Annotated in this window: 56 protein-coding genes and 2 pseudogenes (1 of these 58 running past the window's edge); 31 read left to right on the forward strand and 27 right to left on the reverse strand. The window is 71.7% G+C overall.

The features are described from left to right. The 5 genes from ACIP4X_RS18485 to ACIP4X_RS18505 form a co-directional block, all read left to right on the forward strand. Window positions 1-279: the 3' portion of a substrate-binding domain-containing protein gene (locus ACIP4X_RS18485; RefSeq protein ID WP_401349411.1), read on the forward strand. 729 nt of this gene lie to the left of the window's left edge; only the last 279 of its 1,008 coding nucleotides appear in the window; its start codon lies off the left edge, out of view; it ends in the stop codon at window positions 277-279. A 169-nt stretch (window positions 280-448) separates the two neighbouring features. Further along, on the forward strand, window positions 449-2,944 hold the full coding sequence (locus tag ACIP4X_RS18490) for a nitrate- and nitrite sensing domain-containing protein (protein WP_391455819.1): 2,496 nt from the start codon (window positions 449-451) through the stop codon (window positions 2,942-2,944). 11 nt (window positions 2,945-2,955) lie between these two features. Continuing rightward, entirely contained in the window at window positions 2,956-3,384 is a 429-nt protein-coding gene (locus ACIP4X_RS18495; protein WP_358734275.1) for a roadblock/LC7 domain-containing protein, read from the forward strand. Between the two features lies 1 nt (window position 3,385). Then, complete coding sequence (locus ACIP4X_RS18500; protein WP_326800765.1) at window positions 3,386-3,742, forward strand: DUF742 domain-containing protein; 357 nt, start codon at window positions 3,386-3,388, stop codon at window positions 3,740-3,742. Then, window positions 3,729-4,334, forward strand: a complete 606-nt coding sequence (locus ACIP4X_RS18505; RefSeq protein ID WP_358734273.1) for an ATP/GTP-binding protein — start codon at window positions 3,729-3,731, stop codon at window positions 4,332-4,334. The genes ACIP4X_RS18500 and ACIP4X_RS18505 overlap by 14 nt, the downstream gene beginning before the upstream one ends. 67 nt (window positions 4,335-4,401) lie before the next feature. Here ACIP4X_RS18505 and ACIP4X_RS18510 read toward each other — a convergent pair whose 3' ends face one another. From ACIP4X_RS18510 to ACIP4X_RS18525, 4 genes and pseudogenes are all read right to left on the reverse strand, one after another. After that, the gene (locus ACIP4X_RS18510; protein WP_401349415.1) at window positions 4,402-4,824 is read right to left on the reverse strand and encodes a hypothetical protein; all 423 of its coding nucleotides are present in this window, start codon (window positions 4,822-4,824) and stop codon (window positions 4,402-4,404) included. A gap of 46 nt (window positions 4,825-4,870) precedes the next feature. Beyond that, window positions 4,871-5,107, reverse strand: a complete 237-nt coding sequence (locus tag ACIP4X_RS18515; protein WP_358734269.1) for a hypothetical protein — start codon at window positions 5,105-5,107, stop codon at window positions 4,871-4,873. 188 nt (window positions 5,108-5,295) lie between these two features. Further along, a pseudogene (locus ACIP4X_RS18520) lies at window positions 5,296-5,567 on the reverse strand (helix-turn-helix transcriptional regulator); the annotation flags it as partial. Window positions 5,568-5,617: 50 nt separating this feature from the next. Further along, window positions 5,618-5,983 carry a hypothetical protein gene (locus ACIP4X_RS18525; protein ID WP_391455663.1) on the reverse strand — a complete coding sequence of 122 codons (366 nt, stop codon included), beginning with the start codon at window positions 5,981-5,983 and terminating at the stop codon, window positions 5,618-5,620. 136 nt (window positions 5,984-6,119) lie between these two features. Here ACIP4X_RS18525 and ACIP4X_RS18530 point away from each other — a divergent pair, with 136 nt between their 5' ends. From ACIP4X_RS18530 to ACIP4X_RS18550, 5 genes and pseudogenes are all read left to right on the forward strand, one after another. After that, window positions 6,120-6,473 carry a hypothetical protein gene (locus ACIP4X_RS18530; RefSeq protein WP_401349419.1) on the forward strand — a complete coding sequence of 118 codons (354 nt, stop codon included), beginning with the start codon at window positions 6,120-6,122 and terminating at the stop codon, window positions 6,471-6,473. Then, on the forward strand, window positions 6,470-7,285 hold the full coding sequence (locus tag ACIP4X_RS18535) for a hypothetical protein (protein WP_401349422.1): 816 nt from the start codon (window positions 6,470-6,472) through the stop codon (window positions 7,283-7,285). The genes ACIP4X_RS18530 and ACIP4X_RS18535 overlap by 4 nt, the downstream gene beginning before the upstream one ends. After that, window positions 7,282-7,452 (forward strand): hypothetical protein, encoded by a 171-nt coding sequence (locus ACIP4X_RS18540; RefSeq protein ID WP_401349425.1) that lies wholly within the window; start codon window positions 7,282-7,284, stop codon window positions 7,450-7,452. Before ACIP4X_RS18535 ends, ACIP4X_RS18540 begins: the two co-directional genes overlap by 4 nt. A gap of 45 nt (window positions 7,453-7,497) precedes the next feature. Continuing rightward, window positions 7,498-7,887, forward strand: a complete 390-nt coding sequence (locus tag ACIP4X_RS18545) for a roadblock/LC7 domain-containing protein (protein ID WP_358734259.1) — start codon at window positions 7,498-7,500, stop codon at window positions 7,885-7,887. An 89-nt stretch (window positions 7,888-7,976) separates the two neighbouring features. Beyond that, a pseudogene (locus tag ACIP4X_RS18550) lies at window positions 7,977-8,093 on the forward strand (FAD-dependent oxidoreductase); the annotation flags it as partial. Between the two features lie 293 nt (window positions 8,094-8,386). On the opposite strand, the gene ACIP4X_RS18555 reads toward ACIP4X_RS18550, so the two are convergent. The 3 genes from ACIP4X_RS18555 to ACIP4X_RS18565 form a co-directional block, all read right to left on the reverse strand. Then, window positions 8,387-9,181: an SDR family oxidoreductase gene (locus ACIP4X_RS18555; RefSeq protein ID WP_358734255.1), complete on the reverse strand. Its 795-nt coding sequence runs from the start codon at window positions 9,179-9,181 to the stop codon at window positions 8,387-8,389. 132 nt (window positions 9,182-9,313) lie between these two features. Then, on the reverse strand, window positions 9,314-11,131 hold the full coding sequence (locus ACIP4X_RS18560) for a thiamine pyrophosphate-dependent enzyme (RefSeq protein ID WP_391455655.1): 1,818 nt from the start codon (window positions 11,129-11,131) through the stop codon (window positions 9,314-9,316). A gap of 174 nt (window positions 11,132-11,305) precedes the next feature. Then, window positions 11,306-11,833 (reverse strand): MarR family transcriptional regulator, encoded by a 528-nt coding sequence (locus ACIP4X_RS18565; RefSeq protein WP_358734251.1) that lies wholly within the window; start codon window positions 11,831-11,833, stop codon window positions 11,306-11,308. Between the two features lie 40 nt (window positions 11,834-11,873). Between ACIP4X_RS18565 and ACIP4X_RS18570 the strand changes: the two genes are divergently transcribed. Continuing rightward, on the forward strand, window positions 11,874-12,857 hold the full coding sequence (locus ACIP4X_RS18570; protein WP_391455653.1) for an EamA family transporter: 984 nt from the start codon (window positions 11,874-11,876) through the stop codon (window positions 12,855-12,857). A 352-nt stretch (window positions 12,858-13,209) separates the two neighbouring features. Here ACIP4X_RS18570 and ACIP4X_RS18575 read toward each other — a convergent pair whose 3' ends face one another. Further along, window positions 13,210-14,448, reverse strand: a complete 1,239-nt coding sequence (locus ACIP4X_RS18575; protein ID WP_391455651.1) for an MFS transporter — start codon at window positions 14,446-14,448, stop codon at window positions 13,210-13,212. 318 nt (window positions 14,449-14,766) lie between these two features. Here ACIP4X_RS18575 and ACIP4X_RS18580 point away from each other — a divergent pair, with 318 nt between their 5' ends. The 4 genes from ACIP4X_RS18580 (at window position 14,767) to ACIP4X_RS18595 (ending at window position 18,780) form a co-directional block, all read left to right on the forward strand. Continuing rightward, on the forward strand, window positions 14,767-15,972 hold the full coding sequence (locus tag ACIP4X_RS18580) for an FAD-dependent oxidoreductase (RefSeq protein ID WP_391455649.1): 1,206 nt from the start codon (window positions 14,767-14,769) through the stop codon (window positions 15,970-15,972). Window positions 15,973-16,062: 90 nt separating this feature from the next. Further along, on the forward strand, window positions 16,063-17,298 hold the full coding sequence (locus ACIP4X_RS18585) for a cytochrome P450 (RefSeq protein WP_358734243.1): 1,236 nt from the start codon (window positions 16,063-16,065) through the stop codon (window positions 17,296-17,298). A gap of 51 nt (window positions 17,299-17,349) precedes the next feature. Then, window positions 17,350-17,544: a ferredoxin gene (locus ACIP4X_RS18590; RefSeq protein WP_358734241.1), complete on the forward strand. Its 195-nt coding sequence runs from the start codon at window positions 17,350-17,352 to the stop codon at window positions 17,542-17,544. A gap of 201 nt (window positions 17,545-17,745) precedes the next feature. After that, window positions 17,746-18,780, forward strand: coding sequence for a LacI family DNA-binding transcriptional regulator (locus ACIP4X_RS18595; RefSeq protein WP_358734239.1), 1,035 nt, complete (start codon window positions 17,746-17,748; stop codon window positions 18,778-18,780). 30 nt (window positions 18,781-18,810) lie between these two features. Here ACIP4X_RS18595 and ACIP4X_RS18600 read toward each other — a convergent pair whose 3' ends face one another. Both ACIP4X_RS18600 and ACIP4X_RS18605 read right to left on the reverse strand, forming a co-directional pair. Beyond that, window positions 18,811-20,148 carry a SpoIIE family protein phosphatase gene (locus ACIP4X_RS18600; protein ID WP_391455646.1) on the reverse strand — a complete coding sequence of 446 codons (1,338 nt, stop codon included), beginning with the start codon at window positions 20,146-20,148 and terminating at the stop codon, window positions 18,811-18,813. 191 nt (window positions 20,149-20,339) lie between these two features. Further along, window positions 20,340-20,939 carry a TetR family transcriptional regulator gene (locus tag ACIP4X_RS18605; RefSeq protein WP_358734235.1) on the reverse strand — a complete coding sequence of 200 codons (600 nt, stop codon included), beginning with the start codon at window positions 20,937-20,939 and terminating at the stop codon, window positions 20,340-20,342. A 128-nt stretch (window positions 20,940-21,067) separates the two neighbouring features. On the opposite strand from ACIP4X_RS18605, the gene ACIP4X_RS18610 reads away from it, so the two are divergent. Together ACIP4X_RS18610 and ACIP4X_RS18615 are read left to right on the forward strand one after the other, a co-directional pair. Then, entirely contained in the window at window positions 21,068-22,759 is a 1,692-nt protein-coding gene (locus ACIP4X_RS18610) for an amidohydrolase (protein WP_401349433.1), read from the forward strand. Further along, a complete protein-coding gene (locus ACIP4X_RS18615) occupies window positions 22,752-24,215 on the forward strand; it encodes an APC family permease (protein WP_358734231.1) in 1,464 nt (487 codons plus the stop codon). Before ACIP4X_RS18610 ends, ACIP4X_RS18615 begins: the two co-directional genes overlap by 8 nt. 46 nt (window positions 24,216-24,261) lie before the next feature. On the opposite strand, the gene ACIP4X_RS18620 is transcribed toward ACIP4X_RS18615, so the two are convergent. From ACIP4X_RS18620 to ACIP4X_RS18630, 3 genes are all read right to left on the reverse strand, one after another. Then, window positions 24,262-25,479, reverse strand: a complete 1,218-nt coding sequence (locus ACIP4X_RS18620) for an MFS transporter (RefSeq protein ID WP_401349436.1) — start codon at window positions 25,477-25,479, stop codon at window positions 24,262-24,264. Between the two features lie 176 nt (window positions 25,480-25,655). Beyond that, window positions 25,656-26,147, reverse strand: a complete 492-nt coding sequence (locus ACIP4X_RS18625; protein ID WP_358734227.1) for a hypothetical protein — start codon at window positions 26,145-26,147, stop codon at window positions 25,656-25,658. Between the two features lie 147 nt (window positions 26,148-26,294). Further along, on the reverse strand, window positions 26,295-27,182 hold the full coding sequence (locus ACIP4X_RS18630) for an amidohydrolase family protein (protein WP_401349440.1): 888 nt from the start codon (window positions 27,180-27,182) through the stop codon (window positions 26,295-26,297). Between the two features lie 236 nt (window positions 27,183-27,418). Between ACIP4X_RS18630 and ACIP4X_RS18635 the strand changes: the two genes are divergently transcribed. Beyond that, on the forward strand, window positions 27,419-28,099 hold the full coding sequence (locus ACIP4X_RS18635; RefSeq protein ID WP_401349442.1) for a hypothetical protein: 681 nt from the start codon (window positions 27,419-27,421) through the stop codon (window positions 28,097-28,099). Between the two features lie 194 nt (window positions 28,100-28,293). Here the strand turns inward: ACIP4X_RS18635 and ACIP4X_RS18640 are convergent, their stop codons facing one another. After that, entirely contained in the window at window positions 28,294-28,950 is a 657-nt protein-coding gene (locus ACIP4X_RS18640; protein WP_391455638.1) for an FxLYD domain-containing protein, read from the reverse strand. Between the two features lie 161 nt (window positions 28,951-29,111). On the opposite strand from ACIP4X_RS18640, the gene ACIP4X_RS18645 reads away from it, so the two are divergent. Next, a complete protein-coding gene (locus tag ACIP4X_RS18645; RefSeq protein ID WP_401349445.1) occupies window positions 29,112-30,173 on the forward strand; it encodes a Gfo/Idh/MocA family protein in 1,062 nt (353 codons plus the stop codon). A 1-nt stretch (window position 30,174) separates the two neighbouring features. Further along, on the forward strand, window positions 30,175-31,242 hold the full coding sequence (locus ACIP4X_RS18650) for a Gfo/Idh/MocA family protein (protein WP_401349448.1): 1,068 nt from the start codon (window positions 30,175-30,177) through the stop codon (window positions 31,240-31,242). A gap of 79 nt (window positions 31,243-31,321) precedes the next feature. Here the strand turns inward: ACIP4X_RS18650 and ACIP4X_RS18655 are convergent, their stop codons facing one another. The 3 genes from ACIP4X_RS18655 to ACIP4X_RS18665 are packed head-to-tail and all read right to left on the reverse strand — an operon-like array spanning window position 31,322 to window position 32,960. Further along, on the reverse strand, window positions 31,322-32,224 hold the full coding sequence (locus ACIP4X_RS18655) for an FAD-dependent oxidoreductase (protein WP_401349451.1): 903 nt from the start codon (window positions 32,222-32,224) through the stop codon (window positions 31,322-31,324). 30 nt (window positions 32,225-32,254) lie between these two features. Further along, the gene (locus ACIP4X_RS18660) at window positions 32,255-32,488 is read right to left on the reverse strand and encodes a hypothetical protein (protein ID WP_358734215.1); all 234 of its coding nucleotides are present in this window, start codon (window positions 32,486-32,488) and stop codon (window positions 32,255-32,257) included. 1 nt (window position 32,489) lies between these two features. After that, the gene (locus ACIP4X_RS18665; RefSeq protein ID WP_358734213.1) at window positions 32,490-32,960 is read right to left on the reverse strand and encodes a hypothetical protein; all 471 of its coding nucleotides are present in this window, start codon (window positions 32,958-32,960) and stop codon (window positions 32,490-32,492) included. 73 nt (window positions 32,961-33,033) lie between these two features. Here ACIP4X_RS18665 and ACIP4X_RS18670 point away from each other — a divergent pair, with 73 nt between their 5' ends. From ACIP4X_RS18670 to ACIP4X_RS18685, 4 genes are all read left to right on the forward strand, one after another. Further along, window positions 33,034-33,627, forward strand: a complete 594-nt coding sequence (locus ACIP4X_RS18670) for a PadR family transcriptional regulator (protein ID WP_401349454.1) — start codon at window positions 33,034-33,036, stop codon at window positions 33,625-33,627. A gap of 316 nt (window positions 33,628-33,943) precedes the next feature. Continuing rightward, the gene (locus tag ACIP4X_RS18675) at window positions 33,944-34,639 is read left to right on the forward strand and encodes a response regulator (RefSeq protein WP_391455626.1); all 696 of its coding nucleotides are present in this window, start codon (window positions 33,944-33,946) and stop codon (window positions 34,637-34,639) included. Next, a complete protein-coding gene (locus tag ACIP4X_RS18680) occupies window positions 34,632-35,708 on the forward strand; it encodes a sensor histidine kinase (RefSeq protein WP_401349458.1) in 1,077 nt (358 codons plus the stop codon). The genes ACIP4X_RS18675 and ACIP4X_RS18680 overlap by 8 nt, the downstream gene beginning before the upstream one ends. Window positions 35,709-35,894: 186 nt before the next feature. Next, window positions 35,895-36,803 carry an endonuclease/exonuclease/phosphatase family protein gene (locus ACIP4X_RS18685; RefSeq protein ID WP_401349667.1) on the forward strand — a complete coding sequence of 303 codons (909 nt, stop codon included), beginning with the start codon at window positions 35,895-35,897 and terminating at the stop codon, window positions 36,801-36,803. 5 nt (window positions 36,804-36,808) lie between these two features. On the opposite strand, the gene ACIP4X_RS18690 is transcribed toward ACIP4X_RS18685, so the two are convergent. Continuing rightward, window positions 36,809-37,147 carry a cupin domain-containing protein gene (locus tag ACIP4X_RS18690; protein ID WP_391455622.1) on the reverse strand — a complete coding sequence of 113 codons (339 nt, stop codon included), beginning with the start codon at window positions 37,145-37,147 and terminating at the stop codon, window positions 36,809-36,811. A gap of 96 nt (window positions 37,148-37,243) precedes the next feature. On the opposite strand from ACIP4X_RS18690, the gene ACIP4X_RS18695 reads away from it, so the two are divergent. Further along, window positions 37,244-38,386 carry a site-2 protease family protein gene (locus ACIP4X_RS18695; protein WP_358734206.1) on the forward strand — a complete coding sequence of 381 codons (1,143 nt, stop codon included), beginning with the start codon at window positions 37,244-37,246 and terminating at the stop codon, window positions 38,384-38,386. 49 nt (window positions 38,387-38,435) lie between these two features. Here ACIP4X_RS18695 and ACIP4X_RS18700 read toward each other — a convergent pair whose 3' ends face one another. The 6 genes from ACIP4X_RS18700 to ACIP4X_RS18725 form a co-directional block, all read right to left on the reverse strand. Continuing rightward, entirely contained in the window at window positions 38,436-39,626 is a 1,191-nt protein-coding gene (locus ACIP4X_RS18700; protein WP_358734204.1) for a glycosyltransferase 87 family protein, read from the reverse strand. Further along, on the reverse strand, window positions 39,623-41,011 hold the full coding sequence (gene mptB / locus ACIP4X_RS18705; protein WP_358734202.1) for a polyprenol phosphomannose-dependent alpha 1,6 mannosyltransferase MptB: 1,389 nt from the start codon (window positions 41,009-41,011) through the stop codon (window positions 39,623-39,625). The genes ACIP4X_RS18700 and mptB overlap by 4 nt, the downstream gene beginning before the upstream one ends. A gap of 200 nt (window positions 41,012-41,211) precedes the next feature. Further along, window positions 41,212-42,624: an aspartate ammonia-lyase gene (aspA, locus tag ACIP4X_RS18710; RefSeq protein WP_358734201.1), complete on the reverse strand. Its 1,413-nt coding sequence runs from the start codon at window positions 42,622-42,624 to the stop codon at window positions 41,212-41,214. Window positions 42,625-42,661: 37 nt separating this feature from the next. Beyond that, on the reverse strand, window positions 42,662-43,717 hold the full coding sequence (locus ACIP4X_RS18715) for an asparaginase (protein WP_358734351.1): 1,056 nt from the start codon (window positions 43,715-43,717) through the stop codon (window positions 42,662-42,664). An 11-nt stretch (window positions 43,718-43,728) separates the two neighbouring features. Then, entirely contained in the window at window positions 43,729-44,406 is a 678-nt protein-coding gene (locus ACIP4X_RS18720; RefSeq protein WP_358734349.1) for a FadR/GntR family transcriptional regulator, read from the reverse strand. 121 nt (window positions 44,407-44,527) lie between these two features. Continuing rightward, window positions 44,528-44,875 (reverse strand): DUF1330 domain-containing protein, encoded by a 348-nt coding sequence (locus ACIP4X_RS18725; protein WP_358734199.1) that lies wholly within the window; start codon window positions 44,873-44,875, stop codon window positions 44,528-44,530. Between the two features lie 184 nt (window positions 44,876-45,059). On the opposite strand from ACIP4X_RS18725, the gene ACIP4X_RS18730 reads away from it, so the two are divergent. From ACIP4X_RS18730 to ACIP4X_RS18750, 5 genes are all read left to right on the forward strand, one after another. Continuing rightward, a complete protein-coding gene (locus ACIP4X_RS18730) occupies window positions 45,060-45,602 on the forward strand; it encodes a hypothetical protein (RefSeq protein ID WP_391455617.1) in 543 nt (180 codons plus the stop codon). A gap of 291 nt (window positions 45,603-45,893) precedes the next feature. Continuing rightward, the gene (locus ACIP4X_RS18735; RefSeq protein ID WP_401349465.1) at window positions 45,894-47,036 is read left to right on the forward strand and encodes a glycoside hydrolase family 19 protein; all 1,143 of its coding nucleotides are present in this window, start codon (window positions 45,894-45,896) and stop codon (window positions 47,034-47,036) included. A gap of 245 nt (window positions 47,037-47,281) precedes the next feature. Next, the gene (locus tag ACIP4X_RS18740) at window positions 47,282-47,467 is read left to right on the forward strand and encodes a hypothetical protein (protein ID WP_391455612.1); all 186 of its coding nucleotides are present in this window, start codon (window positions 47,282-47,284) and stop codon (window positions 47,465-47,467) included. Beyond that, window positions 47,467-48,846: a GAF domain-containing SpoIIE family protein phosphatase gene (locus tag ACIP4X_RS18745; protein ID WP_358734194.1), complete on the forward strand. Its 1,380-nt coding sequence runs from the start codon at window positions 47,467-47,469 to the stop codon at window positions 48,844-48,846. Before ACIP4X_RS18740 ends, ACIP4X_RS18745 begins: the two co-directional genes overlap by 1 nt. Continuing rightward, on the forward strand, window positions 48,843-49,853 hold the full coding sequence (locus ACIP4X_RS18750; protein ID WP_401349469.1) for an MASE1 domain-containing protein: 1,011 nt from the start codon (window positions 48,843-48,845) through the stop codon (window positions 49,851-49,853). Before ACIP4X_RS18745 ends, ACIP4X_RS18750 begins: the two co-directional genes overlap by 4 nt. Window positions 49,854-49,979: 126 nt before the next feature. Here ACIP4X_RS18750 and ACIP4X_RS18755 read toward each other — a convergent pair whose 3' ends face one another. Further along, window positions 49,980-50,315: an EthD domain-containing protein gene (locus ACIP4X_RS18755; RefSeq protein ID WP_358734190.1), complete on the reverse strand. Its 336-nt coding sequence runs from the start codon at window positions 50,313-50,315 to the stop codon at window positions 49,980-49,982. A gap of 334 nt (window positions 50,316-50,649) precedes the next feature. On the opposite strand from ACIP4X_RS18755, the gene helR reads away from it, so the two are divergent. After that, entirely contained in the window at window positions 50,650-52,833 is a 2,184-nt protein-coding gene (helR, locus tag ACIP4X_RS18760; RefSeq protein ID WP_358734188.1) for an RNA polymerase recycling motor ATPase HelR, read from the forward strand. Between the two features lie 69 nt (window positions 52,834-52,902). Here the strand turns inward: helR and ACIP4X_RS18765 are convergent, their stop codons facing one another. Further along, window positions 52,903-53,307 (reverse strand): hypothetical protein, encoded by a 405-nt coding sequence (locus ACIP4X_RS18765; RefSeq protein ID WP_358734186.1) that lies wholly within the window; start codon window positions 53,305-53,307, stop codon window positions 52,903-52,905. Window positions 53,308-53,503: 196 nt separating this feature from the next. After that, window positions 53,504-53,935 (reverse strand): hypothetical protein, encoded by a 432-nt coding sequence (locus tag ACIP4X_RS18770; protein WP_358734185.1) that lies wholly within the window; start codon window positions 53,933-53,935, stop codon window positions 53,504-53,506. Window positions 53,936-55,339: the final 1,404 nt, after the last annotated feature.

Raw genomic sequence — 55,339 nt, forward strand, 5'->3', positions numbered from 1 at the left:
GCGGTCAAGTCCGTGCACAAGGCGGGCAGCAAGGCGCACGTCGCCACCTTCGACCTGAACAAGGACCTGGTCAAGGCGGTTCAGGTCGGAGACGTGCAGTTCGCGGTGGACCAGCAGCCCTATCTGCAGGGCTACCTCGCCGTGGACGCGCTGTGGCTCTACAAGTCCAACGGCAATGTCAGCGGCGGCGGTGTCGCACCGGTGCTCACCGGTCCCGCCTTCGTGACCAAGGCGAACGTCGCGTCGGTGGCCAAGCTGGCCGCCAACGGCACGCGCTGAGGAAACGACGTGCTCGGGGCGCCGGTGACATGACGACACGGTCCTTCTCCGTCCGCCCGGTCACCCGCGCGGACGGCATCCCGTGCCTGCCGTCCCCTCCCGGACGCGTCATTGCCCCGCTTTCTCGTTACCCCGTCCCTGTCTCCCCGCAGATCGCTCTAGGACGATGATGTCTCCACAGACACCGACAGGTCCCCGGCGCCGTCTCGGTTCCATTCGGCTCTCGCTGGTTCTCCTGGCCCTGGTCCCGACCGTCGCGCTCTCCGCCATGTGGGGTGTGACCACGACCCAGATGTTCTCCGAGGGGCTCCGGCTGCGCTCACAGACGGCGTTGAGCAGGTCGACCGGCGCCATGGGCACCGACGCGGCGCTCACCCTCCAGCAGGAGCGCGGGCTGTCGGCGGCGTGGCTGGCGTCCCCGCACGGCTCCCGGGCCGCTCTCGACGCGCAGCGCAGGACCACGGACAAGGCTGTGGCCGAGCTGGTCCGCCATGCCGACTCGATCCGGCAGGCCCCCGCCCGCATCAAGAACCGGATGTACTCGGTCGTCGCGTCGGTGGGCAGCCTGGAGTACTACCGGGGCCAGGTGGACAAGCCGACGGACATCACCGGTGAGCAGGCCCTGGACCAGTACACCGCGATCATCGACGACCAGATCCACGCCTTCCAGGAACTGTCCCAGGTCGACGACGGCGACCTCACCTCCCAGGCCGGCCCGCTCGTGGCCTTGGAGCACGCCGCGGAGCTGATCTCCCAGGAGGACGCACAGCTCACCCTGGTGTGGTCGTCCAAGCACATGGACCAGGAGGCGTGGGACAGGTTCGCCCAACTGGTCCACACCCGCCGCTGGCTGGTCGAGGACCAGATCGTCCCCTCGCTCCAGGGCAGCACGAAGACACAGACCGAACGGATCCTTCAGTCGGCGGAGTGGCGGACGCTGGAGAGCGTCGAGGACCAGGTGCTCTCCGCCCGCGAGAAGGCCACCGGCGCAGGCGGGATCACGCTGCCGGACTCGCACCAGCGGTGGACCGCCGCGATCGACAAGCTGTCCGTCCAGTACGCGGCAATGATCCAGCAGCAGACGGCCGAGCTGCTCGACCGCAGTGCCGACCGGGCGTACGGACTGCTGCTGAAGGCCGCCGTCCTGAGCGCGGCGGGCCTGGCCGCCCTGGTCGTGTGCGTCGGGATGTCCTGGCGGATCACCCGGTCCCTCTCCCGGCGTCTGCTGGGCCTGAGGCTCGCCACGCTCCGCCTGGCCGAGGAGCGGCTCCCCGACGTGGTGGCCCGGTTGGAGCGGGGCGAGAAGGTGGACGTGGAGTCCGCGACGCCGCCACTGGACTACGGCACCGACGAACTCGGCCAGGTCGCACAGGCGTTCAACGCCGCGCAGCGCACGGCCGTGCACACCGCGGTGGAACTCGCCGACACCCGGCGCGGTTTCCAGAAGGTGATCCTCGGAATCGCCCGGCAGAGCCAGAACCTGATCAACCTCCAGCTCAGCAAGCTCGACGCGCTGGAAAGACGCCACCAGGACCCGGAGTTCCTCCAGGGCCTGTACGAACTGGACTCCACGGCAAGCCAGTTGCGCCGCTACGAGGAGAACCTCGTCATCATCAGCGGCGAGCAGCCCCGCCGCAGCTGGACCGAACCGGTCGCGCTCATCGACATCCTGCGCGGTGCCGTCGGGGAAGTCGCCGAGTACCAGAGGGTGGAGGTGCACACCGAAGAGGAGGTGTACCTCGCGCCGCCCGCCGTGGCCGACGTGATCCACCTGCTGGCCGAGCTCATCGACAACGCGACCGCGTACTCCGCCGCGCCGAGCCCCGTCGGAGTGCGGGCCGCGATGGTGGCCAAGGGTCTCGTCATCGAGATCGAGGACCGCGGCCTCGGTATGTCCGAGGAGGACTACGCCCAGCTCAACGCTCATCTGGCCGAGCCTCCCCAGTTCGATGTGGTGGCGCTCGCCGACGACCTGCGGCTCGGTATGTTCGTGATCGCCCGCCTGGCCACCCGGCACGGCATCACCGTGACCTTGCGCTCCTCGCCCTACGGCGGCACCAGCGCGATCGTGCTCGTCCCGCACGAGATCGTGGTGCACGAGGCGACCGGCTCCCCGCAGACGCAGCCTCAGACGTCCGGGCCCGGGCGGCTGCCCGCGCCGGCGAGTCCGGAACGGACCGCCAAGACCCCGGCCCCCGCCGCCACTACCCGGCGAAGGACGCCGTCCACAGGGCAGAATGCCTCCCGTGCGGGTGAAGGCGGAGGCAAGGCGGAACGGACACGCGAGCCGGGGCTCTCGCCGCTGCCGCGGCGGGTTCCGCAGACCAGCCTGGCCGCCGAGCTGCGTGGGGAGTTGGCGCCCGACGTCAAGGACGACCCCCTCGACGACTTCACCGCCGAACGCGCCGCCTCCTCGCTGGCCGGCTTCCAGCGCGGCACACGCCGGGCACAGGACGACGACACCCCGGAGCGGGCCTCCGAACCGGAGGAGGCCGCCACACCGGACGGCCCCGACGGTCACGCTCCCGCCGCAGGCACCGCCGAACCGGACGGCCCCGACCGTCGCGTTCCCGCCGCAGGCACCGCCGTCCCCGAGGCCTCGACCGTGTTCGAGCCCGGAGGACATCCTCCCTCGACTTCGACTTCGTCCGCCGACCGCACATGAAGGACACCCATATGACACGCCCCACCCCCGCCACACACACCCAGCTCGACCAGTTGCTGACCGGTCTCGTGGAGCGGGTCGCCGACGTCAACCACGCCGTCGTGCTCTCCGAGGACGGACTGGTCGTCAGCAAGTCCACCGGATTCCCTCGTGACGACGCCGAGCGCCTGGCGGCGACCTCGTCCGGCCTGATGAGCCTCAGCAAGGGCGTCAGCATGGACTTCGGCGGCGGCCCGGTGCGGCAGGCGCTCATCGAGCTGGCCCACACCTATCTGATTCTCACCTCGGCCGGACCGGGCGCCCATCTGGTCGTTCTCACCGGCCCGGGCGCCGATGTCGGTGTGGTGGCGTACCAGATGAACATGCTGGTGAAGAAGATCGGCGAGCACCTGAGTGCGGCCCCGCGTGCGGGTGCCGACGCGTCCGGCGACGGCGAGTGAGGTGAGCGGAGGCGACGCGGCGGGACGGCTCGTTCGGCCGTTCACCCTGACCAGTGGACGCACCCGTCCAAGCCGCGCCGACTTCACCCTCATCACGATGGTGACGGCGGTGGATCCGCCGCCCGAGCGGGCCGCCCGGCTTCAGCCCGAACACGCGCGGATCCTGAAGCGGTGCGCGGAGTCCATCACTGTGGCGGAGCTCGCCGCCCATCTCGATCTTCCGGTGAGCGTGGTGGTGATCATGCTCTGCGATCTGCTGGACGCGGGACGGATCAGCGTCCGTCGGCCGTCCCCGGTCTCCCGCACCCTGGACCTGGACCTTCTGCAGAAAGTGAGGGACGGCCTTGACCGGCTCTGACACCACCGTTCGGCCGTCGTCGGCCCCCGACACGGCGAAGATACTGATCGCCGGGGGCTTCGGGGTCGGCAAGACCACCATGGTCGGGTCGGTCAGCGAGATCGTCCCGCTGCGCACCGAGGAACCGCTGACCGCCGCGGGTCTGGGCGTCGACGATCTCGACGGCATCGAGCACAAGCAAGCCACCACCGTGGCCCTGGACTTCGGCCGGATCACGGTGAGTTCGGACCTTGTGCTGTATCTCTTCGGCACACCCGGTCAGCAGCGGTTCTGGTTCATGTGGAACGACCTGGCCGTGGGCGCGCTCGGCGCGGTCGTCCTGATCGACGTCCGCCGGCCGGAGACCAGCTTCGCCGCCATCGACTTCTTCGAGAGCCGGAACATTCCGTTCGTCGTCGGCGTCAACGGCTTCCATGGGGAGCACCCCTATCCGCCGGAGGAGATCCGGGAGTCCCTGGCGCTGCCCGAACACGCACAGGTACTGCTGTGCGACGCACGTGACCGCGAGTCGTGCCGGGACGTCCTGATCGCCCTGGTCGACCAGTTGATCGCCTCGGCCGCCGAGGCGGACACGGCCGCGCTTCGAGGCTGATTGGTCAGGGCGGCCGCCACCCGCATTCCCACGCCGAACATCCGATGAAGCCGGCTGAACCGCAGCGTCAGCGCAGGGGAAACCGTGCGAGCAGCCGGTCCCATTCCTCGGCCGCCCGCATGAGTTCGGTCCGGTCCGTCTCGATCTCGATCACGTGTTGATGGAGATCCAGGTCTTCGTCGTGCTGCAGTTGCGGAGGCAGGGCCTCGAGCGACAGGTGGACCCGCAGCACTCCCGTGCCGTCGTGCCACCGGACCTGGCTGAAGGCGAGGACCGGTTCGAGGAAGGAAAGGTCCGGGGCGAGCAGTCCCTCCGAGTCCGGCTTCGCGTCCGGCCTCCTCCCGTCCGCGACTGCACGCAGCCACGCGGACAACTTCCGGGCCTCGTCGACCAGTAGACACGCATCCGTGAAGGACCAGCTTGCCGCCGGAGCAGTGACTTCGGCCCGGATGACGAGCCAGTTGTCATCCCAGCGGTCACCACGGGCCACCGGGAACTGGTATCGGAGCGGCCGAAGGCCGATGCCGCTCTCCCGGTCAGTCAGTCGCACTGCCCGGGCCCGCCTCTCTCCGGCGGTCGGCGCGAACGAGGCGCGTCAGGTATCTGATCAGGTACAGGGTCGCGGTGGCGAGGAGTCCGCCGACGCCTGCCCGGGCGCTGGTGCCCAGGAGGGAGTCCGTGGACAGCTTTCCCACCGCGTAGAGGCTGAGCAGCGCCAGCACGGCGAACGAGAGGACGGCTCCCAGTGCTTTGGCCAGTCGGGAGCCGGTCATCGCGGTTTCTCCGGTGCTGCTCGCGGGGCTCCGGGCCCATCGGACCTCGTGTGCCTGGATGGTGGGCCTGGCGAGCCCGGGGCGTTCGACATGCGCCCGGCAGCCGGGTGTCGACGCGCTCCATCATACGTGCGTTCGACCTTGCCCAGAGGGGGTCTCGACGCACTGCTGAGCTGAGCCGTCCCGCGCGCGGCCGCCCGCTCCGCCTGCTCCAGTTCATGGCGCTGCCCGCGGCGGCGCCCCCAGCGCCACCGCGGGCAGCGCCGCCACCCAGCCGTCGGCGCGGGACCAGGACTGGGTGGCCAGGCCGCCGTGTTCCAGCCGGTGCAGGGCCTGTTCGGTGTCCGGTTCGGGAAGCGCCAGCCGGTGAGCCAGGTCGGGCATCCTCCGCGGTGCCCACCGCCACGGGGGCGCGGAACACCGACTCCTGTATCCCGTCCAGACCAATGGCTCCCAGCATGCCGCTCCCCTCGCCGACGGCTTTCAGCCGCGCCTTCGGGGTGGAGCCGGTCAGACGTCCAGGGTGGCCTCGATGCGCTTGAGCGAGTGGCGCGCGAGGGCCAGGTTGCCGCGGGTCCGGTCGAGCGCGAGGTAGAGGAACAGGCTCCCGTCGCTGTTGGTCAGGGGGCGTATGAGGTGGTACTGCTCGCCGAGGGTGATCAGGATGTCCTCGATCGAGTCGTTCATGCCGAGGGTGCTCAGCGTCCGCGTCTTGGCGCGCACGACCTCCGTGTTGCCGGCGGCGGCCACTTCCAGGTCCAGTCCATGGCCACCCCCGAGGGTGCCCAGCGACATGCCGCTCTCATAGTCGACCAGGGCGACACCGATCGCTCCCTCGATCGCCATGGCTTCCTTGAGTGCGGTCTCGATGCTCATGTTCTTGCCCTTCGTGCTGTGTGACGCGGCACTGAGGCCGTGTCAGAAAAAGTTCGCCGGACAACCTGTCCTGGAACGTCTGGCTTAAACTACTGTGCTTTCTGGCCGAATGTGAAGGGTTTGTGAAAGGATGCCGGTGTCCTCAGTCGAAGACTCCCTGTGCCGCCTGCTCGAAGTGCCGGGAGTCACAGGCGCTGCCCTCGTCGACGCGGTCACCGGGTTGACCTACGGCGAATCCGGCACGGGGGAGATGGACGCTGCCGAGTGCAGTCGGCTTGTCGCGTTCGTCGGCGACCGGCTCCACCTGGCCGGAGCACAAGGGGAACTGGAGAGCATGGTCATCACGGGCACCCGGCATCAGCTCGTCCTCAGGGCGATCCCCCGGCCGGGCGATCCCCTGCTGCTGATGGCGGCCTTGGAGCGCGACCAGGCCAACCTGGCCCTGGTTCTGCGTCAGTTGGACCTGTACGTGGCGAAGGCGACGGGATGAGCACCCGCACCGACGGCCCGCGCAACGTCCCGGCCCTGCTCACCACGCTGTACGACGAGGGCCATTCCGGCACGGTCGTCATCTCCGGCGCGCCCGGCGGCAGGATCCATCTGCGCGACGGCCGGATCGTCGCCGTGGAAACCCCCGGCGCACCGAGCGTCGAGTCCCTCCTGCTCGCGTCCGGTCGTGTCGACGACGCCTCCTGGAGGTCCGCCTGCGCGGCCGAGAGCGGAGTCGGAGGCGGAGTCGGCGCCGAGCTTCAGGCGCGTGGCCTGCTGGCCTCGGAGGAGTTCGAAATCGTCTGCACGGCAGCCGTGTTCGATGGCGCCTTCGCCCTCGCGCTCAGCCCTCCCGGGGACTGGGAGGTGACGGAGCCGATGCCGACGACGGTCGTCGGACCGGCCTTCGAACCGCACCTTCTCGCGGCCGAGACCTCGCGGCGTCTGCTGCTCCTGAGCCGACTGTGGGGACCGCCCGCCGAGTTCGCGCGCACTCGGGTCCGCCCGGACGCGGACCGGCCCGCGTCCGTCCCGTCCCGTTATGCGACGCTGCTGGGGGTCGCCAACGGGCGCCGCACCCCGCGGGACATCGCGTTCGCGTTGGGGCGGGGGACCTACGCGGTCATGCTGGACCTGGCCCGGATGGCCGAACTGGGGCTGTTGCACCGCGAGAAGCCGGCCATGGCCGGCCGCCCGAGCACCGCACCGCGCCGGCCCGCACACCAGGGCCACGACGTGCCGCCTCCCACCGACCGCCCGCTGCCCCGGCGCAGCCCCGGAACACATCACCTGCACCGAACGGACAGCGCGTGAGCCCCGACCCGCTGCTGGACCCGGCGCCGCTCGCCCATCCCCCGCTCGCCATCCGCCGGCCCGGCACCGGCTCCGCGCTGCCGAACCCGCCGGACGACCTCGCAGACCACCAACCCGACCTGCTCCTTCTGCACCGGGTTTTCGCGGGCCTCAAGGCCCTGTCCTGACCAACCGCATGTGCAGCAGCTCACCTCCCACCCTCAGGAGCGCCGATGTCCACCGTCCACCAGCCCGAACCGCTCGTCGAGGTCCTGACCGCACTGCGGGAGCAGGTGATGGGAGTGAACGAGACGGTCATCTCCACCGTCGACGGCCTGCTGGTCGCCTCCGACAGCGATGCCGTCCAGCCGGAATCCATAGCCGCGCTCTCCGCCGCCACGCACAGCCTGGGCCAGCGCATGGCGCACGAGGCCGGGGGCGGGGTGCTGCGTGACGTGGCCACCCGGAGCGCCGGGCGGCATGTCGTCATCCAGGCCATCGGTGAACGCGCACTGCTGACCGTCCTCGGCGACAACGGACTCGACCTCGCCGGCCTGCAACGCGAGATCCACTCCACGGTGGAGCAACTGGCGAAGATCCTCGAAGCCGACGCGCCGGCCTGACACCGCTCACGCATGTGTCCAGCCCGGTGGGCAATGCCTTACTCGCCGTCCGGTGGGGAAGGAGCCGGTCCAACCGGGAGGGGCAGAACATGCGTGTGGTGGTCGTCGGCAGCGGGATCGTCGGAGCGGCAGCCGGTTACGAGTTGGTGCGGGCCGGGGTGGACGTGGTCCTGGTGGATTCACGGGCGCCGGGCGCGCGACGTCGGCCGGTGCGGGCAGTGCCGCGACCGCGGCAGCACGACCGGCCAGTTCGCGGTCTTCACGCCCGGCAACGGCCTGGGAGCGTCCGGTCTGACGATGGGCCCCTACGCGGGTACGGTCGCGGCACGACTGGCCCGCCGCGCCGATCCGGGAATCGACCTGACGCCCTACGACCCGCTGCGCTGACAGCACCGCCATGGGCGGGGTCGGCAGCCGCGACGTCGCTGCCGACCCGGGGCGCGATGCGCCGAGCGACGAGCGCTCGGGGCGGGCGGGTCCGCCATGACCGGCGTCGGGATCAGGGCAGGATCGAGTCGACGTAGCCGCCGTCGACGCGTACGGCGCCACCCGTGGTGGCGGAGGCGCGGGGCGATGCCAGGTAGACGACCATGTTGGCGATCTCCTCGGGCTCGATGAGGCGCTGCAGCAGCGACTGGGGACGGTGCTTGACCATGAACTCGCGCTGCGCCTCGTTCCACGGCAGTTCGTCGCCTACGAGTTCGCGGACGAATCCCTCGACGCCGCCGGTGTGGGTGGGGCCCGCGATGACGGAGTTGACGGTGACTCCGGTGCCGGCGGCGTCCTTGGCGAACCCGCGGCTGACGGCGAGCAGCGAGGTCTTCGTCATGCCGTAGTGGATCATCTCCGCGGGGATGGCCACGGCCGAGTCGCTGGCGAGGTTGAGGACGCGCCCCCAGCCCCGTTCCTTCATGCCGGGCAGGTACGCGCGGATGAGCCGGACGGCGGAGAGGACGTTGACCTCGAAGTATCGGCGCCACTCGGCGTCGTCGATCTCCAGCGGAGCGGCTGTGCCGAAGATGCCGAGGTTGTTGACGAGGATGTCGACCGCGGGCGCGGCCTCCAGCACGGCGGCGGCGCCCTCCTCCGTCGCCAGGTCTCCCGCGGCGCCGGAGACGTCGTCGCTGCCGGATTCGGCGCGTACGGTGCGGACGGCCTCCGTGACGCGCTGTTCGCCGCGGCCGTTGACGACGACGCGGGCGCCCGCGCGGGCGAGGCCGGTGGCGATGGCGTGCCCGATGCCCTGGGTGGAACCGGTGACCAGAGCAGTGCGGCCGGAGAGATCGATCTGCATGAGGCGTTCCCGTCGTTGTACGAGGCTGTGGAGCTGCCTGCTGTGGTGTCGTCCTCCCCGAGGGTGGAGCAGACTCCAAGGACGCGTCTCACAGCGACTGCGGAGGCGTCCCTGAGCTCATCGGGCACGTGATCACTGGTAGGCGGAAAGGTCGTCGTGGTGCTGCTGCAGGGCCGGGGAGAGGGCGACACGGTCGGGTTCGAGGAGGTTGCGGGCCATCACGGAGGCCGCGGGTTCGCCCTTGCCGAAGGCCTCGGCGATGTGCTGGGCGTGGGCGGGCAGCAGGGACTCGCCGAAGGGTGCCTCGTAGGGATCGGTGACCGCTTCGATCAGGCACGGCCCGTCGAACGCCATCGCCTCGGCGAAGACCTTCTCCGCCTCTGAAGGGTCCTCGATGCGGAAGGAGCGCAGGCCGCAGGCGCGGGCGACGGCCGCGAAGTCGATGGGGTGCAGTTCGCAGCCCATCTGCGGGTTGCCCAGCAGCGCGGTCTGTTCCCACACTTCCAGGGCCAGGGAGTTGTTGCGGAGCACGACCACCTTGACGGGCAGGTCGTGCTGGGCGAGGGTGGCCAGCTCGCCCATGCCCATGCTCATCGAGCCGTCCCCGGTGAAGGCGATCACCGGCCGGTCGGGGTGGGCGCACTGGGCGCCGATGGCGTAGGGCAGGGCGGAGCCCATGGTGCACAGGGTGCCCGAGAAGGAGTACTGCATCCCCTTGCGCAGCCGCAGGCGGCCGCCCCAGGCGGTCACCGTGCCCGCGTCCCCGGTGACGATCGCTCCGTCCGGCAGGGCCTTGGACAGCTGCCAGGTCACCACCTGCGGACGCATCGGAACGCCCGAGCCCGCCGCCTGCTCGCCGATCAGCTCCCACCACCGCCGGTAGGTGTCCTGAGCACGCTGGAGGAAGGAGCGGTCGCTCTTGCGTTCCAGCAGTGGCAGCAACCGTTCCAGCACCACAGCGGCATGGCCGACCAGGCCGACCTCGACCGGATAGCGCATGCCGATGCGGTCGGCGTTCAGATCGATCTGCACCCCACGGGCCTGCCCCGGCTTGGGCCAGAACTCGTAGTACGGGGTGGAGGAACCCACAATCAAAAAGCCGTCACAGCCCTCGAACGCCTCGTGCGAGGCTCGGGTGCCGATCAGCCCCATCCCGCCGGTGGTGTAGGGGCTGTCGTCCGGCACGCAGTCCTTGCCCAGTCCGGCCTTGGCGATCGGCGCGCCCAGCGCCTCCGCCACCTGCTCCAGCAGATCACCGGCCCCACGGGCACCCGCGCCGGCACAGATCGCGACGCGCTGACAGGAGTTGAGGACCTCGGCGGCGGCCCGCAGTTGCTCCTCGGGCGGGATGACGGTGAACGGCTGGGAAGCCAGGGACAGATGCCCGGGCACGTTCTTCGGCGACGCGGTGTCCTGCTCGAGGGTGAAGGACTGGACATCGATGGGGATGGCCAGATGCGAGGGGGTGCGGTTCATCAGGGCACTGCGCACAGCCAGGTCGGTGGTCGGCACGGCGTGCGTGGGGCCCATGATCCGTTCGGAGTACAGGCAGGCGTGCTCGAACAGCCGGTCGGAGGGCAGATCCTGCAGGAAGTGAGCGCCGATCGTGTCGTGGTACGACAGCCCGGTGATCGCGACGACCGGCGCGCCGTCGATCCGGGCGTCGTACAGGCCGTTGAGCAGGTGCACCGCCCCCGGCCCCGCCGTGGCCACGCACGCGGCGGGGCGGCCGGTGAACTTGGCGTATCCCACGCAGGCCAGTGCCGCGTTCTCCTCGTGCCGTACATGCACGAACCGCATGCGCGGATGAGTGCGCAGTGCTTCGAAGAACCCGTTGACCTGATCACCGCAGATCCCGAAGCAGGTGTCGATCCCCCACTCCAGCAGCCGCTCGACGACCAGGTCCGATGTCGTCCTGGCGCCCGTACCCTCCGCCGACTGCGCGCTCATGGAATACCTCGATCTCTGCCGGCTGCACGAACTGCACGGAAAAGGGCAATCTTCCCCGTAGCGCACGACACTCCCCGGCGAGTTGCCTCGACCGTCACAGACATGCACACCAGCCGACGGAGATCCACTGGATTGGCTGAGCCCACCGCGAGGGCCGGCCCGGCGCGCGGCGGGTCATTCGCCGGCGTCGGAAGGGTGCGGATCGTCCATGCGGGAGAGCCACGTGGTGAGCAGCGTTTCGAGTGCCTCGGTCTCGGTGGACGTCAGCAGGTCCAGCAGGCGGCGTTCGTTGCGCATGTGGTCGGTGAACGCCCGGTCGATCAGTTCGCGTCCGGGCCGGGTGAGGGCGACGATCCGGCCGCGCTGGTCGTCGGCGGAACGGCGGCGGGCGACGAGTCCGGCCTGCTCCAGGCGGTCGACCCTCTTCGTGATCGCACCGGTGGTGACCATGGTGTGCGCGGCGAGTTCGCCGGGCGCCCGCTCGTAGGGCTCACCGGCGCGGCGCAGTGCGCACAGAACGTCGAACTCCCCCTCGCCCAGACCGTAGCGGCCGTAGACGAGGCACAGCTCCTCGGTCAGCCGGCCGGCCAGGCGGTGCAGTCGGCCGATCACTCCCTGCGGGGTGATGTCGACGTCGGGTCGTTCACGGCGCCAGTCGGCCTGGATGCGGGCCACTCGGTCCAACGGTTGCGGATTGTCCATGGACACCATAGTAGCTTCCACGGAAGCTATATTGTCTTCCATGGAAACTAACCTTCGCTGGGTGGCACTGACGGCGGTCGCACCGGTGGCCTGGGGAACCAACTACTTCGTCACCCATGAGTTCCTGCCGCCGGACCGCCCGCTCTTCGGGGCCGCCCTGCGGGCGCTGCCCGCAGGCCTCGTCCTGCTGGCCCTGTGCCGGCAGCGGCCACGCGGCGCCTGGTGGTGGCGGTCCGCCGTGCTCGGGCTGCTCAACGTGAGCGTGTTCTTCGTGCTCGTCTACGCCGCCTCCCAGCTGCTGCCGACGAGCGTCGCCTCGACCGTCATGGCGGTGTCCCCGCTGGCGATGATGCTCATCGCCTGGGCCCTGGTGTCCGAACGGCCCGGCATCTCGCATCTGGTCGGCGCCGCGATCGGACTCGGCGGGGTCTGCCTCATGCTGCTCACGGGGGTGGGAGGGGTGAGCGTGCCCGGAGTGCTCGCCTCGGCCGCGGCCATGCTCGTGTCGGCGTTCGGCCACATCCTGGCCAAGCGGTGGAACACAGGTGCCGACGTGCTCGCCTCGACCGCCTGGCAGCTCACCGCCGGAGGTCTGTTCCTGCTGCCGGTCGCCGCGGTGGCGGAGGGACCTCCGCCACCGCTCGACACACCGGCGCTCCTCGCGTTCGGCTACGTCGCCCTGGTCGCCACCGCGCTGGCCTTCACCGCCTGGTTCACCGGGCTGCGGCACCTGCCCGCGGGGACCGTGGGGCTGGTCGGACTGCTCAACCCCGTCACCGGCGTGCTGCTCGGCACGGTGGTCGCCGGAGAGGAGCTGACGGTCCAGCAACTGTGCGGGCTGGCACTCGTCCTGGCCGGAGTCCTCCTGGGCCGGCCCACACGCGCGGGCCGACGCGAGAGTGGTCGGGCGCATCCCCGACCGTCCGATCGGCACGACGCGGGCGGCCACCGGTCGAACCGGTGGCCACCCTCAGTGCCGCACCGCGGACCGGACGCACGCACGGAGCGGGCGTCCGCCGAGTGAGGCCCGGCGCGCGGCCCCAGGGTCCCGCTGCGTGAGGCCGAGCGCGTGGCTCCAAGTCCCGTCCGGGCAAGAGCCGGCGCACGGTCCCAGGGTCCCGCTGCGTGGGGGCGATCCCGTGGCCCCAAGGCCCCGCCGGGTAACGGCCGGTGCGCGGCCCCAGGGCCCCGCCGGGTGAGGGCGAGCGCGTGACCCCAAGGCCCCGCCGGGTAAAGGCCGGTGCGCGGCCCCAGGATCCCGCTGCCTGAAGGCGAGCGCGCGGCTCCAAGTCCCCACCGCGTAACGGCCGGTGTGCGGCCCGACGGCCCCACCCCATGGGCGCGAACTCACAGCGCCCCCAACTACGTGACGCCCATCAAGGATTTCGCAGCGCCCCTCCCCCCGCCGCCCCGCGGTTCCGCCACCACGCGGCCGCCCAGCAGGCACCCACGACCGCGGTCACGGCGGCGAGAGCCGTGTACGCGACCGTGTAGGAACTCACGGTGACGACCGCACCCGCGGCGAAGGCGCCGAGCCCGGTGCCCGCATCGAAACCGACGTTCCAGGCGACGCTGACGGAGGAGCGCGCCCGTTCTCCGGCCGCGGCGAAGGCCTGCACCAGCGTCAGGTTCTGCAGTCCCCCGTAGGCGACGCCCACGACGAACATCCCGGCCACCACCAGGACCGGCCCGGCCGCCCCGGACCCACCCGCCGCACCCGCACCGATCACGGCCAGCCCGGCAGCGCCGGCGAACAGCAGCGGGGCGATCGCCGGGGCCGCTCCCCTGCGGTCCGCGACATGTCCGAACCCCCACCGGGACAGCGCCGCCGTCGCGGTGAACGCCAACAGCGCGAGGTAGACGGCGACCGAGTCGGACAGCAGACGGGGCGTGAAGGTGAGGATGGCGCCACCAGCCGCGGTGATGACGAGCAGCGCGGCGATCGGACCGACCAGGACGCGGCGGAGCCGGCTCGTGTCACGCGCCTCGACGGGTGCGCCAGAGACGTCGCCGCTGTCGTGCAGGGCGCGGGCCACACGCGGGGCCAGCGGGATGGCCAGCAGGGGCACGGCCGCGCACGTGAACACCAGCCAGAATCCGACGCTTTGGGCCAGCCAGGGCGCGACGGGAATGAGCAGGCACTGAGGCGTCGCGATGGCGAGCCCGTACGCGCCGACCGCGCGGCCGCGGCGGGCGGGTTCGACGAGCGCGGCCACTCCGCTGGCACCGCACACGGTGAGGATTCCGAAGCCGAGGCCCCGCACCGCCGCGAGGGCCATGACGGCTCCCGCCTGGCTGGTGACCAGATGCCCCAGGGCGGGGAGTCCGAGCAGGCACGAGCCGAGGGCCAGGGACCTCTGCCAGCCAAGACGCCCGAGGATCCTGCCGACCAGCAGTTGGGCGATGACCGTGAAGAGCATCAGCACGGTGTTGACCAGGCCCGCGCCCAGTTCGTCCGCCCCGCCCTCGAGCGCCCACAAGGGGGCGGCCGGCATCAGCAACGACAGACCGGCGAAGCCGAGCGCGGTCGAGGCCAGCAGAGGTCGCATCCCGGGCACGCGCCACACCGGGACCTCTTCCCGGCAGACGGCACCGTCACCTTGTTGCTTCAACATCCCGAGATGGTAGGCCGTTCGCGCTGCCGTGGCACCTGCCTCCCCCGGCCGAGCGACCGGACGCTCACGTGGAGACGAGGCCGCCGTACGGACCGGCAAGCACCCCACTCGGTCGCGCGAGGGGGCAGCTGAGCGCGATGCACCACGCAAGTCAAACGCTTGACTAAACTTGCCGCCCGGACGTAGGTTCCCTGTGGCGGCATGAGCCGGGAAGCCTCTCCGGTCCTGCCCCACGCACTTTTCAGAAGCTTTCCAGTGCTGGCGAGCGGGTCATGGGATACCGGTCGGGCGCTGTCGGCCGGCGAGTTGGAGCAAGACGTGGGCGATCGGTCGGGCATATGCGTCGTGGGCGGTTCCGTCGCCGGCACCGCGGCCGCGCAGGCGCTGCGGGCCAAGGGCCATGACGGGGAGATCCGGCTGATCGAGACGGAGGCGCACCTCCCCTATGACCGGCCGCCGCTGTCCAAGCAGGTCCTTCAGGGCGGGCTCGACCTTCCGGCGTTGCAGTTCCAGTCCACCGCGCACTGGTCCCGGCTGGGGGTCACCCTCTCCCTGGGCACGTCGGTGACCGAGCTGGAGCCCTGGGAGCGGGTGCTGCGACTGAGCGACGGATCCGAGCTGCGGGCGTCCGGCATCGTCCTGGCCCCGGGGACGGAGTCCAGGCCGCTGCCCTTCCCGGACGAGCAGTCCAGGGTGCGCCGGCTGCGCACCCTGGAGGACGCGCTCGTACTGCGCGGATCGCTGCAGACCGCGCGGTCGATCGTGCTCGTCGGTGCCGGTTTCATCGGCCTGGAGGTGGCCGCGACCGCCGTCCGGCTGGGGCTCGACGTCACCGTCGTCGAGCTGCTTCCGCTGCCGCTCGCCCCGGCGGTCGGCGACGTCGTCGCCGAGCGGGTGTGCGCCGCGCACCGGGACAGCGGGGTCACCCTGCTGACGTCGGCTTCGGTGGCGGAGGTCCGGGGCGACGGGCGGGTCTCCACCGTCGTCCTGGACGACGGCCGGACGATCGAGGCGGACATCGTCGTGGCCGGTGTGGGAGTGCGCCCGGCCACCGGGTGGCTGGCCGGATCGGGCCTGGAACTGGGCGACGGCATCGAGGCCGACGCCTACTGCCGGACCTCGGCGGACCTGGTCTACGCCGCCGGTGACGCGACGCGCTGGCACAACCCCGCCTTCGGCGCCCGGATGCGTGTCGAGCACTGGAGCACCGCCCGCGAGCAGGGTGCGGCGGCGGCCGCGAACCTGCTGGGCGAGCTGCGGGGCGAGGACGCGTCCAGGACCCCGTTCACGCATGTGCCGTACTTCTGGTCCGACCAGCTGGACATGAAGATCCAGCACGTCGGCCGCATCCTCGCGGGCGGGCACAGCGAGGTGGAACACGACGGCGACGGCGCCCTGTTCGTCACGCACCGGCTCGGCGACCGGCTGACCGGTGCGACCACGGTCAACCGTCCGAGGGACGCGATGCTCTCGCGCAGAAGGATCGCGCAGGCGTGCGAGCGGCTGGGGCCGCCCATCGGCTGAACGGACCGCCTGCAGGCCGTCCGAGGAACCGCGAGCCGGTGCACCGGCCCACCGCCGCACCGGCTCGCGTCGACGTTGAAAGGAAGAACCATGGGCAGTTCGCTGCAGGACGCGCCGATTTTCGATCCGACCGACCCGGAGTTCCTGAGGAACCCCTACCCGGTTCTCAACCACCTGCGGGAGAACACCCCCGTCGTCAGGGCGGAGTCGCTGGGACTCTGGCTCGTGACCCGCCACGAGGACGTGTTCGCGTGCCAGCGGGACGCCCGCCTCACCCGGAACTTCAGCCACAAGTACACCCCCGAGGAGATGGGGGTGGCGCCGCGTGACGCCCGGTGGGCCGACTTCTGGCAGGCCGAGAGATGGAGCCTGCTCGACCTCGAACAGCCGGACCACACCCGGATCCGCTCGCTGGTGTCCTCCGCCTTCACCCCGCGCCGGGTGACGCAGATGCGCGACGCGGTCCGCGCCCGCTCCCGGAAGCTGCTCTCGGACCTCGTCGAGCAGGGCGAGTTCGACCTGCTGCACGACTACGCGATGCCGTACTCGGTGTCGATCGTCTGCGAACTGCTCGGCGCCGACCAGGAGCAGGCACCGCTGTTCCTGGACTGGGCGCACGCGATGGTGAAGATGTACGAGCTCGACACCAGCGAGGAGCAGGCCAAGCGGGCCAACGACTCGGCCGCGGCCTTCATCGCCTGCGTCCGCGAGCTCATCGCTCTGCGCCGCCGGCAGCCCTCCGACGACCTGGTGAGCGCGCTGGTCGAGGCCGAGACGGAGGAGGGCAGGAAGCTCACCGACGACGAGATCGTGTCCACGGTGATCGTCCTGCTGAACGCCGGCCACGAGGCCACGGTCAACACCACCGGCAACGGCATGACCGCCCTGCTGCGCCACCCCGACCAGTGGGCGCGGGTGACCTCCCAGGAGGTGGCCCCGCGGCAGGCGGTGGAGGAGGTCATCCGCTGGGATCCCCCGCTCCAGCTGTTCGAGCGCTGGGTGCTGGCCGACGACGTCGAGATCGGCGGCCAGGAGATCCCCTTCGGTTCGAAGATCGCGATGCTGTACGGCGCGGCCAACCGGGACCCGCGCCTGTTCACCGACCCGGAGGTGCTGGACGTCGGCCGGGTGAACGCCTCCCGCCACGTCAACTTCGGCGGCGGTGTGCACGCCTGCCTGGGCGCGCCGCTGGCCCGGATCGAGCTGGAGGAGACCTTCACCTCCATCCGGGACCTGTGCCCCGATCTCAGGCTCGTGGAGGAGCCGCGCCGCAACTCGGCCTTCGTCATCTGGGGCATGGAGTCGGTCCGCGTGTCCGCCCGCTGATCCCTCGGCCGGAAACACGACAGCACGTCAGCAGTCAGTAGGAGGAAACCCATGGCACGCCTGCAGGTCGACGAAGCCCTCTGCAAGGGCCACGGTCTGTGCTACTTCGGCTGGCCGAAGATCTACGACCTGAGGGAGGACGGCATCGCCGTCGCCCTGGTCGACGAGATCCCGGCCGAACTGCTGGAGGAGGCCCGCAACTCCGTCGAGGCCTGCCCGGAGCGGGCCCTGCGGATCGTGGACTGACCTCGGTCCTGGTTCGCACCCGCCCGGCGGCGGCCGTTCACGGCCGCCGCCGGTGCCGCTCGGGGCGTGGCCGGTAACGATCATCGTTCGCCTGGCCGTGGGCCGCGGAACGTATCATCGACGCCTACGAGCCCGGTCGGACCGGGCCGCGGCGCTCGCAGGGGCTGGTCGCCGGCCTCCGGCGGGAAGGGAGTGACACGCGTGGCACGCCGCCGGGTTACGGGTGCCGATGTCGCCGCCGAGGCGGGGGTGTCGGTCTCCATCGTGTCGCTGGTCCTGAACGGGAAGGACTCCGGGAGGGCGAACCAGGCCACCCGGGACAGGGTGCACGCGGCCGCGCAGCGGCTCGGGTACCGCATCGACCGCCGGGGCCGCAGCCTCGCCACCGGCCGGACCGGCATCGTCGGTTACGTCGCGCCCGATGTCGCGACCCCCTTCTTCAGCAGTGTGCAGATGGGCCTGCTGAGCGAACTGAGCCCGGAGTACCAGGTCCTCACCGTGGTCACCGCCCTGGGCCAGACGGTCAGCCAGGAGAGTGTCCGGCGGCTGCTCGACCTCGGCGTGGACGGCCTGATCGTCTCCACGGTCGAGAGCGACCTGGTGACGTCGCTGAACCCGTCGTGCCCGGTGGTGATCCTCGACTCCCCCGGACGCCAGAAGGACCTGCCGCGCGTCAATCTGGACGTCGCGGGCAGCGCCAGGGAACTCGCCCGCCATCTGACGGGTCTCGGTCACCGGGGCTTCGCCTACCTCGACATCGACACCCGGACCCGGACCCTGGAGGCGCGCCGCAAGGCGTTCACCGCCGAGGCGCGGAAGGCGTCGGAGCAGGTGGGGGTCGTGGTGGCGCGCTCCCGCATCGACGTGACGGCGGCGTACGACACCGTGGCGGACAACTGGTCCTCCTGGCGCGACGCCGGAGTGACGGCGCTGGTGTGCGGGTCCGACCTCCAGGCGTTCGGCGCGCTGGCGGCGCTGCGCGACCTCGGGGTCGCGGTTCCGGAGGAGGTGTCCGTGGCAGGCGCCGACGACCAGCCGATGTCCCGGATCGTGCAGCCGTCGCTGACCACGGTGAGACTCCCCTCGTTCGAGCTGGGCAGCCTCGGCGCGCGGGAGTTGCGCAAGGCCATGGACGGGCCGGACGCGGTCGCGGGGCGGCCGTTGGTGCTGCCGACCCGGCTGGAGATCAGGGAGTCGACCGGCAGCGCGCCGAAAGCCCCCTCCACGCCGCGCTGACGCGAGCCTCCGGCGCCCGGTGCGCCGAGGTCATGCCGGGGGCGGGGTGCGCAGGGCGAGGATGGCCATGTCGTCGTGGCCGTCGCTGGGGTGCCGGCCCGCGAGGGTCCGCACGAACTCCTCCAGCGGCTGGTCCGCGTACGTGGTGGCGAGTGCGGCCAAGGCGTCCAGCCCCTCGTCGATGGAGTGTTCGGGGTGTTCGACGAGTCCGTCGGTGAAGAAGATCAGCACGGATCCCGCGGGCAGGGTCCGGATGTGGTCGGGGCGGACCTCGTCGGTGCTGACGCCGAGGGGCACGCCGGGGTCGGCGTTCAGGTACTCGGCCCGCCGGTCGGGGGTGATCAGCAGTGGGGGCAGGTGGCCGGCGGTGCTCCACTGCAGTGTCCAGCCGCCGTGCTCGTCGGGTGCGATGCGGGCCAGCAGGGCGGTGGTGACGGGGTTCTCGGTGGTGGCGTGCAGGGTGATGTCGAGCTGGTGGAGGATGCCACTGGCCGGGGTGCGGCGGTCGTAGAGCAGGGCGCGGAGCATGCTGCGGGTCTGGGCCATGGCGCCGGCCGCGTGGAGGTCGTGGCCGACGACGTCTCCGATCACGACACCGAGGGCGCCGTCGGGCAGGATGACGGCGTCGTACCAGTCGCCGCCCAGGCGGTTGGGCTCGGCGGCGGGCTGGTAGATCGCGGCGGCGGTGAAGGGCCGCAGGTCCGGGAGGGTGGGCAGGAGCAGCCGCTGGAAGGTCTCGGCGCTGTCGCGGATCTGGCCGAACAGGCGGGCGTTCTCGATCGCGATGCCCGCGGCGCTGGCGAGGGCGACGAGGACCTCCTCGTCCGCCCGGTCGAAGGGGCGTCCGTCGTGGCGTTCGGAGAGGTAGAGGTCGCCGTAGATCTCGCCGCGGACGCTGATGGCCACCCCGAGCAGGGTGCCCATGTGGGGGTGGCCGGCCGGGAACCCGACGGAGGCCGGGTGGGACCCGATGTCGGTGACGCGCAGCGGTTCGGGGTGGCGGATCAGCAGCCCGAGCACTCCGCGGCCGTGGGGGAAGTCCACCCCCGCCAGGGCGGCGCGCTCCTCCTCGGAAAGTCCGGCGGTGATGAAGGCCTGCAGGTACTCGCCGGACTCGTGGAGCACGCCGAGGGCGCCGTAACGGGCGCCCACCAGGTGCATCGCGGTGGTGACGACGCGGTGCAGCACGGACGACAGATCCAGCTCGCCGCTGATCGCCAGCACCGCGTCGAGCAGGCCCTGAAGCCGGTCCTTGGCGGCGGCCAGTGCCTGGAGCCGCTCGGCGATCTGGTCCAGTTCCTCGTTCGGGCGTTGCCCCAGGTCGGGGATCCCCGGCCGCTTCGGCTCGTCCTCGTGCCCGGTCGTCATGAGCGCCTGGTTGAGGTCTTGAACACCGGCTTGGCGCCCTTCCTGTCCAGGTCCGGGTGGCCGGGGTCGTCCCGGTCACCGGCCTCCGGACACGACCGCGATCAAGGAAATCACAGCCTGACACGGCCGAACCGGTCACACCGGCCATTGCTCCGAAAGCGGCATGCCATCCCGGCACGGTCCTGGGCGACTCACACGGCCGGCGCGCCGAACGCCCGTGCCGCGTCGAGCATCGCGTCGACGGCGCGCCGCACACTGATCTGGCCGTTGCCGGCCACGATGTGCAGTCCGTAGGCGTCCTCCAGCGCCACCAGGTTCAGGGCCGCCGTCGACGTGTCCAGGACGAGGTTGAACGCCCCGGCCGCGGCGCCGAGTTCGAGGACGGTCCGGTACGTCGCCAGTTGCCGCTCGTACATCGACTCGACCAGCTTGGTGTGCAGCGGGGAGCTCTCGGCCAGCACGTCGAACTCGTACAGCAATCGCATCAGCGCGTCGTCGGGGCCCGTCGGGAGGCCGGCGCGGATCGTCTCCCCCAGGAGTCGCGCCGGTTCCCCGATCGTGCCCGGCAACGCGTCCCGCCGGTCGCAGAAGCGTTCCATGCCCGCGCGGTAGGCCTCGCTCAGCAGCGCGTCGAGGTCGTCGTAGTAGTAGAGGACGGCCCCTCGGGTCAGCCCCGCCTTGCGTGCCACGTCCGCGAGTGAGAGGGAGCGGAGTCCGGTCTCGGCCGTCGTGTCGATGACCGCCTGGATGAGGTGGGCGCGGCGTTCGTCCTGATTTTTTCGGCGGGCCATCCCTTGACAGTAGCCGAGATGCTCATGAGACTCGAACCATTCTTTGACGCTAGTGGCAAAAAATGCGTGCACCGTCTCGGCGCACCTTCGCCGTGCGTTCACGGCGCGGCTCAGAACCAAGGACGACCATGCTGGACACCCTGATCACCGGCGCCCGTGTGCGCACTTTCGACGATTCCCGCCCGTGGGCCGGCGCCGTCGGCATCACCGGCGGGCGCATCGCGTTCGTGGGCGACGAGGCGGAGGCCCCGGCGGCCCGCGAGCACCGCCGCCTGGACGGGGGCCTCCTCACCCCCGGCATCATCGACAGCCACAACCACCTGCTGCTCGGCTTCGACCCCGACGCCGTCAGCCTGGAGGGCGCCGAGACTCTCGACGAGGTCCGCCGCCGTATCGCCGAACTCGCCGACGCGCGCCCGGACCTGACCTGGATCTGCGCCGAGAACGCCGTGTACTCGGTGGTCCACGGCCGCCGCCCCCACGCCCGCGACCTGGCCGGCATCACCTCGCGTCCCGTCTTCGTCACCACCTACGACCAGCACTCGGTGTGGCTCAACGACGCCGCGGTCCGCGCGCTGCGCCTGGACGAGGGCGGCGACATCCCGTGGGGCCGTCCGGAGCGGGACACCGACGGCCGCGCCACCGGATGGGTCACCGACTTCTACACGAGCGCCATGACGACGGCGGGCCTGGCCGGCCTCCAGCGCGACATCCCGATGTACTCGCCCGAGCGGCGCTACCGGAAGCTGCTGGGCAGCCTGGAGATGGCCACCGCCGTGGGCATCACCACCGTCGTGGAGCCGCAGGTCCCGCTCGCCGAGATCGACCTGTTCCGGCGCGCCCAGGACGAGGGCCGCCTCAGCTCCCGCGTCATCGCGGCGCTCTTCCACCCCATGGGGTCCGACGGCGCGTTCCGGAAGCAGTTGCGTGCCGCGGCCGACGCCGCCCCGAGCGGTGACCGCCTGGCCTTCGGCCCGGTCAAGCTCTACGCCGACGACGTGATCGAGCCCCACAACGCCTGGATGCTGGACGACTACGCCAACCGGCCCGGGCACCGCGGCCACCCGTCCGCACCGCTGGGCGAGCTCACCGAGGTCATCACCGAACTGGACCGCCTCGGCCTCCAGACCCACACCCACGCGACGGGCGACGGCGGTATCCGCCTGGCCCTGGACGCCATCGAGCACGCCGCGCGCGCCAACGGCACGCGGGACCGCCGTCACGGGATCGTGCACGTCGAGTGCCTCGCCCCGGAGGACCTGCCGCGCTTCGCCCGGCTGGGCGTCACCGCCTGCATGCAGCCGCGCCACTGCTCCCCGGACCTCGTGGCCGGCACCTGGATGGACAACGTCGGCGAGACCCGCTGGGACCGCGCCTGGCGACTGCGCTCGCTCATGGAGTCCGGCGCCCACGTGGCCCTGTCCAGCGACTGGCAGGTGGGAGAGATGGACCCCCTGGTCGGGTTCTACTCGGCGCTGACCCGGGCCGGGCTCGACGGCAAGGACGCCTGGACCCCGGCGGAACGTGTGGGGCTCGACGACACGTTGCGCGGCTACACGGCCGAGGGCGCCTGGGCCTGGCACCGGGAGAACGAGTACGGCGTCGTCCGCGTGGGCGCCAAGGCTGACCTGGTCGCCTGGTCCGAGGACCTCTACGCGCTCGAACCGGATCCGGCGGCGCTGCTCCAGCAGCGGGCCGAGGTCACCTGGGTGGGCGGCGAGGTGGTCCACGAGGCCGCCACCGCACGCGCCACCGCCGGCCACTACGGTGCGCTCACCTCCTGCTCCGCCCACGCCGAAGGCGGTCACGCCCATGCCTGACAGCAGCCATCCCGCACGCGCCGCCGAGGGCACCGCCACACGGACCACGGCGAACCCCACGCCTGCCGCACTCGGCGGCACCGCGACCGTCGCCGACGGCGACCAGGCCCAGGAGGCTGCGGGCGGCACACAGTTGCGCCGCAGCCTGAAGCTGCGCCACATCGTCTTCCTCGGTCTGGCCTTCATGGCGCCGCTGGCGGTGTTCGACACCTTCGGTCTGGTCTCCGAGGCGACCGACGGCCATGTGCCGCTCGCCTACCTGGCCGTCCTGGCCGCGGTGGGACTCACGGCGCTCAGCTACGCGCGGATGGCCCGCCGCATCACCTCCGCCGGATCCGTGTACACCTACGCAGGCAAGTCGCTCGGGGCGCCGGTGGGCTTCCTGGTGGGCTGGTCGGCCACGCTGGACTACGTCCTGCTGCCCATGCTCAACGCCCTGCTGGCCGCGATCTACATGGGCGCCGTGCTGCCCGGCGTCCCGGCGTGGGTGTGGGTGCTCTCCACCGTGGTGGTCTGCACGGCGCTGAACCTGGTGGGCGTGAAGCTGGCCGCCAAGGTGAACGTGGCGCTCGTGGTCATCCAGGCCGGCGTGGCCATCGCGTTCCTGGTGTTCGCCGTGCGCGCCATCGCCACCCATGGCGAGTCGTTCGGGACCACCGGCTGGGACCCGGCCTCGGTGCCACTGCCCGCCCTGCTCAGCGGTGCCTCGCTGCTGGCCCTGTCCTTCCTGGGCTTCGACGCCGTCTCCACCCTCTCCGAGGAGGCCGAGCAGCCGCGCCGGGACATCCCGCGGGCCATCCTGCTCATCGTGGCCGCCGCCGCGGTGTTCTTCCTGGCCATCACCTACGCCATGCAGACGCTCTTCCCGGACGTCTCGGCCGTGGGCGACATCGTGGGCGCCTCGCCGCAGATCGCCAAGTACATCGGCGGCGCCGCGTTCCAGGCGGTGTTCGTGGGCGGCTACCTCACCGCGGTGCTCGGGTGCGGTCTGACCCAGCAGATGAGTGCGGCGCGGCTGCTGTTCGCCATGGGCCGCGACGGCATGCTGCCACGTGCGGTCTTCGGGCGGGTCGATCCGCGTACCGGCGTCCCCGCCCTCAACGTGCTCATCGTGGGCCTCATCGCCGCCTCCGCCGTCTTCCTGGACCTCGGCAGCGCCGCATCCCTGATCAACTTCGGCGCCTACGTAGCCTTCGCCGCGGTGAACCTCGCGGTGATCGGCTTCTGGGTGCGCGACCGCCGCGCCGGGCGGGCGGAGGCCCGCGGAGCCGTCGCCGCCGTACTGCAACTGGTGCTGCCGGCCCTCGGCTTCGTCGTGAACGCGGCCCTGTGGGTCAGCCTGGACACCCCGGCCAAGGTCGTGGGCGTCATCTGGGCCCTGGTCGGGGTGGGAATCCTCACGCTCCGCACGGGCGGATTCCGGCGCCCGGTGCGGACGCTGAACCTGGAGGAGTAGGTCCGCGGAGCCCTCGGACGCGGGACGGCCAGGGCGGTCAGGGCGCTCAGGGCCGGAGAGCGGTACGCCCTCGTCCCGCAGGCTCGGCGGAGCCGGTTCCGGTTCTCAGGGCGCGCATGGCGAGGGCGCCCGCCAGGGGGCCGGGGGCCAGGAGCAGGAACGCGTAATGCCAGCCGACGGCGTCCGCGAGGAGCGGGGTCAGCTGGATGCTGACGACCGTGAGGGCGAACCCGATCGCGGTCTGGGCCGTGAGGGCCGTTCCGATGTAGCGGGAGTCGGCGACCTCGCTGAGCGCGGTGGAGAACACTCCGGAGTCGGCGATCACGGCGGCGCCCCACAGGACGCAGAACGCGACCACGAGCGCCGGCGGGGAGTGAAGGAGCAGCGGTGAGAGCAGACAGCACAGACCGCTGGCGACCAGGGCCGCGATGGCTGCGGGAGGGCGGCCGTAGCGGTCGGCGCCCCAGCCGCCGAGCAGGCAGCCGACGACGCCGCCGATCCCCATGGTGAGGAACACGGTGACCTCGACCGATCCGGGAAGCAGACGAGCGCTGTCCGTGGCGGCGAGGAAGGCCGGGATCCAGGTCCACAGGGCGTACAGCTCCCACATGTGCCCGAAGTAGCCGAGGTTGGCGGAGCGCGGGCCGCGCCGGGTGAACATGGTGAGGGCGTAGCGGGGGTTGCGGGCGGGCGCGGCCGGAGCGGCGTGGGGGCCGACGCGGATGAAGGCCAGCGCGATGCAGGAGGCGAGGAGTCCGGCGGCCGACGCGACCAGGAGAACGCCCCGCCAGGGCAGTGACCCGACGCCGGCGATGAGGTGCGGAAGAGTCGATCCGAGCGTCAGAGCGGCGATGAGCACACCCATGGACCTGCCGCGTGCGGCGCCGTGCGCCCAGGAGGCCATGAGTTTCATGCCGACCGGGTACACACCGGCCAGGCACACACCGGTCACGAAGCGGAGCGGAACGGCCGTGGCGAGCCGGTCGACCGACAGGGCCAGGAGCACGGTGCACACGGCGGCCGCGGCGGCGCCGCCGGCGAGAAGGCGCTGGGGTGGAAGGCGGTCGGCGAGGGTGAGCACGGCCGAGGTGAGCGCGCCGGTGACGAAACCGAGCTGGACCGACGCGGTCAGCCATACGGCGTCGGCGGAGTCGAGCCCCCACTCGCCGCGCAGTGTGGGAACCACCGCCGACATGGAGAACCAGACGGCGAGGCCGAGGACCTGTACGGCGGCGATCGCGCCGCGCTGTATGCCGACGTTCATGGACTCCCTTCCCCGTGGAACCAAGTGGGCGGGAGAAGCCTACGGGGCGGTGGCCCGCGGGCTCGGCCCGGCTCCGGGGAGGGGTCGTGCGGGTCATGTGGGTCATGTGGGCCGTACCGCTCGCCGGCCGGCCCGGAGGTGGCACAGTCGACGCATGCGGGGCGCCGCGGGCGTGGCTACCCCTTGGGGGTCGTCTCGTGCTCCGCCCCCTGCGGCCAGAGCACCTCGACGTCGACACCGTGGCTGCGGGCGTAGGCCACCAGGTGCGCTGTCGCGTCCCTCCCCGAGGAGGGAGAACCGTCCCAGACGGCCAGCACCCGCGCGCACGAGCGCAGCAGTCCCTCGTCGGCTGTCACGCACGAGGTGCGGTCACCGGGGTCGTACTCCACCAGCCGCACCTGCTCGGACAGCAGCAGGAGTTCACCGGCCGCCCTCCGGTCCGGCTCGGCGACGTGCGCGGGCACCCCGTTGCAGGACGGCAGGACCGTCACCAGGGCCAGTCCCGCCTTCCGGGCGGCCCGCCCGACCACCACCGGCAGTCCCTTCCCGGCGCGCACCAGCCCGGACGTGCCCGCCTGGGCGAACGCGGCCAGACGGGAACGCAGTTCCTCCTCCAGCAGAGCCAGCGTCGGCGCGGTGAGATCGGCGTGGCCTACGACAGCGATCACCTGTGGCTTTCCCTTCTCCCCATGTGCTTGATCATCGTCATGGCCCGCCGGCTCGCGCAGGGGTCCGGCGGCCCCGAAATCAGGCTGTTCGGCCCTGGCGTACGCCACCGCACGGGTACGGCCTCGAAGACTGCCCTCGCTCGCGGGTCACAGCCCGAACAGTTCCGCCGCGTTGTCGTGGCACACGGCCTGCAGCCACTCCTGTCCGAGCCCCAGCCGTTCCAGGGCGTCGAGCTGGTGGATGTAGGGATAGGGGATGTTGGGGAAGTCGGTGCCGAGCAGGACACGGTCGCCGAGCGCTTCGAGCCGGGGCAGGGCCCGGCGCGGGAACGGCATGAATCCCTCGGTGAAGTCGGTGAACGCCATCGTCGTGTCCAGCCGCACCTGTCCGTACCGCTCGGCGAGGTCCAGGAACTCCTCGTACTCGGGCATCCCCATGTGCGCCACGATCAGGCGCAGTTCCGGGTGCCGTGCCAGGATCCGCGCGATCGGCTCGGGGCCCGTGTGTTTGCCCGGCGCGGGCCCCGAGCCGCAGTGGATCACCACGGGGATCCGTGCCTCGGCCAGCAAGCCCCAAGCGGGTTCCAGGAGTTCGTCGGCCGGGTCGTAACCTCCCACCTGTACATGGGCCTTGAACACGCGCGCACCCGCCTCGATTGCCTCGTGGACGTACGTCTCGACGCCCGGCTCGGGGTAGAGAGTGGCGGTGTGCAGGCAGTCGAGGGTGCGGCGGGCGAAGTCGGCGGCCCAGCCGTTCAGCCACGGGGCCATGCCGGGCTTGTGCGGGTAGAGCATCGCGGTGAAGGCCCGGACGCCGAACTCCCGGAGGACGGCGGTGCGCTGCGTCTCCTCCTCGCGGTAGGTGATCGGCCACTCGAGCCCGCCGGTCAGCGGTCCCTGCGCGTCGAAGTAGTCCCAGACCTTGTGCAGGACACGCTCGGGCATGAAGTGCGTGTGGACGTCGATCAGGCCGGGAAGACCGAGCCGGCGCCAGAAACGACGTACCTCGCCAGGTGCCGTGCGGTGATCGTTCATGCCTCCACCATCGGCCCTGGCGAGGGCGCGGGCCAGCCCCTCCGCACGCGGCGCGGTGCGGGATCCGTCACACGAAGTGCGGCAGGTTGGACCCATACTGACCGAAGTGGTTGCCCAGAGACAGGTATAACCACCCGTATCATCACTGGGCCAGACACCCGCAGCCGAAGCGCCTGCCACCTGACTCGCTGCCATGGGGACGCAGGCTTCGACCGGCCCGGAGCAAGGAGAGAAGAGTGCCCCACAACACGTCCACCGCCACCGAGTTGACATCGCAGTACATCAGCCAGGTGACCGGCGATCTGGAGCAGAACGTCAAGGAGCAGGAACGCATCACGGCGGAGATCGCCGCGTTGCAGCAGCAGCTTGCCGCTCTTCAGCACGACCACACCGTGCTGGTGAACATGCGGCAGGCGCTTGGTGTCGCGGGAACGGCTCCTGAGCCCGCGGCCACCGACAGCGCCACCGTGCCCGCCCCGCGGAAGAAGGCCACCGCCGGTTCTCGCGGGAAGGCCACCGCCGCGCCCCGCGGGAAGACCACCGCCGAGCCTCGCGGGAAGGCGAAGAAGGCGGCTGCCGAACAGCCCACGGCCAAGGCCAAGAGGCGCTCCCCGAAAACTCCCGTGGCCGGGAAGGACGTTGCCGCGAAGCAGGCGCAGCCCACGCTGGCCGACCTCGTCCGCCGTCATCTGACCGAGCAGAACGAACCGCGTTCCGCGGCGGAGGTCGCCACGACGCTCGGCGAGGCGCACCCCGACCGCGGCATCAAGACCAACGTCGTGCGCACCACCCTCGAAAACCTTGTCGCCAGGAGCCAGGCTCAGCGCAGCAAGCAGGGCACGTCCGTCTTCTACACCGCTCCCCACACGAGGGAGCCCGAGGCGGCCCCCGAGGCCAAGCCCGAAGCCGCCGTCTAGACCCGCTCGCAGCACGCCGAACCGCCGCTGCCCGACCCGGTGTTGGCAGCCCGGAGGAAGCGGGCTGGGCAGCCCCGCGGTTCAGGCGGCCTGCGGCCAGGCGCGCGGCAGGGCGGCGATCCACTGGCACCCGCGAGTTCGGCGACCTGAGGAAACAGCTGCTACCACTCGGGCGGGTGCCCTTGTCGAGCCGTTCAGTAGCGCTGGGCCTTGGCCAGCCGGGCGGTCAGTTTGGGCTCGGGAGGTTTCCGGCTGAACACGATGGGCTGCTGGCGCTTGCCGGGTTCCAGGTTCTCCGCCCCGGCGTAGCGGGTCTCGACCACATGCCCCCGCGCGTCCACGAAGTCGACCTGCACGGCGTACGACGCCTTGCGGTCCGTCTTGTTGGTGATGGTGACCAGGGCAGCCGGCACACCTCCGGACTGCGCTCTGGGCACACCGGTCAGGCCCACCTCCGACTGCGCGTTGCCGGGTCCCGAAACACCCTTGAGTTCCTTCTCGGCGACCGCGGCCCGCCGGGCGGTCTCGGCCGACACCGACGCCTCGAACTCCGAGGCCCGCACGGACGCGGACGAGGCCGCCGCCGACGCGGAGGCGCGGGCGGAGGCGATGGCCGACGACGCGGAGGACGCGAGTGCCGACGGCAGCGGCTGGGGCGAGAACGACGCCGTGTGGGGAGGGGTCGGCCTCGGGCTGACCGTGGTACCACCGCCGCCGCTGTTGCCGCATCCGGCCAGCGCACCGACCGCGAGAGCGAACGTCACAGTGACCGAGGCCGGGACGAGGTGCCGCCCGCGCGGGCGGACACGGCGGAGGGACGGCGACAGGTCTTCCGTCGGCTGAGGGCGCATGACCTCATCGTCCGCACTGCGTACCGGGCACGCGACGCGGACCGGTCCTGATGGGTGACCCACGCCGGCGTGCGCACCCCCTCCCGCGAACCCCACTCTGGACGTAAGATGTCTGACGTCTGAACTCCCAATCCCGAAGCGTCGAGTGTGAGGAGCCGCGCGTGCGCCCTGCCCCCGTGCACGGAGAAGCCCCGCCCGGAGAGAACGAACCGCGAGACCCCGCACGGCGGCCGGGCGACCACCGTGTGGCCGTACTCGGCGCCGGCGCCATCGCCCGTGACCATGTCGCCGCGCTCGCGCGTGTCCCGGGAATGCGGCTGGCCCACGTCGTCGACCGGCACCCCGAGCGGGCCGCCGCGCTGGCCGCCCTCGCCGAGGGGGCCACATGGTCCACCGACCCGGCGAGCGCGTGGTCGGACGGCATCGACGTCACCGCCGTGTGCACCTCCCCCGAATCGCATGCCGAGTTGTCGGTCGCGGCGCTGGAAGCCGGCCGCGCGGTCCTCCTGGAGAAGCCCGCCGCGCTGAACGTGGCCGACGTCGACCGGGTTCTCGCCGCCGCGAGGACCGCGGGCCGGCCCCTGCTCGTCGCCCAGACGGCCCGCTTCCAGCCCGTCCACCTCGAAGTCGCCCGGGCGGTCGCCGAGGGCGCGATCGGCACTCCGCGCCTGGCCCACCTCACCTGGTACACCGGGCACGTCTGGCCCGGAGGCTGGCGGGGCTGGCAGCTGAACCCGTCCCGTTCCGGCGGCCATGTCGCCCACAACGGCGTGCACGCCCTCGACCTGCTGACCTGGCTCGTGGACGACGAACCGGTCCGCGTCTTCGCCCGTCCCTGCCGCACCTGGGCACCCGGGATGCCGACCCCCGACAGCTTCCAGATCCTCGTACGCTTCGCCGGCGGCGCCCTCGCCACCGTGGAACTGTGTTACGCCCTCGCCGCACGCGGCACGTTCGTCCGCCGGCTCGTGCTGTCCGGCACGACCGGCACCCTGCACCACAGCAGCGAGGACGAGCCGAGAGCGCACACCGCGTCGCCGGTCGCCCCCGCCTCGATCGACGGGGCCATGACGGAGCAGACCAGGCATCTGCGCGACGTCCTCGACGGCGTGGCCGCCCCGCTGACCGCTCCCCATCAGATACGTGCCGCGCTGGCCGCCGCCCTGGCGGCACAGCTCAGCGCGGACGAGGGCCGCCCCGTCGACGTCAAGGAGGTCTGCTGACATGAGGATCCTCATCGCGTCCGGAGTCCGGCACGCACGCGACTACGTGCCGCTGCTGCGGTCCCTGCCCGGCATCGAGGTGATCGGCTGCGCCGACACCGCCGACAGCCCCTTCACCGAGGACAGTGCCGCCCTCGCCCGTACGACGGGCGTTCCGCTGCTCGACCTGGACCAGGGTCTCGCCTCCTGCGACATCGCCCTCGTGTGCAGCGAGCCCACGCGCCACGTCGAACTCGCGCTGAGAGCGCTCGAAGCCGGCCGCCATGTCGTCGTCGACAAGCCCGCCGCCACCGGCACCGGCGACGCACAGCGCCTGTGGGACGCCGCCGACCGGTCCCGCGGACTGCTCACCGCCGTCCACCGCCTCCACTCTCCGCAACTCGTCCGCGCCCGGCGCCTCGTGGACTCCGGTGCGATCGGGCTGCCCCTGGCCGTCGACGCGGAGTGGCTCGCGGCCGGCGGACTCGACGGGACGACGGTCGAGCGCCCCGAACTCGTCTGCGACCCCGCCCTGTCCGGCGGTGGCGAACTCATGAACTTCGGCTGGTATCCGGCCCTGGCGATCCGGCACCTGACCGGACTGGACGTGGAGGAGGTCGTCGCCTTCAGCAGCGCCGCGCCTCACGCGCCGCTCTTCGACGGTCCGCACGGCGCCCACGGGGTCGAGGACGCGGCGGTGCTCTCGCTCCGCCTGCGCAACGGTGTCGTGGCGACCGTCACCGTGGCCCGCACTCCCGCCGGTGTCGGCCCGGCGCCCGTCTCGTCGAGCCTGCGGGTGCTCGGCTCGCACGGCCACGTGCTCGCCGACGAGGACGCTCCTTCCTTCTCCGTGCGCGGGGCGGACGGCGGCAGCGTGTCCCGCCGGATCGGCGGGCCCGCCGGGGTGACGGCGCTGCGCCGGCTCTTCACCGAGTTCTGCGACGACATCCGCCACGGACGGACTCCCCTGGTCACGGCGGCCGACATCCACGCGGCCGTCGCGGTCGTCGAGGCCGCGCTGTCCTCCGCGCGCGAGAACGGCGCCCCCGTCGCGCCGGCCGTCCGCGCAGTGGCCGCAACGGGGGCATGACACTCCCGCGGGCAACGCGCGCCCCCGGCGGGTTCATGACGGCCGGGGGCGCGCGGTTCCGCGCGGAGTGGTCCGTTCCTCAGGCGGCGACGGCGGTGTCCCAGTGGATCCGGTGGTCGTACTGCCATGCCATCTTCTCGGGGGTGCCGAGGCGGGCGAAGAGCGGCAGGAGAGCGTCGCGGAACACCCGGCCCACGGGCCCGGCGGCCTTCCCGCTATTGGTACGGGCGGCCTGAGCGATGACCCGCTCGACCCGGGCGCGGCGGGCGTGCTCGTTGGCGGCGAAGGCCTGGGGGTGCGGCAGGTCCCGAAGCGCGCGAGCGAGTTCCACGGCGCTTTCCGCGGCGAGTGAGGCGCCCTGGCCGGAGCTGGGAGAAGTGGCGTGGGCGGAGTCGCCCACCAGCACCATCCGGCCGCGGTGCCAGTGCGGGACATGCGGCAGGTCCTCCATGGGCCCGGCGGTGACCAGGGCTTCGGGCACGGTGCGCCGCAGCAGGTCCAGGGCGGGGACGGTGTCACCGGCGAAGGCCTCCCCCAGCCGGCGCAGCCACTCCTCGTTCGGGGTCTGCCGCACCTGCGCCCATGTCGCGTAGGGATGGGGAAGGTTGGCGAACCAGACGCCGCTGCCGTCGTCGAAGGTCTGGTACCCGAAGAAGGCGCGGCGGCCGAAGGCCATGTACATCCGGTCGCCGGTGGGCGGCAGTCCGGCGCCGTCGACGCGGGCGCCGAAGCCGGGCAGCCCACTGTAGCGCGGCCGAGGACCCTGGGGGTCGATCAGCCTGCGGACCGTGGAACGCAGGCCGTCCGCGCCGATCAGGACGTCGGCCTCCTCGCTGACGGTGCCGTCGGCGAAGACGGCCCTGATGCCGGTGCCGCTGTCGCGGACGTCGACGAGTTCGTGGCCGTGGTGGACCGGGACACCCTGGTGCAGGGCCAGGTCGTAGAGCCGTCGGTAGAGGTCGGCGCGCCAGGTGAACTGCATGGGTTGGCGGATCTCGGTGATGGACCGGCCCTAGTGGTTCTGCAGCACGATGGCGTTCATCGGGACGCCGACCCGGTCGAGTCCGATCAGGCCGAGGGCGGCACGGCCGTTGGGGGCGACGCTCAGGGCGCCGCCGATGCCGTCGGCGGTCGTGGTGTGGGACTCGTGCACGGCGGCCTCGATCCCGGCGCGGCGCAGGGCGAGAGCGGCCACCGGGCCGGCGATGCCGCCGCCCACGACGATGGCGGTGCGGGTGCGGGGCATGTCAGCGGGTCCTCTCGCGAGCGGGGTCGTCGACGGTGGGCAGGCCGCCCTCGCGGTGGGCGCGGCGCAGGTCGTCCAGGTAGGCACGGGAGCACATGGCGGTGAGCTGGGCGTTCCCGCCGCGGCGGATCCGGATCTCACCGTCACTGACCGCTCCCGCCAGCCGTATGCGCGCCGGTCCGGCGCCGGGCTGCGCGTCCTTCACCCGGCCACGGCGGGCGAAGGCGAGGTCCCGGCTGTCCACGGAGACCTCGTCGGGCAGCAGCAAGGTGATCGTGGCACGGACGAGTTCCAGATCCATCGTCAGCGGCTCGTCCCAGCCGATGTGCGGGGAGCGCAGGTCCAGCACGACGCCGGCGTGGCGGGCGTGCACGTCGAACTCGGTGGCCTCGGTCCAGTGACCCAGGTGCTTCACGGTGGCGTGGTCCGCGTGGATGCGCTCGGCGGACGCGAGCCGGGTCGGCGTCATCATGAATGGATAGTTGCAGTGAAACTAGTATCACCGTCAACTAGTTTCGTTGAGATCATTCCGCTAGGCTCCAGGCATGCGCAGCTCCCCCCTCGGCCTGACCGTTCTCTCATTGCTGCACTTGCGGCCCCTGCACCCGTACGGCATCCAGCGGCTGATCAAGCAGTGGGGAAAGGACCAGGTCGTCAACGTCAGCCAGCGGGCGAGCCTGTACCGCACCATCGACCGGTTGCTCGACGCCGGACTGATCGCGGTGCGCGAGACCAGCCGGGACCAGCGGTACCCCGAACGCACCGTCTACGAGGTGACCGACGCCGGCCGCGTGGCGACCCGTGAGTGGCTGCGGGAGATGCTGGCCGCCCCGCGCGCGGAGTACCCGGAGTTCCCCGCCGCGCTCTCGTTCACCCTGATGCTGCTGCCGCGGGAGGTACAGGCCGACCTGACCGCCCGCGCCGCGCAGGTGCGGGACCGGCTCGCCGAACTGGACACCGCCGCCGAGGCGGCACGGCAGGCGGGACTGCCACGGATCGCCATGCTGGAGGACGAGTACCGCAGCGCCGTACTGACCGCGGAGCTCGACTGGCTCGACTCGATCACGTCCGATCTCCGCTCCGGCACCCTCACCTGGGACCACGAGACGCTGGCCGCCCTGGCCCAGGAGACGTCCTGACCCCGGACTCCACACCCACGCCGCACCGGCCCGACCCCGTGTGAGCGGCGGCACACCGCCGCGGGGCTTCCGATCCGGCCGGTGGAGGCGTACGTTCCGCTTACCTCGCGTAGGCGCCCTCGAGGCGCCGGCCCGCCGGTCCTGGGCGGCGGGCCACGCGGGGGCCAACCGCGCCCGCGCGGAGCCGGACGGCGGCGCGGTCGTGCCGCACGGCCGTACTCGCACCGGCCGGCTCCGGGATCATCACGATGTGCCTTCCGGCACGTACGCGGTTTTCGATACGCCGACGATATGTGCCGACTCGTAGCCTCGCAGCATGCGCGTACTGATCGTCGAGGACGAAACCTATATGGCGGAGGCCATCCGCGACGGCCTGCGTCTGGAGGCGATCGCGGCGGACATCGCGGGCGACGGCGACACGGCGCTGGAGCTGCTGAACGTCAACGCCTACGACATCGCCGTCCTCGACCGTGACATCCCCGGACCCACCGGTGACGAGATCGCCGAAACCATCGTCGCCTCCGGCAGCGGCATGCCGATCCTCATGCTCACCGCCGCCGACCGTCTCGACGACAAGGCCACCGGCTTCGAACTCGGCGCCGACGACTACCTCACGAAGCCGTTCGACCTCCGGGAACTCGTACTCAGGCTCAGAGCACTCGACCGCAGACGTGCCCACAGCAGGCCGCCTGTGCGGGAGATCGCGGGCCTGCGACTGGATCCGTTCCGCCGGGAGGTCCACCGCGACGGCCGCCATGTCGCGCTGACCAGGAAGCAGTTCGCCGTGCTCGAAGTCCTCGTCGCGGCCGAGGGCGGTGTCGTCAGCGCCGAGGAACTCCTGGAACGCGCGTGGGACGAGAACGCGGACCCGTTCACCAACGCGGTGCGCATCACCGTATCGGCGCTGCGCAAGCGTCTGGGCGAACCCTGGATCATCGCCACCGTGCCGGGCGCCGGCTACCGCGTCGACACGCGGCCCCAGGCCGGAGCCGAGGGAGGAGACCGTGGATAGAGAGCCCGGACTGAGCGTCCGCCTCAAACTCACGCTCAGCTACGCCGGATTCCTCATACTGGCCGGCGCCCTGCTGCTCGTGGCCGTGTGGGTGTCCCTGCTGCGTTTCATGCCCGACATGGGTGCCAGCCCCGCCGGGCCGCTGAGGCGCTCCGACTTCCTGCGCATCTTCGCGCCGACCGCGGGCGCCGGGCTGGCCTTCCTGCTGGTCTTCGGCGTCCTGGGCGGATGGGTCCTCGCCGGGCGCATGCTCGCCCCGCTGAGCCGCATCACGGACGCCACACGCATGGCCGCGAACGGGTCGCTCTCCCACCGGATCCGGCTGGAAGGACGCAAGGACGAGTTCCGCGAACTCGGCGACGCCTTCGACGCCATGCTCGTACGGCTCGAAGCACACGTCGCCGAACAGCGGAGATTCGCGGCCAACGCCTCGCACGAACTGCGCACCCCGCTCGCGATCTCACAGGCGCTGCTCGACGTGGCCCGCAACGATCCGGCCCACGATCCCGGCGAACTCGTCGACCGCCTTCACGCCGTCAACGCCCGGGCGATCGAGCTCACCGAGGCGCTGCTCGTGCTCAGCCGCGCCGACCAGAGGTCGTTCACCCGGGAGCCCGTCGACCTGTCCCTGCTCGCGGAAGAGGCCACCGAGACTCTGCTCCCGCTCGCCGAGAAGCGCGGTGTCACCCTCGACACCTCCGGTGACGTCGCCCCGGCGCTCGGCTCGCAGGCGCTCCTGCTCCAGATGACGACGAACCTTGTGCACAACGCCATCGTGCACAACCTGGCCGAACAAGGCGCCGTGTGGGTCACGACCGGCGTCCACCCCGAGACCGTGGTGCTCACCGTCGAGAACAGCGGCGAGAAGCTGTCCTCCGAGTTGGTCTCCACACTCACCGAACCGTTTCAGCGCGGCACCGCACGCGTACGCGACGACCACGCGGGGGTCGGCCTCGGTCTGGCGATCGTCAAGAGGATCACCGAAGTACACGACGGATCGCTGACCATCACCCCGCGCTCCGCGGGCGGACTCCGTATCACCGTTCAGCTTCCGAGATTTCACGATTAGGGCATTTGATCAGTGAGTGAACCCATACAAGAATTCGCCGATGGACAGGACGGCGCCGGCCGCCGGAACACCGGCTCCGGTACCCGGCGCGCGGCCGTCCGCCGGGCGCTCCGCATCGGCTCGTGGCCGGGGCCCTGGAAGCGTGGCCCGGTGCTCACGGCGTCGGCGCTGCTGCTGGGCCTGCTCATGCTGCTGCACGCCAGGATCCCGAACCGGGTCGGGAACCTCGGCAGCCTGGTGGAGACCCTCCTGCCATGGTTCGGCCTGTTCATCCCGGTGCTGCTGGCCGGGGCGCTGTGGCGCCGCTCCGCCTCCGCGGCGGTCGCGCTGCTGCTGCCGGTGACGGCGTGGCTGAGCCTCTTCGGCGGGCTGCTCACCGACAAGTCCCGCCCGGGCGCCGACCTCACCGTGGCGAGCCACAACGTCGACGCCGGCAACCCCGACCCGGCCGGCACCGCGCGTGACCTGGCCGCCTCCGGTGCGGACGTGCTGGCACTGGAGGAGCTGACCCAGCAGGCCCTGGGGGCGTACGAGACGGGGCTGGCGAAGGCGTACCCGTACCACACGGTGCAGGGCACGGTCGGGCTGTGGAGCAAGCTGCCGCTGTCGGACACCGAGCCGGTCGACATCAAGACGGACTACGGGCCGCTGGCGGACACCAAGCCGGCCGACGTCACGATGGCCTACAACCGGGCACTGCGCACCACGGTGACCACGGACCAGGGCCCGCTGACCGTCTATGTGGCCCACCTGGGATCCGTGCGGGTCATGCCCAGGGGAGGCTTCTGGACGGTCTCACGGGACCGGGGCGCGCAGGCGCTCGCCGAGGCCCTCGCCGCAGATCCGAGCAAGCGGGTGGTGCTGCTCGGCGACCTGAACGGCACCATGGACGACCGCGCGTTCGCGGGCATCACCTCGCGGCTGCGTTCGGTCCAGGACGCGGTCGGGGACGGCTTCGGCTTCAGCTGGCCGGCGAAGTTCCCGGTGGCACGGATCGACCAGATCCTGGTCAGGGGCGTGAAGCCGGAGAGCTCCCGGGTGCTGCCTGCCACCGGCAGCGACCACCTGCCGGTGGCAGCCGGAATCAGCTGGTAGGAGGGTCACTCGGCCCACGGCAGCGGGATCCTGTCCTCACTGCCCGGCAGCATCGCCTTTCCGCCGACGACCATGGCGACCAGCGCCTCCGCGGGGCCGCCCACGGCCTTGAGCTGACGCACCACACCGGCCGGCACGACAACCGCCTGGCCGGCCCCGGCCCGCTCGGTCCTGCCGTCGGCCTCCACCAGGAACTCCCCCGACAACGGCATCCACACCTGTTCACGGTCGATGACGTGAACAGGTGTGGCCGAGTCGGCGCCCAGCTCCCCCCGCCAGGTGCTGACCTCGCTGCCGCCCCGGCTCGGACCCGCCAGGCCCGCCGGCCGCCGTCCGTCCGGCACGCGGCACACTCCTCGCCGGACGGAAGCCGGATGTTCCCTTTCCTCGGCCGGTGGCGGACCCTGGAAGCAGGGCGTGACCTTTCGGCGGTGATGGGAATGAAGGGTTCTGTCCGGCTCGGAAACATCCGGGGACTGGCGATCCAGGCGCACTGGAGCGTGCCGCTGGTCATGTTCTTCTTCGCCTACGGCCTGGCAGTCTGGACGCTGCCCAGGTACGCGGCCGGCCTGACGCCGGTGATGTACGCGGCCGGCGGGGTGGTCGGTGCCTCGCTGCTGCTGGTGAGCCTGGTGGTGCACGAGGTGGCACACGCGCTCACGGCCCGCAGGGCGGGGATATCCGTACGCGACGTCACGCTGTGGGCCCTGGGTGGACTGACCCGGATGGACCGGCCGACGACGGCGCGTACCGCGTTCTGGGTCGCCGTCAGCGGCCCGGTCGCCAGCCTGCTGCTCGGTGGTGTCTGGCTGGGTCTGGCGGCCGCCGTGGACGTGACGCTGAGATGGCGGATTCCGATGGCCGTGCTCGGCTGGCTGGGCGGCACGAACCTGCTGCTGGGCGTCTTCAACCTGTTGCCCGCCGCGCCCCTGGACGGGGGGCGGCTGGTCCAGGCCGCGGTGTGGTGGCGTACGGGCGACCGCGAGCGGGCCCAGCGGGCGGCCGGCCGCAGCGGACAGGTCATCGGCATGGCACTGGCCGCCGCCGGCTGGGTGGTGCTCCTGAGGGGCACGACCGGCGGCCTGTGGCTGATGGCCATCGGCCTGTTCGTGGCCGGTACCGCCGCGACCGAACGGCGGTGGGCGGAGCTGGTCACCGCCCTGCGCGGCGTGCGGGTGGGGCAGACGATGACCACTCCGGTGGTGACCGGGCCCGACTGGCTGACGGTGGACGGCTTCCTGTCCGAGGTGGCCACCCGGACGGGTCACTCGGTGGTGCCGTTGCTGGACTTCGACGGCCGTCCCAGCGGCCTCCTGCAGATGCGCAGGCTGGCCGCCGTACCGCCCGGGCAGCGGGAGCGGCTGCGGGCGCGGGACCTCGCGACGCCGCTGTCCCGGTGCACGGTCGCCGCACCGGACGAGCTGCTGAACTCCGTACTGGAACGCCTCGGCGCCGCGGGTGGCGGACTGCCCATCCTGGTGATGGACGACGGCCGCCTCGGCGGGATCGTCACCGCGCACGACATCGACCGGTGCCGCCGGCGCCACCGCGATCCCTCGGCCCACAGGGAGCACCCGGTGTAGCGGGCAGGGGCCCGGTCTCGTCCTGCCCCGGCCGTCGCCTCCGCTCGGGTCAGGACGCCGTCGGCGTACGGCCGACGGTCGCGGGTGCGCCGGTACCGCCGGTGAGGGACGGGCTCGTGACGTGGGCGCGGCCGGTCGGCAGTGCCAGCAGCAGGCCCAGGGTGATCCACACATAGGTGTTGCTGCCGAGGAAGCCGCCGAGTCCGGAGGCGTCGTCGAACCACAGCCAGACCACGCTGCTGCACAGCAGCCCGTACAGCACGGCCGCGATCCGCAGGCGGCGGGCGCGGACCAGCACCGCGAACGACGGCAGCAGCCAGACGAGATGGTGCACCCAGGTGATCGGGCTGATCAGGCACGAGACCAGCCCCGTGAGGGCGAAGGCGGCCTGCCAGTCGTCCGCGCGCAGCGCCCGGCGCGTGCGCCACACCCACACCGCCAGGACGAGGACGACGGCCAGGGCCCAGGCGGCGCGGCTGGGTTCGCCGGGTGCCGCGAGCCGGGCGAGGACGCCCTGGAGGGACTGGTTGGAGACGTAGTCGAGGCGGCCGACGCGAGTGGTGTCCCAGACGGCGTGCGTCCAGTAGAAGCGGGACGCGTCCGGTGCCGCCCAGGCCGCGAGGCCAGTGGCGGCGGCGGTGACGGCGGTCGCGACGGCGGCGGCCCGCCGGCGCCCGGCGAGCAGCAGCAGGCCGATGAAGACCGCGGGCGTGAGCTTGACGGCAGCGGCGAGCCCGATGCCCACCCCCGCCCAACGGCCGCGCCCGGTGGACAGCAGCCATCCGTCGGTGAGCACGAGGGCCAGCAGCAGAAGGTTGACCTGCCCGAAGCTGACGGTGTCCCGTACGGGTTCGAGCAGCGCCAGCGCGCAGGCGGCCAGGGCCCAGCCGAACCAGCCGTGGCGGTTCAGTTCCCGGCCGACGAGGATCCGCAGCACGGCGGCGACGGCGGCGAGGTTGAGCAGCAGCGCGCCCGCGATCGCCGTGTTCCGGCCGACGAGCGCCATCGGCAGCATGCTCAGCGCGGCGAACGGCGGATAGGTGAAACCGTAGGTGGTCCCCGGCAGCTGGTAGTCGTAGATGCGACCGCCGTGGTGCACCCAGTCGTTCACGGCGCCGTAGTAGACGCGCAGGTCGAACCATCCGCGCAGCAGCGGCACGGTGGCGGTGAAGGCGGTGACGGCGACGGCGAGGCACAGGACGAGGGCGAGCCGTCCCAGGTCGGTACGCGGCAGTCTCACGCGGCACCTCCGAGCACCGGTGCCTGGGCCGTCTGGTGGGCCTGCCACAGGACGACCAGGGCGAGCGCGCCTCCGGACACCGCCAGGGCCACCTGGGCGAGATCCGGCGGGCCGCCGCTGGGCAGTACGGCGAGCGCGAGGACGGCGGTCGCGGCGGCCACCCGGTGGCGGACGGAGGCGCTGGGGGCCGCGGCGGCGATGAGGAACAGGCCCCACAGGGCGTACCAGGGCCGGATCGCCGGGCCGAGGACGGCCACGGCGGCGAGGCTCAGGCCGAGCGCGTAGATCGGGCCGGGGCGCAGCCGGAGCCATATGAACAGCACCGCGGCCATGGTCGCGAGCAGGCCCGCCGCGTGCCAGACGGGGATCGCGAGGGGCGCGAGGCCGCTGCCCAGGTGCGCGAGGACGTCGCCCGTGGCCCGGCCGAGGAGGCTGGTGGGCGACCAGTTGTGCGGGGAGACGGGTGTCCGCAGGGCCGCGATCCAGCCGTATCCCGTGCCGGTGAGGGCGGTCGCCACGGCCGTGGTGGCGAGGGCGACCGCGGTGGTCGTCGCGACCGCGCGCACCAGTCCGGTGTGCCGGCGCAGTGCGATCACGGCCAGCAGGCCGAGCGCGGCCGGTGCCTTCACCAGCGCGGCGAGCGTGATCAGCACGACCCCGAGGACGTGCAGACGGCCACGGGCGGCGAGCAGACCGATGCCGAGCAGTCCCAGCATGATGGCGTCGTTGTGGGCGCCGGCGACCAGGTGCAGCAGCACCAGCGGGTTGAGGGCGCCGAGCCACAGCGCGGCGGCGGGGTCGGCGCCGCACTGGCGGGCGAGCCGTGGCAGCGCCACGGCCATGAGGGCCACGCCGAGCAGGGCGACCAGCCGCATGCCGAGCAGGCCCGCCGGCAGTTCCCCGCGGGTCAGTCCGGACAGGGCGGAGGCGACGGCGAGGAAGACCGGGCCGTACGGGGCGGCGGTGTCCCGCCAGACCGGCGCGACCTCGGCGGCGAGCGGCCCGCCGAGTTGCGCGGGCCCGTGCGTGTACACGTCGAGGTGGGCGTCGACCATGGCGCCCTGCGCCAGGTAGCTGTACACGTCCCGGCTGAACAGCGGCGGCGCCAGCAGCAGCGGTGCCGCCCATACGGCCAGGACGAGCAGCAGGGCACGGGGCGTCGGCGGCTCGGGGCCGCGGATCACCCTGCCCAGCAGCGCCCACGCGGCGATCAGCAGGACGACCCCGAAGTAGACGCCCACGAGTCCGAGCGCGGCGCGCCCGGACTCGGGAGAGACCAGATCCGCGACCGGCAGGGCCCCTGCGGTCTGACCGCCCAGCGCGAGGAAGGCGGTACCGGCCAGACCGAGGGCCTGGCAGCGGCGGAGATCGACGGGGAAAGCCATGGCCAACACTCGGGAAGCGTGTCAACGCCGGGTGGCCGGCAGGCGACGCACGTCCCTCGGCGGGGCGGCGTGCGCATGACCGCCGAATGAGCGACGCGGTGGGCGGGATCGCCCGCCGCGTCGCGGGTGCCCTTGGCGTGCCCGGCGTGACGTGCCCCGGTGACGTGATGTCCCGGTCCGGTCGCCGGACCGGTGGTGGCTCAGATCTCCGGTGAGCCGCTGCCCGCGAGTACCTCGGGCCGCAGCAGCGCCTGGAGGCGCTCGGTCGGCAGCAGGCCCTTCTCCAGGACGAGTTCGGCGACGCCGCGGCCGGTGGCCAGGGCCTCCTTGGCGATGCCGGTGGCCGCCTCGTACCCGATGTGCGGGTTGAGGGCGGTGACCAGACCGATCGAGTTCTCCACCGCGGCCCGCAACTGCGCGGTGTTGGCCGTGATGCCGGACACGCACCGCTCGGCGAGGGTCAGGCAGGCGCGCTCCAGGTGGGTGATGCTCTCCGACAGGGAGTGCAGGATGATCGGCTCGAACGCGTTCAGCTGGAGCTGACCGGCCTCGGCGGCCATGGTGATGGTCACGTCGTTGCCGATCACCTCGAAGGCGACCTGGTTGACGACCTCGGGTATCACCGGGTTGACCTTGCCGGGCATGATGCTCGAACCGGCCTGCACCGGCGGCAGGTTGATCTCGCCCAGGCCCGCGCGCGGACCGGAGGACAGCAGGCGCAGGTCGTTGCAGCTCTTGGACAGCTTGACGGCGATCCGCTTGAGCACACCGGACACCTGCACGAAGGCACCGCAGTCCTGGGTGGCCTCCACCAGGTTGGCGGCCGTCACCAGCGGCAGGCCGGTGATGCCGGCGAGGTGGCGGCGGGCCGACTCGGCGTATCCGGCGGGGGCGTTGAGGCCGGTGCCGATCGCCGTGGCGCCGAGGTTGATCTCGTGGATCAGTTCGACGGCCTCCGCGAGCCGCAGCCGGTCCTCGTCGAGCATGACCGCGAACGTGGAGAACTCCTGCCCCAGCGTCATCGGCACGGCGTCCTGGAGCTGGGTGCGGCCCATCTTGAGCACGTCGCGGAACTCGACGGCCTTGCCGGCGAAGGCGTCCTGGAGCACGGCCATCGCCTTGAGGAGGCCGCGTACGGCGAACACCGTCGCGATCTTGACGGCGGTCGGGTAGACGTCGTTGGTCGACTGGCCGAGGTTGACGTCCTCGTTGGGGTGCAGGTGCTGGTACTCGCCCTTGGCGTGGCCGAGCAGTTCCAGCGCGCGGTTGGCGACGACCTCGTTGGCGTTCATGTTGGTGGAGGTGCCGGCGCCGCCCTGGATGACGTCGACCACGAACTCGTCGTGCAGTTTGCCGTCGCGGATCTCGCGGCAGGCCTCGACGATGGCGGCGGCCTTGCGCGGCTCCAGCAGGCCGAGTTCCTCGTTGGCGAGGGCGGCGGCCTCCTTGACGGCGGCGAGGGCGTCGATCAGGTGCGGGTAGGCGGAGATCGGCGTCCCCGTGATGGGGAAGTTCTCCCGGGCGCGCAGGGAGTGGATGCCCCAGTAGGCGTCGGCGGGTACGTCGCGGTGGCCGAGCAGGTCGTGCTCGCTGCGGTGGGCTGCGGCGGTCATGGCTGTGCGGGTCCTCTTTCGGAGGTGGGCGGTTCGGTCAGGCGTGCGTGCCGGCGCGGGGGTGGTCCCCGCCCGAGCCGGGCCGGGTGACCGGGTCGGGGCCGAGGGCGCGGACGGGCTGGACGCTGCCGACCGGCCGGCCGCCGCCGAGCAGGGGCTCGCCGGCGAACTCGGCGAGCGCTGCCGGGTCGATCCCGGCCCGGGCGAGGGCCGCGGCGGCGACCGGGACACGCGCCCGGTTCGCTCCGTCGGCGATCTTCACCGCGACGGCCCGGCCGTCCGGCAGCGCGGCGACCTGGACGCCCTCGAAGCCGTCCTTGGCGAGCAGCCCGGGTACGGCGCGCATGAGCGCCGCGACGTCCCGCCGGGCGCCGGAGGCCATCTCGGCGTGTTCGCGCATGGCGTCCGCGACCCGTGCCTCGGGGGTGCCGGCCGGTGCGGTGGTGATCCGGGCCGCGGCGCGTGCGAGCCCGTGCAGCGAGACGGCGAACAGGGGTGCTCCGCAGCCGTCGACGGTCACGCGGGCTGTCGCCTGTCCGGTGAGGTCCTCGACGGTTTCGGCGATGGCGCGCTGCAAGGGATGGGCCGGATCGAGGTAGTCCTCCAGCGACCAGCCGTTGAGCCCGCAGGTGTGCAGCATGGCCGCGTGCTTTCCGGAGCAGTTCTGCGCGAGCCGGGACGGACGGCGTCCCTCGCGCACCCAGGCGTCGCGGACGACCGGGTCGTACGGCAGGTCGGGGACGTTGCGCAGGTCGTCCTCGGTGACTCCGGCCAGCTCCAGGATGCGTCGGGTGCCGGCCAGGTGCCGTTCCTCCCCGGAGTGGCTGGCGGCGGTCAGCGAGAGCAGTTCCCCGTCGAGCGGCAGCCCGGCCCGGAGCATCGCCACCGCCTGTATCGGCTTGAGCGCCGAACGCGGGTAGAAGGCGGCCTCGATGTCGCCGAGTCCCAGCTCCACCGCTCCGTCGGCGCCGAGGACGACGACCGAGCCGTAATGGATGCCCTCGACGACCCCGCCGCGGACGAGCCGGGCGACGGGGACGTGGCGGGGCTCCCGGACCACGGGAGCCCCGGCGACCGCCGAGCTTTCGTACATCACTGCCTGGTTCACGTCTGGGAACCGCCTTCCGTGGGGGCGTCCGTGCGGTTCGGGCGCAAGATGTCGGTGAGCGTCTTCTCGACGCGGTCGAGATGGTGGGTCATGGCCTGCACCGCGTCGTGTCCGGAACCGTCGATCAGCGCCTCGACGATCGCGCGGTGCTCGCGGTTGGACTGCTCGCGCCGGCCGCCGAGTTCGTTGAGGAAGGCGGACTGGCGGGCCAGCGCGTCCCGGATCTCCTCGATCACGCGACGGAACACGGGGTTCTGGGCGGCTTCGGCCACGGCCAGGTGGAAGACGGTGTCCATCGCGACCCATGCGGTGGTGTCCGTCTCCTGCTCCATCCGTTCCAGGAGGTGGACCAGGTGATCAAGGTTCTCGGCGGTACGGCGCTCCGCCGCGTAGCCGGCGACGGGGATCTCGACGTGGCGGCGCACCTCCAGGAGGTGGCCGGCCGCGTAGTCGCCGAAGGTGGGCTCCTCGACGGTGTCGGCGACGACGAAGGTGCCCTTGCCGGTCCTGGAGACCGTCAGCCCCATCGTCTGCAGGGCCCGCAGGGCCTCCCGCAGCACGGGGCGGCTGATCTCCAGGGTGCGGCAGAGCTCGGCCTCCGAGGGGAGCTTGTCGCCGATGGCGTAGTCGCCGCGCTCGATGGCACCGCGAAGGTGGCCGAGCACCGCTTCCATGGCGCTGACGCGCCGCGGCCCCGGACCACCTGTCTGGCTGTCTGACAGGTTCACGGGGTGATCCTGCGGGTGGCGGGGCAGGACTGTCAAGGCGAGCCCTGGTCCGGGGGCGGGCCGCGCGCTACTCGGCGGGCAGCGCCTCCCGCATCGCCTGCGCGGTGCCGGCCGGGTCGTAGCCCTCGGGCACGCCCGGCACCAGAATGATGTCGCCGTCGATGTGCCGCGAGCGCAGCGGTGCGATCTCCCGGTACGCGGGCGATTCCCACCAGGCGCGCGCCTCGGCGATCCCGGGGAAGCGGATCACCACGACATGCCCGGGCCAGCTCCCCTCCTTCACCTCGTGCCGCGTGGCATGCACGAGGAAGCGGCCACCGTACGGCTCGAAGGTGCCGCCGATGCGCTCGATGTACTCGGCGATCTCCGGATGAGGAGCGGCCTCCTGCAAGTGGGCTATGGCGTAGGCGGTCATGTCGTCCTTCCGTCCGGTCGGCTCTCGTGCACCAGCGATCCTGACAGGCGACCGCGCCAAGGGCGATGACCTACAAGGTAAGTACGACCGTTACGCCTGGGTCAGGGCCAAGGCCGCCACACCGCCGCGTACTCCTCCTGCCGAGAGCCGGTGCGGGCCGCACCTCTGTGCCACGCTGTGAGCCATGGGGTGGACTTTCAAACTGCACGCCGCTGTTGCGGCCGGGCTGGGCACCATGCTCCTCTCATTGGCCGCGCTCACGTGGCTGCCCGGGCTCTTGCCACTGTCAGGCGCACATTGGCTGGAGGGCGCGGGCTTCGCATCCGCCTTCGTGACCTGTGTCTCCGCTTTCGCGCGCCTGGCCCTGACGGGGGCGGCCAAGGGCTCGGTGTGGCTGGCCTTCCGATGCCTGCCGGGCAAGGTGCAGTGGGCATTTGGGGCCTTGGCCGTGGGAGGCGTGGCACTGCTGGCGTTCAGCACGCTGCACGAGACGCACCTCCAGTCGGCCGTGATGAAGGACGGCCGTTACGTCGCCTTCGACAGGACGCCCGGTTCACGCGGCCAAGTCGAGATCTCCCGGAGCCGCTACGAGGAGGTAAGGGAAGACGATCAGCGCACCGCGCTCGCCATCCCGGGCATGCTCTGCCTCGGCGCCGCCTACGCCGCCCTGACAGCAGGAGAACTACGCCGAGCAGACCGAGCTGTCAACCGGGCTGACATCACGTAGGACGAGCGAGCTTGGTCTGGGGCGTGATCGTCAACTAGCTTGATGGATAAGGCCGTTGATGGCTCGATTATCGGCTGGATGTCATGCGCGGCTCTTGACCCGCATTGGTTTAGACCTTTAGATTCCAGGCCGTCAGGCCCCCCACCCGTGCCGGGACGAGTCATCGTGTCGCACCGGCGGTCCTCGCCGGACCGCACCCGTACGCCCATCCCCGCGACCGCTCCCGCGCCCCACCGGAGCCGGGTGGCCACGTCGTCACTCAACCGTCTCTTCCTCAGGAGCACACCCCACATGCCCACCCCCCACCCCGGTCTGAGCCTCCGCAGACGCGCGACCCTGGCCAAGCTCACGGTCAGCGCGGTGCTCGCTCTCGCCCTCTCCGCCCTGTTCGCCATCTCCCCCGCCTGGGCGGCGGAGGGACAGATCACCGGCCTCGCCGGCAAGTGCGTCGACGTCGCCGGCGCGAACAACGCCAACGGCACGGCCGTCCAGCTCTACGACTGCAACGGCACCAACGCCCAGAAGTGGTCCAACCCCGGTGACGGCACCCTGCGGGCGCTCGGCAAGTGCCTCGACGTCGTCGACCGCAGCACGGCCGACGGCGCCGCCGTCCAGCTGTGGGACTGCTCCGGTGGGGCGAACCAGCAGTGGGTCGTCACCGCCGCCCGCGACATCGTCAACCCGGCCGCGAACAAGTGCCTCGACGTGCGGGACAACAACAGCGCCAACAGCACCCGTCTGCAGATCTGGACCTGCACCGGAGGCGGCAACCAGAAGTGGAGCGCCCCGTCGGGCGGCGGCAGCGGCAACCCGTCCGGGTTCGTCGTCTCCGAGGCCCAGTTCAACCAGATGTTCCCGAACCGCAACGGCTTCTACACCTACAGCGGCCTGACCGCCGCGCTCAGCGCCTACCCCGGCTTCGCCGGTACGGGCAGCGACACGACCAAGAAGCAGGAGGCGGCCGCGTTCCTGGCGAACGTCAGCCACGAGACGGGCGGCCTGGTCTACGTCGTCGAGCAGAACACCGCCAACTACCCCCACTACTGCGACTGGAGCCGGTCGTACGGCTGCCCCGCCGGGCAGGCCGCCTACTACGGCCGCGGGCCCATCCAGCTCAGCTGGAACTTCAACTACAAGGCCGCCGGCGACGCGCTCGGCATCGACCTGCTCAACAACCCCTGGCTGGTGCAGAACGACGCGTCCGTGGCCTGGAAGACCGGCCTGTGGTACTGGAACACCCAGTCGGGTCCCGGCTCCATGACACCGCACGCCGCCATGGTCAACGGCGCCGGATTCGGGCAGACCATCCGCTCGATCAACGGCTCCCTGGAGTGCGACGGCCGGAACCCCGCCCAGGTGCAGAGCCGCGTCGACGCCTACCAGCGCTTCGCGTCCATCCTCGGCGTGAGCCCCGGTAACAACCTGTACTGCTGAGCAACACCCTTCCGCGGGCAGGAAGGCGGGGCGTGGGCCGGAAACGTTCGGTCCACGCCCCGCTGGTGTGGGCGCACGCCTCGCGCGGGACGGTGTGCAGCGGCCCGGCACGCCACGAACACGAGAACCGGCAGCCGGCCTGTATGACGGTGTGTGACATGCCGCTTTCAGCGTAATAAGCGGCTCGGGCTGTCCGGCCGCGCCACTCTGTGCGGGTTGATCACGGTCGTGTCAGGAGACTGTGGGTGCGCAGATCGCGTGAGTGGCGGCCGCCGCCGTGGGGGAAACCCGTGGGAGCCGGTGACGAGGCGTGCGACGACGAAGGGCACGAGCACATGACCCCCACCAGGACCGTCGATGCCACCGCCGAGCGAGTCCCCCGCCGGTTGAAGGCCGGCGAGAGCGAGCACCGCTCCAGCAGGCGATCGTGATGGCGGCGGGCCGGAAGAGGGAGGGCGCTCAGCGGCCGCCCCGCCCCGACCTGCTGGCGGGTCTGGACGTCGAGCTGGGCCGGATCGATGAGCAGCTGCGAGCTCTGGCCGCCGCCAAACACCGGGTTCAGGGCCTGCTGGAGGCGGTGGTGGCCATCACCCGGGAGGTGGAGCTGCCCGCGGTACTGCACCGCATCGTGACCACCGCCATGGAACTGACCGGCGCCCGCTACGGGGCGCTGGGAGTCCTTGACGAGTCCGGCGAGTTCCTGGAGTCGTTCATCGCCGTCGGCCTGTCCGGGCAGGAGCGGGCGGCCCTGGCCGATGTGGCGTTTCCCCGCGGTCTGGGCGTGCTCGGGCACCTGATCCACCACCCCCAGCCCTTGCGGGTGGACGACATCTCCTCCCACCCGTCCTCGGTCGGCCTGCCGCCCGGCCACCCGCCCATGCGCACCCTGCTGGGCGTCGCCATCAGCGTCCGCGGCGGAATCTACGGCGACCTCTACCTCTCCGAGCGGCGCGACGGACAGCCCTTCGACGTCCACGACCAGACCATCGTCATCGCCCTCGCCAGCGCCGCCGGTATCGCGATTGAGAACGTCCGGCTCTTCGAACAGGTTCGTGCCGGATCCGAACAGTTCCAGCGGCGTCTGCTGCCGACGCTGCCCGACATGCGGCCCTTCGACGCCGCCGCGATCTACCGGCCCGCCGCCAAACCCCACCATGTGGGCGGCGACTGGTACGACGCCATCCTGCTGCCGGACGGCGCGGTGGCGGTCGTCATCGGCGACGTGGTCGGTCACGATCTGCACGCGGCCGCCGCCATGGCCTCCACCCGCAACATGCTGCGCGCCCTGCTGTTCACCCTGCTCACTCCGCCCAGCACGGTCCTCGCCCAGCTCGACCGCACCCTGGAGGCCATCACCGACAACCCCGTCACCACCACCAGCCTGGCGCGCATCGAACCCTCGGGGGCTGCCTGGAGGCTGCACTGGAGTTCCGCGGGTCACATCCCCCCGTTGCTGATCGCCCCGGGCGGCCGGGCGGAATACCTGTTCGCGGAGCCCGGACTGCCACTGAACGTCGACGTCGGGCAGCGCCGCCCCGACCACACCCACCCCCTGCCCCCGGACACCACCGTGGTCTTCTTCACCGACGGGCTCATCGAACACCCCGACCACCCCCTCGACGAGAGCCTGGACGAACTCGCCGAACTCGCCACCACTCACGCGGCCCTGCCTCTGCGGGACTTCGTGCAGGCTCTCGCCGACCACCACCCCAGCGACGCGCACGACGACATGGCCATCCTCGCCGTGCGCACCCCGCGCTCAGCGAACGGTGAGCGACGGAGCAGGCCCGAGGGGAAGACCTCCCGATGACTGTCGCGAGCCGCGACACACTCCGCAGCGGTGGTCTCAGAGTCCTGCAGATCGTCGCCGTTGCCGCGCTGTACTACGCCTCCGGCAGGCTGGGACTCCTCCAACAGTTCATGCGCGGCCAGGTCACGCCGCTGTGGCCGCCGACCGTGATCGCCCTGGCCGGCCTGCTCCTGATGGGCCTGCGGGTCTGGCCCGGGATCGCGCTCGGCGCCCTCCTGATCGACCTCCCGCTGGGCCCGTCGACACCCGCCGTGCTCGCGATCACGGCAGGCAACACTCTCGCGCCCCTCTGTTCCTACGCGCTCCTTCGCGGCACCGGGTTCCGCACCCGGATGAACCGCTTCCAGGACGCGCTCGCGCTGGTCTTCCTCGGCGCGTTCGCCGGCATGCTCATCAGCGCGACCGTGGGCAGCGGCAGCCTGAGTCTCGCTCACGCGCAGCCTGCCGGCGGGTTCTGGCTGACGTGGTGGGTCTGGTGGACCGGCGACGCCATGGGCGTCCTGCTGGTCACACCGCTGCTGCTCGCCCTCCGCTCGGCCCGCCGGCCGAAGGACGCACCGCCCTCCAGATGGGCGGAGGGATCGCTGCTCGTCGCGGCCACCATCGGCGTCGGTCTCCTCCAGACCTCCCCCGCACCGCTGCTCTTCCTCGGCTTCCCGCTGCTGACCTGGGCAGCCTTCCGCTTCCAGCGCGCCGGAGCCACGCCCTGCGCGCTGGCCGTGTCCACCTTCGCCATCCTCGCCGCCACGCACAAGGCAGGCCCGTTCGCGGGACACACCACGCTCACCGGCATGATCGCGCTGCAGGCCTACAACGGCGCCGCCGCGCTGACCGCGCTGCTGCTCTCCACGGCCATCACGGAGCGAAACCAGGCCCAGGAGAAGATCCAGGAAGCCAGCAGGCGACTTGCCGAGATGGTGGCGAGAACCGCGCCGGACACCGGACCGCCGACGCTTCCCGACACCCAGGGCGACGGGGAGGGGAACGGGGATCACCGCTGGGGATGATGTCGGCGGCTGAGACGGCCGGGCGACGGGAGCCGGATGCGGACGCGGGGAAAGCCCCGGCAGCCCTCTTCGGTGTCTGCCGGGGCTTTCCCGGGCTTTCCTGAGACGTTCGGTCGGGCAACGGGCTCAGCCCGCCGTCACCCGGTCCTCGACCAGAACCGCGCGGGTCCGGGACCGGTCGAGGAACCGCTCCTCGTCCATGCCCACCCGCTCGTCGGAAACGGCCGCCATCCATGCCTGGAAGGCGTCGCGGTCCTCCCAGCCCCTCTCGGTCACCACGTCGAAGTCGACCCCGTCCTCGCGCAGATTGAACGCGTCGCCGCGGATCAGGTAGTGCCGCTTGTACACGAGGGGTGACGGAGCGAGGCTCAGGATGAGCGGTACATGGTTGTTCTCGTAGTGCTCCTTGAACGCCTCGCTGGTGATCCCGTCCCGCTTCTTCAGGTAACTGAGCAGCTTCATCAGGGTGGTTGAGTGACCGAGGCCGCCGGCACCCTGCCGGCAGCGGCCGTTCGGACCGAAGAGGTGCGGCAAGACCTGCGGGTCCCCGAACTGCTCGCCCTGGTGGGTCGGTGTACGACGGCAAAAAGAAAGGGAAAGGAGTTCACCAACTCCTTTCCACTTTCAACGTATAGCCCACTGGGGGGCTTGCGGCAAGGCCCCCGTCGTGCCGCACAATCACCGGCCGAAGCCGAAAACCAGGATTCCGCCGGTGCCCGCGTGAGCCATGCGGGCGCGTCGGTCCTGTGCCGCACGCGACGGTCGCAAGCGACCTCAGATCGGAACCCAAGAGCCCATGAACCCCCTCACCACCAGCGCTTTCGACCTGCCCGACCGCCTCTCCCCCAAGGCCGACCCGGCACTCGTCGCCGGCGACGAGCAGCACTTCGCGGCCCTCGCGGAGTGCCTTGAGCAGTCGATCGCCGAGGTGTCCGACCGCCTCGCCGCCGAACGCAGGGCACCCGGCGGCACGGGCCGGCAGGCGCTGGACCGGGACCTGGAGATCCACCGGCTGACCGCACGGCTGCGCACCCTGCGCCGCTTCGGTCTGGACCTGTGCCTCGGTCGCATGGTCGGCACGGACCACCCCGAGCCCCTGTACGTCGGACGGCTCGGCCTCACGGACAGCGCGGGGCGCCGGCTGCTGCTCGACTGGCGCTCCCCCGCGGCCGAGCCGTTCTTCGGAGCCACCCACGCCCGTCCGATGGGGCTGAGGAGCCGCCGCAGATACCGCTGGACCCGCGGGCGGATCAGCGACTACTGGGACGAGGTGTTCGCCGCGGACGACATCGCCGGGCACGCCGCGCTCGACGACCAGTCCGCCTTCATCGCCGGCCTGGGCGGCAGCCGGTCGTCCCGGATGCGCGACGTGCTCGGCACCATCCAGGCCGACCAGGACGCCATCATCCGTGCGGGCTCCCGCGGCGCACTCGTCGTGGACGGCGGTCCGGGCACCGGCAAGACCGTCGTCGCCCTGCACCGCGCCGCCTACCTCCTCCACTCCGACCCCCGCCTCGGCCACCGCCGCGGCGGCCTGCTGTTCGTCGGCCCGCACCAGCCCTACCTCGGCTACGTCGCCGACGTCCTCCCCAGCCTCGGCGAGGAGGGCGTGCGGACCTGCACCCTGCGCGACCTCGTCGCCGAGGGAGCCGCGGCGGCCGTCGAGAGCGACCCGGACGTGGCCCTCCTGAAGTCGTCCGCGGACATGGTGAAGGCGATCGAGAAGGCCGTCAGGTTCTACGAGGAGCCACCCGCGGAGGGGATGACGGTCACGACCCCCTGGTCCGACGTCCGGCTGAGCGCCGACGACTGGGCGGCGGCGTTCGCGGCGGTCGAACCCGGCACCCCGCACAACGAGGCGCGCGACCAGATCCGGGAGGAGCTGGTCACGATCCTGGCGGACAGGCACGAAGTGGACGGGCACGAGGGCGCCGTCCCGGCCGACCGGCTCCGCACGTCCCTGACGCGCAACCGGGAACTGCTGACCGCCCTCAACCGCGCCTGGCCGCTGCTCGAAGCGGCCGACCTCGTCGGAGACCTGTGGTCCGTGCCCGCCTATCTGCGCATGTGCGCCCCCTGGCTCGGCCGCGACGACGTCGAGAAGCTCCAGCGCCCGGACGCCCAGGCCTGGACGGTGTCCGACCTGCCACTGCTGGACGCGGCGCGGCAGCGGCTCGGTGATGCGGAGACATCGCGGCGCAAGGCCCGGCACGCGGCCGTCCTCGCCGCCCAGCGGGAGCGCATGACGCAGGTCGTCGACAACCTGATCGCCGCCGCGGCCGACTCCGGGGCCGACGGTGACGACGGCGAGGGTCTGGTGACGATGCTGCGCGGTGAGGACGCCGAGGTCAGCCTGGTCGACGAGTCCGAACTGTCCACCGCCGACCCGGACCTGCTGGCCGGACCGTTCGCGCACATCGTCGTGGACGAAGCTCAGGAACTGACCGACGCGGAGTGGCAGATGCTGCTGCTGCGGTGCCCGTCGCGGAGCTTCACCGTCGTCGGGGACCGGGCCCAGGCCAGGCGCGGGTTCACGGAGTCGTGGCGGGAACGGCTCCAACGGATCGGTCTCGACCGGATCGACCTGGCGTCCCTGAGCATCAACTACCGCACGCCGCAGGAGATCATGGCGGAGGCCGAGCCGGTCGTCCGGGCCGTGCTCCCGGACGCCAACGTGCCGACCTCGGTCCGCAGCGGCGGCGTCCCCGTCGTGCGCGGATCCACCTCGGAGCTGCGCTCGATCGTCGACACCTGGCTGGCCGCACATGCCGACGGGATCGCCTGTGTCATCGGCGATCCCACGTTCAGGACCACGTCCCGTGTCCGGTCACTCACCCCGGAGCTGTCGAAGGGGCTCGAATTCGACCTGGTCGTCCTCGTCGACCCGGACAGGTTCAGCGAGGGCGTGGCAGGAGCGATCGACCGCTATGTCGCCATGACCAGAGCGACCCGGCAGCTCGTCGTCCTCACGAGCCCCTGACGCCGGTGTCACCGGGAACGCCCGGCAGCCTCACGCTGCCGGGCGTTGCTCCCTTCTGGCTTCGCGGTGTCAGCGCCCTTCCTTCCGCCTGCCGCGCACGAGCCAGGCGGCTCCCCCGACGGCCAGGGCGACCGGCCATTCCAGGGCTCCTGCGACGGTGAGGGCTCCGAGGCCCCCGTAGAAGACCAGGTCCCGGGTGGGCACGTCCCCCAGACTGAGGTGCGGGATCGGAACCGGGGCGCGGAACACGCGAGTGCCCAGGTGGAAACCCCCGTCAGGATGGGCCTCACCGGCCCCGTCCTGCTGGGCTTGCGCACGGCCGGTGAACACCCGCCTGCTCTGGGTCGGGTAATGCCCCTTCTGGGCCCGCACGCGTGCAGCAGGCTCGAGCGTGGTCAGTCCAGCGTCCGACATCTTCTTCTGGGCCCGGACACGCTCGGTGGGCTCGAGCACGGTCTCAGCTGCCGTAACCATCCCCGCTCCTCCTCTCCTGTGATCCGGTATGGATATGTCTCTCCTTCCATCCTCGCGCGCCGTCCGCCGTGGGGCCGCCTGACGGTGAAGCCGACGACTCGACCGGGTCCCGGAAGCGCTCGGGGCCCCGGTCGGGCCCTGGCTGGGCCGACCGGGGCCCGCGCCTCCGCTCACTTCTCAGCCGCGGAGCAGGCCGTCACGGCGAGCAGTAGGCAAGGGGGGTGACGTCGTAGCTCTGGGTGGCGGAGGTGTTGTGGAAGTTCACGGTCCAGCTGTCGCCGGGGTTCGTACTCGTGCTCTGGTAGCTGTTCACGGGGATGACCTCGTCACCCCCGACCCAGCCCCCGCTGACCGCCTTCTGACCGGCCGGACACACGACGACCAAGGCCAGCGTCTGGCCAGGCGCCAGCGTCGCGTCGCCTCCGACGACCTGAGTGACGTTGGCGCCGGCCGACGCGCCCTGCGGGCCGGTGGCACCCTGCGGACCGGTGGCACCGGTGGTGCCCTGCGGGCCGGTCCCGCCCGTGTCGCCCTGCGGGCCGGTGGCACCCTGCGGACCGGTGGCACCGGTGGTGCCCTGAGGACCGGTCGCACCCGTAGTACCCGTAGCGCCCTGCGGACCGGTCACCCCGATGTCACCCTGCGGACCCGTCGCACCCTGAGCGCCAGTCGCTCCCGTATTGCCCTGAGGACCGGTCGCACCCGTGTTGCCCTGAGGACCGGTCGCACCCGTAGTACCCGTAGCGCCCTGCGGACCGGTCACCCCGATGTCACCCTGAGGACCCGTCGCACCCTGAGCGCCAGTGGCACCCGTATTGCCCTGAGGACCGGCAGGACCACCGACGCCCTGCGGCCCGGCAGGGCCGGTCGCGCCCGTGTCACCCGTCGCGCCCGTATTGCCCTGAGGACCCGTCGCACCCGTGTCACCCTGCGGACCGGCAGGACCACCCACACCCTGCGGCCCGGCAGCGCCGTTGACACCCTGCGGACCGGCAGCACCGGTCACGCCCTGCGGACCGCTCGCACCCTGAGCCCCGGTCGCCCCCGTATTGCCCTGCGGACCGGCAGGACCACCGACGCCCTGCGGCCCGGCAGCGCCGTTGACACCCTGCGGACCGGCAGGGCCGGTCGCGCCCGTGTCACCCGTCGCGCCCGTATTGCCCTGAGGACCCGTCGCACCCGTGTCACCCTGAGGACCGGCAGGACCACCCACACCCTGCGGACCGCTCGCACCCTGAGCCCCGGTCGCCCCCGTATTGCCCTGAGGACCGGCAGAACCACCCACACCCTGCGGACCGCTCGCACCCTGAGCCCCGGCCGCTCCCGTATTGCCCTGAGGACCGGCAGGACCACCCACACCCTGCGGACCGCTCGCACCCTGAGCCCCGGCCGCTCCCGTATTGCCCTGAGGACCGGCAGGACCACCGACGCCCTGCGGCCCGGCAGGGCCGGTCGCGCCCGTGGCACCCGTCGCGCCCTGCGGGCCCTGCGGGCCCTGGGGTCCGGGCTTGCCGCAGGGCGGTACGGGGCCAGAGACCTTGACGTAGCGGGCGGCCACCCAGCCCGAGCGATTGGCGAGCCGGTACCAGTTCGAGTCGCCGTCGACGCTCTCGCCCACCGCCTGGCACCAGACGCTGATCCGTGCGCCGCTGGAATAGCTCCCCAGCTCTGCGGACTTGGTCGTGGGTTGGGCTCGGATGCTCAAGCTCGTCCTGGCAGTGACTGTCCCGGGAATCGCTGCCCCGAACGCGTTCCGTTCCACGTGTGTGGCAGCGAGCCCTGAGCGCGCCGTGTCCGACAGCCCCAAAGCAGCTGCCGTCAAAGGCCCTTGCAGCTCACATGCCAGGCCGAGACTCACCGCTCCCAGGGCCAACGACAGAAAGGTAAGCCTTCGCCTTCGCATCAAAACACCACGCCTTTCACTCTTCGCCTGCGATGAAGGGAGACATGAAGAGAAAAGCGCATATTCAAGCCATAACACTGCTATGACACGAACAAAATCCTATGGGACAGTAAGTTTTTTCAACCAGCC

It is taken from the genome of Streptomyces sp. NPDC088817 (genome assembly GCF_044750345.1).
In the GTDB taxonomy this organism is placed as follows: domain Bacteria; phylum Actinomycetota; class Actinomycetes; order Streptomycetales; family Streptomycetaceae; genus Streptomyces.

Coding starts and splice junctions, on each gene's coding strand:
- ACIP4X_RS18490 (WP_391455819.1), top strand. CDS start 449: ATGTCTCCACAGACACCGACAGGTCCCCGGCGCCGTCTCGGTTCCATT.
- ACIP4X_RS18495 (WP_358734275.1), top strand. CDS start 2,956: ATGACACGCCCCACCCCCGCCACACACACCCAGCTCGACCAGTTGCTG.
- ACIP4X_RS18515 (WP_358734269.1), bottom strand. CDS start 5,107: ATGACCGGCTCCCGACTGGCCAAAGCACTGGGAGCCGTCCTCTCGTTC.
- ACIP4X_RS18525 (WP_391455663.1), bottom strand. CDS start 5,983: ATGAGCATCGAGACCGCACTCAAGGAAGCCATGGCGATCGAGGGAGCG.
- ACIP4X_RS18535 (WP_401349422.1), top strand. CDS start 6,470: ATGAGCACCCGCACCGACGGCCCGCGCAACGTCCCGGCCCTGCTCACC.
- ACIP4X_RS18545 (WP_358734259.1), top strand. CDS start 7,498: ATGTCCACCGTCCACCAGCCCGAACCGCTCGTCGAGGTCCTGACCGCA.
- ACIP4X_RS18555 (WP_358734255.1), bottom strand. CDS start 9,181: ATGCAGATCGATCTCTCCGGCCGCACTGCTCTGGTCACCGGTTCCACC.
- ACIP4X_RS18560 (WP_391455655.1), bottom strand. CDS start 11,131: ATGAGCGCGCAGTCGGCGGAGGGTACGGGCGCCAGGACGACATCGGAC.
- ACIP4X_RS18565 (WP_358734251.1), bottom strand. CDS start 11,833: ATGGACAATCCGCAACCGTTGGACCGAGTGGCCCGCATCCAGGCCGAC.
- ACIP4X_RS18570 (WP_391455653.1), top strand. CDS start 11,874: ATGGAAACTAACCTTCGCTGGGTGGCACTGACGGCGGTCGCACCGGTG.
- ACIP4X_RS18575 (WP_391455651.1), bottom strand. CDS start 14,448: ATGTTGAAGCAACAAGGTGACGGTGCCGTCTGCCGGGAAGAGGTCCCG.
- ACIP4X_RS18585 (WP_358734243.1), top strand. CDS start 16,063: ATGGGCAGTTCGCTGCAGGACGCGCCGATTTTCGATCCGACCGACCCG.
- ACIP4X_RS18590 (WP_358734241.1), top strand. CDS start 17,350: ATGGCACGCCTGCAGGTCGACGAAGCCCTCTGCAAGGGCCACGGTCTG.
- ACIP4X_RS18600 (WP_391455646.1), bottom strand. CDS start 20,148: ATGACGACCGGGCACGAGGACGAGCCGAAGCGGCCGGGGATCCCCGAC.
- ACIP4X_RS18605 (WP_358734235.1), bottom strand. CDS start 20,939: ATGGCCCGCCGAAAAAATCAGGACGAACGCCGCGCCCACCTCATCCAG.
- ACIP4X_RS18610 (WP_401349433.1), top strand. CDS start 21,068: ATGCTGGACACCCTGATCACCGGCGCCCGTGTGCGCACTTTCGACGAT.
- ACIP4X_RS18615 (WP_358734231.1), top strand. CDS start 22,752: ATGCCTGACAGCAGCCATCCCGCACGCGCCGCCGAGGGCACCGCCACA.
- ACIP4X_RS18620 (WP_401349436.1), bottom strand. CDS start 25,479: ATGAACGTCGGCATACAGCGCGGCGCGATCGCCGCCGTACAGGTCCTC.
- ACIP4X_RS18630 (WP_401349440.1), bottom strand. CDS start 27,182: ATGAACGATCACCGCACGGCACCTGGCGAGGTACGTCGTTTCTGGCGC.
- ACIP4X_RS18640 (WP_391455638.1), bottom strand. CDS start 28,950: ATGCGCCCTCAGCCGACGGAAGACCTGTCGCCGTCCCTCCGCCGTGTC.
- ACIP4X_RS18650 (WP_401349448.1), top strand. CDS start 30,175: ATGAGGATCCTCATCGCGTCCGGAGTCCGGCACGCACGCGACTACGTG.
- ACIP4X_RS18655 (WP_401349451.1), bottom strand. CDS start 32,224: ATGCAGTTCACCTGGCGCGCCGACCTCTACCGACGGCTCTACGACCTG.
- ACIP4X_RS18660 (WP_358734215.1), bottom strand. CDS start 32,488: ATGCCCCGCACCCGCACCGCCATCGTCGTGGGCGGCGGCATCGCCGGC.
- ACIP4X_RS18665 (WP_358734213.1), bottom strand. CDS start 32,960: ATGATGACGCCGACCCGGCTCGCGTCCGCCGAGCGCATCCACGCGGAC.
- ACIP4X_RS18670 (WP_401349454.1), top strand. CDS start 33,034: ATGCGCAGCTCCCCCCTCGGCCTGACCGTTCTCTCATTGCTGCACTTG.
- ACIP4X_RS18675 (WP_391455626.1), top strand. CDS start 33,944: ATGCGCGTACTGATCGTCGAGGACGAAACCTATATGGCGGAGGCCATC.
- ACIP4X_RS18685 (WP_401349667.1), top strand. CDS start 35,895: ATGCTGCTGCACGCCAGGATCCCGAACCGGGTCGGGAACCTCGGCAGC.
- ACIP4X_RS18695 (WP_358734206.1), top strand. CDS start 37,244: ATGAAGGGTTCTGTCCGGCTCGGAAACATCCGGGGACTGGCGATCCAG.
- mptB (WP_358734202.1), bottom strand. CDS start 41,011: ATGGCTTTCCCCGTCGATCTCCGCCGCTGCCAGGCCCTCGGTCTGGCC.
- aspA (WP_358734201.1), bottom strand. CDS start 42,624: ATGACCGCCGCAGCCCACCGCAGCGAGCACGACCTGCTCGGCCACCGC.
- ACIP4X_RS18715 (WP_358734351.1), bottom strand. CDS start 43,717: ATGTACGAAAGCTCGGCGGTCGCCGGGGCTCCCGTGGTCCGGGAGCCC.
- ACIP4X_RS18720 (WP_358734349.1), bottom strand. CDS start 44,406: ATGGAAGCGGTGCTCGGCCACCTTCGCGGTGCCATCGAGCGCGGCGAC.
- ACIP4X_RS18725 (WP_358734199.1), bottom strand. CDS start 44,875: ATGACCGCCTACGCCATAGCCCACTTGCAGGAGGCCGCTCCTCATCCG.
- ACIP4X_RS18730 (WP_391455617.1), top strand. CDS start 45,060: ATGGGGTGGACTTTCAAACTGCACGCCGCTGTTGCGGCCGGGCTGGGC.
- ACIP4X_RS18735 (WP_401349465.1), top strand. CDS start 45,894: ATGCCCACCCCCCACCCCGGTCTGAGCCTCCGCAGACGCGCGACCCTG.
- ACIP4X_RS18745 (WP_358734194.1), top strand. CDS start 47,467: ATGGCGGCGGGCCGGAAGAGGGAGGGCGCTCAGCGGCCGCCCCGCCCC.
- ACIP4X_RS18750 (WP_401349469.1), top strand. CDS start 48,843: ATGACTGTCGCGAGCCGCGACACACTCCGCAGCGGTGGTCTCAGAGTC.
- ACIP4X_RS18755 (WP_358734190.1), bottom strand. CDS start 50,315: ATGAAGCTGCTCAGTTACCTGAAGAAGCGGGACGGGATCACCAGCGAG.
- helR (WP_358734188.1), top strand. CDS start 50,650: ATGAACCCCCTCACCACCAGCGCTTTCGACCTGCCCGACCGCCTCTCC.
- ACIP4X_RS18765 (WP_358734186.1), bottom strand. CDS start 53,307: ATGGTTACGGCAGCTGAGACCGTGCTCGAGCCCACCGAGCGTGTCCGG.